Source organism: Absiella sp. AM29-15 (assembly GCF_003434225.1).
Lineage (GTDB): Bacteria > Bacillota_I > Bacilli_A > Erysipelotrichales > Erysipelotrichaceae > Hoskinsella > Hoskinsella hominis.
On the sequence record NZ_QVFL01000007.1, the window covers coordinates 140,753 to 196,953 of the forward strand.

General features: G+C 32.8%; 55 protein-coding genes (1 of these 55 cut by a window edge). 38 read left to right on the forward strand and 17 right to left on the reverse strand.

Going from position 1 to position 56,201, the window contains the following annotated elements; translation table 11 throughout:
• From DW761_RS09135 to DW761_RS09145, 3 genes are all read left to right on the forward strand, one after another.
• Positions 1-333, forward strand: partial view of a PTS transporter subunit EIIC gene (locus DW761_RS09135; RefSeq protein ID WP_117454502.1) — the 3' portion only. The gene continues 1,044 nt to the left of window position 1, outside the view; only the last 333 of its 1,377 coding nucleotides appear in the window; the start codon falls outside the window, past its left edge; it ends in the stop codon at positions 331-333.
• 89 nt (positions 334-422) lie between these two features.
• The gene (locus DW761_RS09140; protein WP_117517743.1) at positions 423-1,871 is read left to right on the forward strand and encodes a glycoside hydrolase family 1 protein; all 1,449 of its coding nucleotides are present in this window, start codon (positions 423-425) and stop codon (positions 1,869-1,871) included.
• A gap of 118 nt (positions 1,872-1,989) precedes the next feature.
• Positions 1,990-3,426: a glycoside hydrolase family 1 protein gene (locus DW761_RS09145; RefSeq protein ID WP_117517745.1), complete on the forward strand. Its 1,437-nt coding sequence runs from the start codon at positions 1,990-1,992 to the stop codon at positions 3,424-3,426.
• A 60-nt stretch (positions 3,427-3,486) separates the two neighbouring features.
• Here DW761_RS09145 and DW761_RS09150 read toward each other — a convergent pair whose 3' ends face one another.
• Entirely contained in the window at positions 3,487-4,602 is a 1,116-nt protein-coding gene (locus DW761_RS09150) for a PD-(D/E)XK nuclease family transposase (protein ID WP_158553780.1), read from the reverse strand.
• Positions 4,603-5,189: 587 nt separating this feature from the next.
• On the opposite strand from DW761_RS09150, the gene DW761_RS09155 reads away from it, so the two are divergent.
• From DW761_RS09155 to DW761_RS09220, 14 genes are all read left to right on the forward strand, one after another.
• Positions 5,190-5,822: a heavy metal-binding domain-containing protein gene (locus tag DW761_RS09155; protein WP_117517749.1), complete on the forward strand. Its 633-nt coding sequence runs from the start codon at positions 5,190-5,192 to the stop codon at positions 5,820-5,822.
• Between the two features lie 51 nt (positions 5,823-5,873).
• Entirely contained in the window at positions 5,874-6,734 is an 861-nt protein-coding gene (locus DW761_RS09160) for a DUF362 domain-containing protein (protein ID WP_117517751.1), read from the forward strand.
• 146 nt (positions 6,735-6,880) lie between these two features.
• Complete coding sequence (locus DW761_RS21845) at positions 6,881-7,054, forward strand: DUF3990 domain-containing protein (protein WP_117517799.1); 174 nt, start codon at positions 6,881-6,883, stop codon at positions 7,052-7,054.
• Positions 7,055-7,061: 7 nt separating this feature from the next.
• Positions 7,062-7,523, forward strand: coding sequence for a DUF3990 domain-containing protein (locus DW761_RS09170; protein WP_117517753.1), 462 nt, complete (start codon positions 7,062-7,064; stop codon positions 7,521-7,523).
• The gene (locus tag DW761_RS09175) at positions 7,501-8,130 is read left to right on the forward strand and encodes a helix-turn-helix transcriptional regulator (RefSeq protein ID WP_117517755.1); all 630 of its coding nucleotides are present in this window, start codon (positions 7,501-7,503) and stop codon (positions 8,128-8,130) included. Before DW761_RS09170 ends, DW761_RS09175 begins: the two co-directional genes overlap by 23 nt.
• Positions 8,131-8,375: 245 nt before the next feature.
• Positions 8,376-9,212, forward strand: coding sequence for a PRD domain-containing protein (locus DW761_RS09180; RefSeq protein ID WP_117454509.1), 837 nt, complete (start codon positions 8,376-8,378; stop codon positions 9,210-9,212).
• A gap of 77 nt (positions 9,213-9,289) precedes the next feature.
• A complete protein-coding gene (locus DW761_RS09185) occupies positions 9,290-10,699 on the forward strand; it encodes a PTS transporter subunit EIIC (RefSeq protein WP_117517757.1) in 1,410 nt (469 codons plus the stop codon).
• Positions 10,700-10,720: 21 nt separating this feature from the next.
• Entirely contained in the window at positions 10,721-11,470 is a 750-nt protein-coding gene (locus DW761_RS09190; RefSeq protein ID WP_117517759.1) for a ChbG/HpnK family deacetylase, read from the forward strand.
• Between the two features lie 44 nt (positions 11,471-11,514).
• Positions 11,515-11,886 carry a DUF7668 domain-containing protein gene (locus tag DW761_RS09195; RefSeq protein ID WP_117517760.1) on the forward strand — a complete coding sequence of 124 codons (372 nt, stop codon included), beginning with the start codon at positions 11,515-11,517 and terminating at the stop codon, positions 11,884-11,886.
• A gap of 163 nt (positions 11,887-12,049) precedes the next feature.
• Positions 12,050-12,361, forward strand: a complete 312-nt coding sequence (locus DW761_RS09200; RefSeq protein ID WP_117454513.1) for a PTS lactose/cellobiose transporter subunit IIA — start codon at positions 12,050-12,052, stop codon at positions 12,359-12,361.
• 1 nt (position 12,362) lies between these two features.
• Positions 12,363-13,757 (forward strand): glycoside hydrolase family 1 protein, encoded by a 1,395-nt coding sequence (locus DW761_RS09205; protein WP_233513070.1) that lies wholly within the window; start codon positions 12,363-12,365, stop codon positions 13,755-13,757.
• A gap of 15 nt (positions 13,758-13,772) precedes the next feature.
• The gene (locus DW761_RS09210; protein ID WP_117454514.1) at positions 13,773-14,063 is read left to right on the forward strand and encodes a PTS sugar transporter subunit IIB; all 291 of its coding nucleotides are present in this window, start codon (positions 13,773-13,775) and stop codon (positions 14,061-14,063) included.
• Between the two features lie 19 nt (positions 14,064-14,082).
• Positions 14,083-15,387 (forward strand): PTS sugar transporter subunit IIC, encoded by a 1,305-nt coding sequence (locus DW761_RS09215; RefSeq protein WP_117517770.1) that lies wholly within the window; start codon positions 14,083-14,085, stop codon positions 15,385-15,387.
• Between the two features lie 27 nt (positions 15,388-15,414).
• Positions 15,415-16,206, forward strand: coding sequence for a Nif3-like dinuclear metal center hexameric protein (locus DW761_RS09220; RefSeq protein ID WP_117517772.1), 792 nt, complete (start codon positions 15,415-15,417; stop codon positions 16,204-16,206).
• A gap of 79 nt (positions 16,207-16,285) precedes the next feature.
• On the opposite strand, the gene DW761_RS09225 is transcribed toward DW761_RS09220, so the two are convergent.
• Positions 16,286-18,166: a BglG family transcription antiterminator gene (locus DW761_RS09225; protein WP_117517774.1), complete on the reverse strand. Its 1,881-nt coding sequence runs from the start codon at positions 18,164-18,166 to the stop codon at positions 16,286-16,288.
• A gap of 357 nt (positions 18,167-18,523) precedes the next feature.
• Here DW761_RS09225 and licT point away from each other — a divergent pair, with 357 nt between their 5' ends.
• The 3 genes from licT (at position 18,524) to DW761_RS09240 (ending at position 22,798) form a co-directional block, all read left to right on the forward strand.
• The gene (gene licT, locus DW761_RS09230) at positions 18,524-19,375 is read left to right on the forward strand and encodes a BglG family transcription antiterminator LicT (RefSeq protein ID WP_117454518.1); all 852 of its coding nucleotides are present in this window, start codon (positions 18,524-18,526) and stop codon (positions 19,373-19,375) included.
• A gap of 134 nt (positions 19,376-19,509) precedes the next feature.
• Positions 19,510-21,369: a beta-glucoside-specific PTS transporter subunit IIABC gene (locus tag DW761_RS09235; protein WP_117517776.1), complete on the forward strand. Its 1,860-nt coding sequence runs from the start codon at positions 19,510-19,512 to the stop codon at positions 21,367-21,369.
• 13 nt (positions 21,370-21,382) lie between these two features.
• The gene (locus tag DW761_RS09240) at positions 21,383-22,798 is read left to right on the forward strand and encodes a glycoside hydrolase family 1 protein (RefSeq protein WP_117517778.1); all 1,416 of its coding nucleotides are present in this window, start codon (positions 21,383-21,385) and stop codon (positions 22,796-22,798) included.
• 64 nt (positions 22,799-22,862) lie between these two features.
• On the opposite strand, the gene DW761_RS09245 is transcribed toward DW761_RS09240, so the two are convergent.
• Both DW761_RS09245 and DW761_RS09255 read right to left on the reverse strand, forming a co-directional pair.
• Complete coding sequence (locus DW761_RS09245; RefSeq protein WP_117517780.1) at positions 22,863-24,251, reverse strand: ATP-binding protein; 1,389 nt, start codon at positions 24,249-24,251, stop codon at positions 22,863-22,865.
• A gap of 1,280 nt (positions 24,252-25,531) precedes the next feature.
• Positions 25,532-26,233, reverse strand: a complete 702-nt coding sequence (locus DW761_RS09255) for an ABC transporter ATP-binding protein (protein ID WP_117454523.1) — start codon at positions 26,231-26,233, stop codon at positions 25,532-25,534.
• Positions 26,234-26,427: 194 nt separating this feature from the next.
• Between DW761_RS09255 and DW761_RS09260 the strand changes: the two genes are divergently transcribed.
• From DW761_RS09260 to DW761_RS09270, 3 genes are all read left to right on the forward strand, one after another.
• The gene (locus tag DW761_RS09260; protein WP_117454524.1) at positions 26,428-27,132 is read left to right on the forward strand and encodes a LytR/AlgR family response regulator transcription factor; all 705 of its coding nucleotides are present in this window, start codon (positions 26,428-26,430) and stop codon (positions 27,130-27,132) included.
• A gap of 17 nt (positions 27,133-27,149) precedes the next feature.
• Positions 27,150-28,442 carry a GHKL domain-containing protein gene (locus tag DW761_RS09265; RefSeq protein WP_117454525.1) on the forward strand — a complete coding sequence of 431 codons (1,293 nt, stop codon included), beginning with the start codon at positions 27,150-27,152 and terminating at the stop codon, positions 28,440-28,442.
• A gap of 90 nt (positions 28,443-28,532) precedes the next feature.
• Positions 28,533-29,117 (forward strand): SdpI family protein, encoded by a 585-nt coding sequence (locus DW761_RS09270; protein ID WP_117454526.1) that lies wholly within the window; start codon positions 28,533-28,535, stop codon positions 29,115-29,117.
• A 432-nt stretch (positions 29,118-29,549) separates the two neighbouring features.
• Here the strand turns inward: DW761_RS09270 and DW761_RS09275 are convergent, their stop codons facing one another.
• The 3 genes from DW761_RS09275 to DW761_RS09285 all read right to left on the reverse strand — a co-directional run bounded on the left by DW761_RS09275 (position 29,550) and on the right by DW761_RS09285 (position 31,735).
• Positions 29,550-30,347 carry a DeoR/GlpR family DNA-binding transcription regulator gene (locus tag DW761_RS09275; RefSeq protein ID WP_117454527.1) on the reverse strand — a complete coding sequence of 266 codons (798 nt, stop codon included), beginning with the start codon at positions 30,345-30,347 and terminating at the stop codon, positions 29,550-29,552.
• Positions 30,344-30,850, reverse strand: a complete 507-nt coding sequence (locus DW761_RS09280) for a hypothetical protein (protein ID WP_117454528.1) — start codon at positions 30,848-30,850, stop codon at positions 30,344-30,346. The genes DW761_RS09275 and DW761_RS09280 overlap by 4 nt, the downstream gene beginning before the upstream one ends.
• 135 nt (positions 30,851-30,985) lie before the next feature.
• Entirely contained in the window at positions 30,986-31,735 is a 750-nt protein-coding gene (locus DW761_RS09285; protein ID WP_117454529.1) for a DeoR/GlpR family DNA-binding transcription regulator, read from the reverse strand.
• 365 nt (positions 31,736-32,100) lie between these two features.
• On the opposite strand from DW761_RS09285, the gene DW761_RS09290 reads away from it, so the two are divergent.
• The 4 genes from DW761_RS09290 to DW761_RS09305 are packed head-to-tail and all read left to right on the forward strand — an operon-like array spanning position 32,101 to position 35,772.
• On the forward strand, positions 32,101-33,456 hold the full coding sequence (locus DW761_RS09290) for a PTS transporter subunit IIC (protein WP_117454530.1): 1,356 nt from the start codon (positions 32,101-32,103) through the stop codon (positions 33,454-33,456).
• Between the two features lie 36 nt (positions 33,457-33,492).
• On the forward strand, positions 33,493-34,932 hold the full coding sequence (locus DW761_RS09295) for a hypothetical protein (protein WP_117454531.1): 1,440 nt from the start codon (positions 33,493-33,495) through the stop codon (positions 34,930-34,932).
• Between the two features lie 13 nt (positions 34,933-34,945).
• A complete protein-coding gene (locus DW761_RS09300) occupies positions 34,946-35,248 on the forward strand; it encodes a PTS sugar transporter subunit IIB (protein ID WP_117454532.1) in 303 nt (100 codons plus the stop codon).
• Positions 35,249-35,304: 56 nt separating this feature from the next.
• Positions 35,305-35,772, forward strand: a complete 468-nt coding sequence (locus DW761_RS09305; protein ID WP_117454533.1) for a PTS sugar transporter subunit IIA — start codon at positions 35,305-35,307, stop codon at positions 35,770-35,772.
• 95 nt (positions 35,773-35,867) lie between these two features.
• Here DW761_RS09305 and DW761_RS09310 read toward each other — a convergent pair whose 3' ends face one another.
• Together DW761_RS09310 and DW761_RS09315 are read right to left on the reverse strand one after the other, a co-directional pair.
• On the reverse strand, positions 35,868-36,086 hold the full coding sequence (locus DW761_RS09310) for an ATP-binding protein (RefSeq protein ID WP_158552295.1): 219 nt from the start codon (positions 36,084-36,086) through the stop codon (positions 35,868-35,870).
• 132 nt (positions 36,087-36,218) lie between these two features.
• The gene (locus tag DW761_RS09315; protein WP_233513071.1) at positions 36,219-38,135 is read right to left on the reverse strand and encodes a BglG family transcription antiterminator; all 1,917 of its coding nucleotides are present in this window, start codon (positions 38,133-38,135) and stop codon (positions 36,219-36,221) included.
• A 191-nt stretch (positions 38,136-38,326) separates the two neighbouring features.
• Here DW761_RS09315 and DW761_RS09320 point away from each other — a divergent pair, with 191 nt between their 5' ends.
• The 5 genes from DW761_RS09320 (at position 38,327) to DW761_RS09340 (ending at position 42,430) form a co-directional block, all read left to right on the forward strand.
• Entirely contained in the window at positions 38,327-38,650 is a 324-nt protein-coding gene (locus tag DW761_RS09320; RefSeq protein ID WP_117454535.1) for a PTS sugar transporter subunit IIB, read from the forward strand.
• 18 nt (positions 38,651-38,668) lie between these two features.
• The gene (locus DW761_RS09325) at positions 38,669-39,940 is read left to right on the forward strand and encodes a PTS sugar transporter subunit IIC (protein WP_117454536.1); all 1,272 of its coding nucleotides are present in this window, start codon (positions 38,669-38,671) and stop codon (positions 39,938-39,940) included.
• Between the two features lie 31 nt (positions 39,941-39,971).
• On the forward strand, positions 39,972-40,304 hold the full coding sequence (locus DW761_RS09330) for a PTS lactose/cellobiose transporter subunit IIA (RefSeq protein WP_117454537.1): 333 nt from the start codon (positions 39,972-39,974) through the stop codon (positions 40,302-40,304).
• Positions 40,305-40,314: 10 nt separating this feature from the next.
• A complete protein-coding gene (locus DW761_RS09335) occupies positions 40,315-41,757 on the forward strand; it encodes a glycoside hydrolase family 1 protein (RefSeq protein ID WP_233513072.1) in 1,443 nt (480 codons plus the stop codon).
• A 166-nt stretch (positions 41,758-41,923) separates the two neighbouring features.
• Positions 41,924-42,430 (forward strand): hypothetical protein, encoded by a 507-nt coding sequence (locus DW761_RS09340; RefSeq protein WP_117454539.1) that lies wholly within the window; start codon positions 41,924-41,926, stop codon positions 42,428-42,430.
• Between the two features lie 241 nt (positions 42,431-42,671).
• On the opposite strand, the gene DW761_RS09345 is transcribed toward DW761_RS09340, so the two are convergent.
• The 8 genes from DW761_RS09345 to DW761_RS09380 form a co-directional block, all read right to left on the reverse strand.
• Positions 42,672-43,652 (reverse strand): sugar-binding transcriptional regulator, encoded by a 981-nt coding sequence (locus tag DW761_RS09345; RefSeq protein WP_158552294.1) that lies wholly within the window; start codon positions 43,650-43,652, stop codon positions 42,672-42,674.
• A 34-nt stretch (positions 43,653-43,686) separates the two neighbouring features.
• Positions 43,687-45,180 (reverse strand): sulfatase, encoded by a 1,494-nt coding sequence (locus DW761_RS09350; RefSeq protein WP_117454541.1) that lies wholly within the window; start codon positions 45,178-45,180, stop codon positions 43,687-43,689.
• A gap of 4 nt (positions 45,181-45,184) precedes the next feature.
• Positions 45,185-45,499 (reverse strand): PTS sugar transporter subunit IIB, encoded by a 315-nt coding sequence (locus DW761_RS09355; RefSeq protein WP_117454542.1) that lies wholly within the window; start codon positions 45,497-45,499, stop codon positions 45,185-45,187.
• Between the two features lie 19 nt (positions 45,500-45,518).
• On the reverse strand, positions 45,519-46,817 hold the full coding sequence (locus DW761_RS09360; protein ID WP_117454543.1) for a PTS sugar transporter subunit IIC: 1,299 nt from the start codon (positions 46,815-46,817) through the stop codon (positions 45,519-45,521).
• Positions 46,814-47,278, reverse strand: coding sequence for a PTS sugar transporter subunit IIA (locus tag DW761_RS09365; RefSeq protein WP_117454544.1), 465 nt, complete (start codon positions 47,276-47,278; stop codon positions 46,814-46,816). Before DW761_RS09365 ends, DW761_RS09360 begins: the two co-directional genes overlap by 4 nt.
• Before the next feature lie 147 nt (positions 47,279-47,425).
• A complete protein-coding gene (locus DW761_RS09370) occupies positions 47,426-47,872 on the reverse strand; it encodes a hypothetical protein (RefSeq protein WP_147322643.1) in 447 nt (148 codons plus the stop codon).
• Between the two features lie 465 nt (positions 47,873-48,337).
• Positions 48,338-49,135 (reverse strand): DeoR/GlpR family DNA-binding transcription regulator, encoded by a 798-nt coding sequence (locus DW761_RS09375; protein ID WP_117454546.1) that lies wholly within the window; start codon positions 49,133-49,135, stop codon positions 48,338-48,340.
• Between the two features lie 9 nt (positions 49,136-49,144).
• Entirely contained in the window at positions 49,145-49,639 is a 495-nt protein-coding gene (locus DW761_RS09380; protein ID WP_117454547.1) for a hypothetical protein, read from the reverse strand.
• Positions 49,640-49,852: 213 nt separating this feature from the next.
• Between DW761_RS09380 and DW761_RS09385 the strand changes: the two genes are divergently transcribed.
• From DW761_RS09385 to DW761_RS09410, 6 genes are all read left to right on the forward strand, one after another.
• The gene (locus DW761_RS09385) at positions 49,853-50,572 is read left to right on the forward strand and encodes a creatininase family protein (protein ID WP_117454548.1); all 720 of its coding nucleotides are present in this window, start codon (positions 49,853-49,855) and stop codon (positions 50,570-50,572) included.
• A 4-nt stretch (positions 50,573-50,576) separates the two neighbouring features.
• A complete protein-coding gene (locus DW761_RS09390) occupies positions 50,577-51,407 on the forward strand; it encodes a Cof-type HAD-IIB family hydrolase (protein WP_117454549.1) in 831 nt (276 codons plus the stop codon).
• Positions 51,408-51,657: 250 nt separating this feature from the next.
• Positions 51,658-53,013: a PTS transporter subunit IIC gene (locus DW761_RS09395; protein WP_117454550.1), complete on the forward strand. Its 1,356-nt coding sequence runs from the start codon at positions 51,658-51,660 to the stop codon at positions 53,011-53,013.
• A gap of 35 nt (positions 53,014-53,048) precedes the next feature.
• Positions 53,049-54,488, forward strand: a complete 1,440-nt coding sequence (locus DW761_RS09400) for a hypothetical protein (protein ID WP_117517784.1) — start codon at positions 53,049-53,051, stop codon at positions 54,486-54,488.
• Positions 54,489-54,537: 49 nt separating this feature from the next.
• The gene (locus DW761_RS09405) at positions 54,538-54,837 is read left to right on the forward strand and encodes a PTS sugar transporter subunit IIB (RefSeq protein WP_117454552.1); all 300 of its coding nucleotides are present in this window, start codon (positions 54,538-54,540) and stop codon (positions 54,835-54,837) included.
• A gap of 59 nt (positions 54,838-54,896) precedes the next feature.
• Positions 54,897-56,135 (forward strand): aminotransferase class V-fold PLP-dependent enzyme, encoded by a 1,239-nt coding sequence (locus DW761_RS09410; RefSeq protein ID WP_117454553.1) that lies wholly within the window; start codon positions 54,897-54,899, stop codon positions 56,133-56,135.
• The last annotated feature ends 66 nt before the right edge of the window (positions 56,136-56,201 follow it).

A 56,201-nucleotide genomic window follows, 5' to 3' on the forward strand; every position in this document is an offset into this window, starting at 1 on the left:
TTGAAATCAAAAAAAGTAGATACAAAAGCAACTGCTATGACATGTGCCACTACAGCTTTAGTTGGTGGTATTACTGAGCCTGCATTATATGGAGTCTTAATGAAATTAAAAAGACCATTAATTGCCACAATGATTGGAAATGCAGTAGCTAGTGCTTATTTTGGTATTACACATACATTTATTTATGCAATGCCTGGTTCAACAGGATTATTTGTATTACCTACATTGATTGGACCTACAGGTGCTAATTTAGTAAATGGAATCATAGGATTAGTTATTTCTATGGTAATTTCATTTATAATGACGTGGATTTTAGGATTCAAAGAAGACTAAATGAAAAATATTTATACACAGTATAACATTTTAATTTCTTAAAAAATAAGAAGTAAAAGCTAGCGGAATAAAAAAGGAGGATCTATACTATGGCGTTTAATGAAAAGTTTTTATGGGGAGGCGCAACATCTGCTTCTCAGTTTGAAGGAGGATATAACGAAGGTGGAAGAGGACTTTCTCATATGGATTATATTCGTAGAGTAAAAAAAGCAGATAAAGAAAAAGTATTTCCAATCAATGTGACAGTTGATATGTTTGAGGATCATAAAAAGCATGAAGATGAGTATAATTTTGCTTTTAGAAGAGGTGTGGATTTCTATCATCATTATAAAGAAGATATCGCTTTATTAGGCGAAATGGGATTTAAGACTTTCAGAATGAGTATCTCATGGAGTAGATTATTTCCTACAGGTTTAGAAGAAAAACCATGTGAAGATGGAGTGCAGTTTTATCATAATGTATTTAAGGAATGTCATAAATATGGCATCGAACCTTTGGTTACGATGATTCATTATGAAATCCCAGTTTATTTGACAGAAACTATCAATGGATGGGAAAGCCCTAAGATGATTGATTATTTTCTACATTATACAAAATTTTTGATTGATGAATATAAAGATGAAGTAAACTATTGGATTACCTTTAATGAAATCAATATGATCATGAATTCTTCTTATCTAGGAGGAGGCATGTTTGTAGAGAAATCTAAAAAAACGCCAGAAGCATGTATTCATCAAGCATTACATCATCAATTAATCGCAAGTGCTTTAACTGTCAAATATTTTCGTGAGCATACATCAAAAGGAATGATTGGTAATATGATTTGTAGACTTCAAAACTATGCGTATACCTGTAATCCAGAAGATGTATTAGCAACACAACAACAAAGTCAATTTAATTATTTCCCAACGGATATTCAAGTGAAAGGTACATATCCTACATCAATTTTGAATTATTATCGCAAGAAAGGTATTGAAATAGACTGGTATCCTGGATATGAAAGTATTTTAAAAGAAGGGACTGTAGATTTTGCGTCTATTAGTTACTATCATACAGCAGTTATTAGCGCAGAACTAGATAAAGCAGAACCAATTGGTGCTTTCATCAGAAACTTGGAGAACCCATATATTAAAATGACAGATTGGGGATGGGGAATAGATCCTACAGGTTTGAGAATTACATTAAATGATATGAATGATCGCTATGGCGTACCGATTTTTATAGTAGAAAATGGATTAGGCGCTCATGATGAATTGACATCAGATAATAATGTACATGATAATTATCGTATAGAATATTTAAGAGCCCATATTCAGGCCATAAAAGAAGCAATAGGAGATGGATGCAATGTAATGGGATATACACCATGGGGATGTATCGATTTGGTAAGTTGTGGAGATTGTCAGATGACAAAACGTTATGGTTTTGTATATGTAGATGCAGATGATGAAGGAAATGGAACATACCAACGCTATCGCAAAGATTCTTTCTACTGGTACAAAAAAGTTATCGCATCCAATGGTGAAGATTTAGATTAAAGCTGAGGTCTGAGAAATCAGGCCTTTTATTTAAATGTACACAATTTTACATGTTTTGAAAACTACAAGAAAAATGCCTATGTTATAATCAATTCAGGAAATAAGGAGGACTTATATTATGGGATTTAAAGAAGGCTTTTTATGGGGTGGTGCGACAGCTGCCAACCAATATGAAGGTGGATGGAATGAAGGAGGAAAAGGATTAAGTGCTGCGGATATGATGAGCAATGGTACACATACAACACCTCGTCAGATTACACGCACACTAGAAGAAGGATTATATTATCCAAATCATAAAGCAAGTGATTTCTATCACCGTTATAAAGAAGATATCGCGTTGATGGCAGAAATGGGATTTAAAACGTTCCGTATGTCTATCGCATGGACAAGAATATTTCCAAAAGGTAATGAAACAGAACCAAATGAAGAAGGATTAAAATTTTACGATAACGTATTTGATGAATTACATAAACATGGTATTGAGCCATTAGTGACAATTTCACATTATGAAATGCCATTTTACTTGACGGAAAATTATGATGGCTGGGTAAGCAGAGAAGTCATTGATATGTTTGTTAGATACTGTGAAGTGATCTTCAATCGTTATAAAGATAAGGTTACATATTGGTTGACGTTTAATGAAATTAACTGTGGTACGATGCCAATGGGAAATTATTTGAGTCTTGGCATTTTAAATGAAGGCACAAGAGATTTCACAAAGCAGATAGATATTCCACAGCTTCGTTTTCAGGCGTTACATCATCAATTTATCGCAAGTGCGAAAGCTGTACAATTAGGACACAGCATCAATCCTGAGTTTAAGATTGGTTGTATGATTGCATATATGCAGAATTATCCTTATACATGTTATCCACAGGATGTATTAAAGTGTCAAAAGTTGAAGGAAATGGGTAACTTCTATTGTGGAGATGTGCAGGTTCGTGGAGAATATCCTTACTTCGCTAAACGTTATTGGGAAGAAAATGATATTCATATTAAAATGGAACCTGGAGATGAGGAAATCTTAAAGAATGGGACAGTAGATTTCTATAGTTTCTCTTATTATATGAGCAATTGTGTATCACATGATCCAAATTTAGAAGGTACAGCTGGTAACTTAATGGGTGGTGTGAAGAATCCATATCTTGAATCTAGTGATTGGGGATGGCAGATTGATCCTGATGGACTCCGTTATACATTAAATGAATTATATGCACGTTATCAAATTCCTTTGATGGTTGTGGAAAATGGCTTAGGCGCTTTTGATAAGGTTGAAAGCGATGGAAGCATCCATGATGAGTATCGTATTGATTATTTAAGAAAGCATATTCGTTGTATGGAAGAAGCTGTAAATGACGGTGTCGATTTAATTGGATATACACCTTGGGGATGCATTGATTTGGTAAGCGCATCTACTGGTGAAATGGGAAAACGTTATGGTTTTGTGTATGTAGATAGTGATGATTTAGGTAATGGTACATTTGATCGTAGCAGAAAAGATTCTTTCTACTGGTATAAGAAGGTAATCGAAAGCAATGGTAAAGATTTAGATTAATTAAAGGGAAAAAAGATGGCTGATTTCGTTAAGAGAACCAGCCATCTTTTTATTGCTTAATTATTTTTGTATTTGTTGTTTTAGTTCTTCATATGTGTTACATGTTAAGATGAGTTCAATGATTTTATCCAGTTGTGATGATGTCAAAGATGATAGCCAAGTAGAAGCGTCCTGACCATATTTTTTCATTATCTGGCATTTCACGATTTTTAGCTGACCTTCTAAAAGACCTTCTTTTTTACCTTCTTCTAGACCTTTTTTTAGTCCTTCTTTTTTACCTTCTTTCAGCCCTTCTTTCAGTCCTTCTTCTCTTCCTTCTTTTAAGGCTTTTTTTCGATCTTCTTCATTTTTGATCCTTGCCGTTTCTTCAAGATACTTCTCACGTAATTCTGCTTCTTCAATTCGTTGTGCCATTGTCCATACTTCTTCATTTTGTTTCATATCATCATATTTTTTCATAATCGCATCCACCAACTTTCCTGTGTTTATTGTATCACAAGGTTCGTTGTGTTTAAATAGGTAACATAACTTTTCGAAATCATTTAAGTTTTCTACGCCTTTTTCTTCTACGATGCGATCAATCACATTCAAATTAACATATGTACGATTGATCAATGCATTCTCCTGTTCTACTTCACCATCTTCATTTCGCATCACATAATGATTGATTAGTTTATTGTTTCTTTCTGCTGCTTCACCTGTAAAGAATGTTAAGATAATCTGATATTCTGGTTGAATTACATTATAGTAATTTCCTGATTTTAACTGCATACTTAAATTTCTTGCACCATAAAACTCCCAACGATTAAAATCTACATCTTTGAATTGATTTTGAATCTCAATATTATGGCGTCTGCCTTGATCATCTGTCGCTACAACATCCATAACGATACGTTTTAAGCCAAATTGTTCAGGAAGAATTTCTGAATTCACTACTTTTGTGTGTACAATTTTGTACTTGTAATGTGTTGCAACTGTACAAAAGAAGTTACGCAGAAGATTAGAAGTAGCATCTTCACCAATTAAACTAAACTTCATAAATACATCGTTGGTAAAGGATACCGATGATTCATTATTCTCATTCACAGCTTCCTTTTCAGCTAAAACATTTAATTCTTCTTTCTTTTCAAGATTTGTGACTGTAGCTTTTGTTTTCTTTGATTTTTCTTTTCCCATAGAGGTCCTCATCTTTCCTAGGCTATGAAAGCCTACATTATTTACATACGTATTTTTGGTATGAAAATCCTAAATTATTTTTGAAAAATTTAAAAAAACCTATATGTAGCTTAAAGCACTGTCATAACTTTAATATATTTCACTTTTGGTGAAATTGTGCCATAGAAAAAGAGTAGTATTTTAACAATATTCATTTCAATTATTGATTGTATGAAGAAGAATTTCATAAATAGACTTTTCATCGCTAGCAGGCTTTACTTTCATCTTATAAATGACGCTAATGTTTAAGTCTATTTTTATCTCAAAGTAAGACGCTTTAAAAAGCTTATTAAACTTTTTTGAAAAGAACAAACAGAAAAGTTTAAAGATATGTAAAACATCCTATGAATATCATAAATATGACGCTTTTCTAATATTTTTGAATAAAAAAATATTATAGAAACTCACTATTCTGTAACTATGAAACCAGAATTTATGATAACGATTATTATTTTCTATTTTTTGTTTAAATTTTTAATAAATCTTGTATCCGAAACAAACTTTCTAATTTATAATGATAGTATAGAAAATGAAAAGGAGGTTTTCCTATGGCAAAGAAAATGTGCAGTGTGTGCGGAAAACGTGCAGAAGGGTTGGGAACATATCCAACACAATTTAAAGATATCTATATGTGTACAGATTGTTACGAAAGTTTAAAAGCATTTAAGAATGGAAGAGGCGCAAAAACATCAGAAATATTAAAGGAAAAATATCGTTTAGCAATGCAAGAAATGCGAGAACGCAATTATCCTCAAAATGTTATTGATAATGTAGAAACATGGTTCAAAGAAGGAATCCAGGAAAAAGAAGCAAAAGAAAATGCGAAAAAAGATGATGGATTTATGATGACGACTTGTCCAACTTTTGAAGGCTATCGTATCCTTTCCTATCATGGCATCATCAGTGGGGAAAGTGTATTAGGTACAGGCTTTATCAGTAGTTGGGAAGCATCTGTTGCGGATATGACAGGTACTGAATCAGAAGCATTTATCGCCAAACTTCAGGATGCGAAAGTTGCTGCTAAGAAACGTATTATTGAACGATGCCTGTTTAATGGTGGAAATGCTATTGTTGGCGTGGATATCGAATATACTATGTTCAATAGTAATATGATCGGGGTAATCTTAACAGGAACGGCAGTAAAAATTGAAAAAATTGAAGAAATAAAAGAAAACGATTGACTTAGAGTTTGCTCTAAGTGATATAGTAACTCTCGGAAAGAGGGTTATGATATGGGAAAATCAAAAGTATATTTCACAAAAGAAATCACGCCAGAAGCTATGGTCAAAATGTATGAAGCTTTACAAGTATCACTTCAAGGCAAGGTTGCTGTCAAGTTACATTCAGGAGAAGTAGGAAATCAAAATTTCTTACGTCCACCGTTTATGAAACCGGTTATTGATCATGTGTATGGTACGATTGTCGAAAGCAACACCGCATATGAAGGAAAACGAAATACGGCAAAAGCCCATTGGGAAACAATGAAACTTCACGGATGGACAGATATCGCGCCTGTTGATATCTTGGATGAAGATGGCGATATGGAATTAGGTGTAGATGGTAAACAAATTAAGACAAATTATGTAGGTTCACATATGAAAAATTATGATTCCATGCTGGTTTTATCTCACTTCAAAGGACATCCTATGGGTGGATTTGGCGGAGCATTAAAGAATATTTCTATTGGTATTGCGTCTAGCTATGGAAAAGCATTTATTCATGGTGCAGGAAAACCAGATGAAATGTGGACAGCAGATCATGATGCTTTCTTAGAGTCTATGGCGGATGCATCAAAATCCATTATGGATTATTATAAAGATCAAATCGTATTTATCAATGTGATGTGCAATATGTCAGTAGATTGTGATTGTTGTGCTGTGGCAGAAGATCCTAAAATTAAAGATATTGGTATTTTGGCATCTAATGATCCTGTTGCTCTTGATCAAGCATGTTTAGATTTAGTTTATCAAAGTGAAGATCCTGGTAAAGCAGATCTTATTGAACGAATTGAATCAAGAAATGGTGTACATACCGTTGAAGCAGCAGAACAACTAGGTGTTGGTTCTAGAGAATTTGAATTAATTTCTATCTAATATATATGAAAATATGGCTGGCGATAGGTTGGTCATATTTTTTATATCAAAATGGATATAAACTGCCAATATAATGGTATAATGAATGAAAAGAGAGGTAGCATATGGAAAATATTTTGACAATTTATCATGGCTAAAAAGACAAAATTGTTCAACCAATTTATGGACTTGGGAAAAATTATAATGATTATGGACAAGGTTTTTATTGTACAGAAAATTTAGAACTTGCGAAAGAGTGGGCTTGTACAGAAAACTTAGAAGGATATGCAAATCAATACCAACTGGATATGAAATCTATCTGTTTTAAACCTTACAAATGATTTCCATATTTTAAATTGGTTGGCGATTCTCTTAGAAAATAGAAGCTTTGAATTAAATAATAATGAATTAATGGTGCAGGCTAAACAATATATTCTTGATACGTTTCTTCCAGGTTATAGAAATTATGACGTAATCATAGGATATTGCGCAGATGATTCATACTTTCAATTCGCAAAGGATTTCATTCAAGGAACGATATCTTTAAAGACATTAGGTGAAGCAATGAGGTTAGGAAAATTAGGCGAACAAATTGTTTTAAAATCAGAAAAAGCATTTCAAACGATAAAATTTGTAGGTTATGAAAAAGTTGATCATAAAGCGTATTTCAGTAGAAGAGTACAAAGGGATAATAAAGCAAGAAGCGAGTATCGTACATATTTGAAAAATAAAAAGTTTGATAAGAACGATATTTATATCATTGATATTTTGCGTGAGGAGATGAAAAATGATGATCAAAGGCTACAATGAAGTATATCTTGATGATGTCATGGAAGAAGTCGCTGTAATGTTTGATTATGCAGTCAATAATCAACATATGGATATTGATACATTTGGTAATTTATTTTTAGATTCACCTGTTTGTCATGGTATTGAAATTGGAAATCCATATTACATCAATAAAGGTGGAAGTGAATTGATGATGCTTGTTTTAGAAAGCCATCATTTAGAAGCAGATTATATAACATATGATACAGGATTTGGCAAAACGCCTGAGTATTGGATGGGTTGGATAACTGCTTATGTACAATGGAAATCTGGATTTAAATTTTCTACAATATTTTCAGCTATAGCGCCATCGGATATCCTTGCATTATATTACCCACTTCATGAAGCTGATGTGAAAAAAGGTTATGATGTCCTTATGGAAAGGGTAAAAAAAGCGCCTACAAACCTTTATAAACTACGTAAAAAATCAGAAATAACACAAAAGCAGTTAGCACAATATGCAGAAGTAAAAGAAAGAACCATTCGTGCTTATGAACAGCGAGAAACAGAAATCAATAAAGCACAAGTGAATATCGTAAGAGCGTTATCTTTGGTTTTGGGATGTAGTATAGAAGATTTGTTAGAATAATTAGAATTATAAATAAAGCATTGACAAAGCTGTAACCGCTTGCTAAAATGTAGTTACTACAACGGGATTGTCACTCTGCGGGAGGCATCACCTTTAGGAAACAAATATTTCTGTTTACTGAGGTTTTGTGATATGCAGAGTTTTTTATTTGTTTCAGCCATGTTAAAATAAAAGAAAGAAGGGATATCAATAGAAACAATGATACATCTGTATGTATCATAAGAAAAGGGAGGAATTGGCAGGTCATGAAAGTCATAAAAAAGATAAACAACAATATTGCATTATGTGTTGATGATAATGATCGTGAATTAATTGCTGTAGGTACAGGGATTGGTTTTAAGCCTTGTCCATATGTGATAGAAGATTTAAATGTAATACAAAGAACCTTCTATGATGTAGATGCAATGTATTTCAATCTGTTGAATGAAATTGATGTGGATGTATTAGAAACTGCTGCGAAAATTGTGGATATTGCCAGGATGAAAATCAAAAGTGAATTAAGTCCAAACGTTGTATTTACATTAGCTGATCATATTGCATTCGCAATTGAACGCGTAAAGAAAAACATCAATATACAGGCACCATTATACAACGATATCCAATATTTATATGAAACAGAATTCGCACTGGGAGAAACAGCTGTAAAGCTGATACAGAAAACGATGAATATTCGATTACCAAAAGGAGAGGCAAGCAATATTGCCATGCATTTTGTGAATGCAGAAACTGTGACATCGATATCACAACAGATGCCAAACAGCGATGAAGTGATTGAGGAAATTACAGAATTAATTGGTGAAGATTTTCAAATTCATATCAATAAAAACAGTTTCAACTACTCCCGATTCACGTCACATCTTTTATATCTTCTGAAACGTCAGGAGAAAAAGGATTCTATTACCAGTGAAAATAAAAAAATGTTTGAATATGTAAAGAATGAAAATCCGCAAACATATGCGTGTGCTTTACATATCAAAAAATATCTACAAAATGAAATGAATTGGAGTCTTCATGAAGAAGATTTATTATACTTAATGTTACATATCAATCGATTATGTGCAAGAGAGGATTGTCATCAATAGAGCATCACCCTCAGCGCAAAGATTACAGAAGTAGTTTTTGTGTTGAGGGTTTTTCATGTAAAGGAGAACATAAAATTATGAGTAAATATGAACAAATGGCAAGTGAGATTTTAGCAGGTGTGGGAGGTAAAGAAAATGTTACGTTCGTAGCACACTGCATGACAAGATTACGTTTTAATTTAAAAGATCAAAGTAAGGTAAAATTAGATGATATCAAAAGTATGAAGGGAGTATTAGGCTGTCAATTTTCTAGTGGACAGTTTCAGGTTATCATTGGTCAGACTGTAGAACACGTATATAAAGAAGTATGTACACAAGGTGGATTTACATTAAGTGATTCCATTGAAGAACCAAGTGAAAAAATAAAAGAAAAGCTAACATTGAAAAAGGTTGGAAGTAATATTCTTGAAACTTTATCTGGATGTGTTGTGCCATTGATTCCATTGATGATGGCTGCATCTATGTTTAAAATGCTAGTCGCAGTTTTAGGCCCAAGTATGTTGAATGTTCTATCAGAAACAGATGATTTATATACACTATTTACCTTTGTTGGGGATGCAGGATTTTATTTCTTCCCAATTGTATTAGGTTATACAGCATCTAAGAAGTTTAATGTAACACCAGTTGTGGGTATGTTCTTGGGATGTATTATGATGCATCCGACATTTGTGAATATCGCTACGGAAGGAACACCATTTACTGTTTATGGTATCCCATGTAACGCACAAAGTTATGCATCTACATTATTACCAATCATCTTATCTATCTGGGTGATGAGTTATATAGAAAAATTCTTTAAACGTATTTTACCACAAGCATTAAAAACGATTTTCGTACCATTCCTAAGTATCGCAGTAATGATCCCTATCTGTTTATGTGTATTAGGACCAATTGGTTCTATCTTAGGTAATTATATTTGTGATTTCTTATTAGGACTTGATCAGATTCCAGGCATTGGATTCTTAGCAGTAGCAATCATTGCGGCTTTATGGGAGTTTGTTGTTATGAGTGGTATGCATGTTGTATTTATCACAGCATTAGTCATGACATTTGCACAGGCTGGACAAGAAAGTTTAGTATCTGTCGGTGGTGCCATCGCTTCTTTATCTGTTGCCGGCATGTTGTTGGGATCCTTCTTGAAAATTAAAAATACAGAAGAAAAATCATTGACTTTTGGATACTTCATTGCTTCAATAATAGGTGGAGTAACAGAACCTGGTTTATATGGTAATGGTATAAAATATAAACGTCCATTTATTGGATTGATCATTGGAGGATTTGCTGGTGGATTATATGCAGGTATCATGCATGTCGCATGTTATGCTATGGTTCCAGTCGCAAGTTTTATTGGATTAACAGCTTTTGCTGGCGGTCCTGCTTCTAATTTGATAAATGGTGTAATTAGCTGTGGAATTGGCTTTTTGGTTGCCGCAGTTGTAACTTATTTTACAGGATATGCAAAAGATGATCCTGTATTAACAAAATAAAAGAAAAAGGATGGTAGTTTGATGAAAAAAATCTTAATACGTGCAGATGATCTAGGCTATAGTGAAGGTGTAAACTATGGTATCGCAAAAAGTGTAAAGGAAGGCATCATTAAATCTGTTGGTGTGATGAGTAATATGCCAACGGTGGAGCATGGTTTAAAATTATTAGAAGGTATAGATGTATGTTTAGGTCAACATACCAATATCTGTGTAGGAAAACCTTTGGTTGATCCATCATTGATCCCTAGCATTACGAACGAACATGGTGAGTTTAAATCATCAAAAGAATATCGCAGTGCCAAAGAAGATTTTGTGGTATTGGATGAAGTGATTTTAGAAATTGAAGCGCAATATGAACGCTTTGTGGAATTAACAGGCAGACAACCGCAATATTTTGAAGGGCATGCCGTTTCCAGTAAAAACTTTTTTAAAGGTTTAGAGATTGTGGCAAATCGTCATGGTTTAAAATACAATGGAATGGCTCCGGGAAGTGAACCAATGATGGTTGGAAATACAATGGTTTATATGTGGATGGATAGTATGAATCCAGATTATGATCCAGAAAAACTTCTAAAGGATATGGTTATGCATGCACATGATGGCGCAGCTGATGTTATGGTATGTCACCCGGGTTATTTAGATGGATACATTTTAAAGCATTCATCTCTAACAATTCCTAGAACGATGGAAGTGGATATGGCATGTGATCCCGCAATTAAACAATGGTTAAAGGAACAGGATGTTATGCAGATTACTTATGAGGATTTATAGGATAAAACATTTATAAATAACGTGCTAAAATCAGGAGGCTGCTTATGATAAAAGTAGAAACAGGAAAAGAAAAAGATTGTTTTGTGGCTTATATTGAACAAGCTCTGGCAAAGTTGTCTATTGAAGACGATGATGCTTTCTTATCATTATTTGATACCAGTCGTTTATCAAAAAAAGACTTGATTTTGGCACTTAGATACTTAGATGAAACACAGCCAGTGATGAAAATTGATGATCCAACATCAACAAAAAATAAACAAGATATTTATCTGGAAGCTTTTAATGATGGCAGTGGATATTTTATGGATTATGATTTAATGACTGATGGAGAACTAAATGATTTAACGCTTCAAGTTGAGTTTATAAAGAAAGAAAATGGATATTTTGTTGTGTTGAATGATTTGCGTACGTTATAAAAATAATAAATGATTGTGAAAGAGGTTTATATCTAAGACAGATATGAATCTTTTTTTGTATTTAAAGGAATCTTCGTGATTTGCCGTTACTTAACGGAAATTAAAAATTTTAAACATGCAGCGATTTTAATTATGATAATGGTGTCAAAAGGAGAGTGGGAATATGACATCAGAACAATATGCATTTCAATTAATTTTACACAGTGGAAATGCTAGAAGTATTGCTTATGAAGCATTAGAAAAAGCAAAAGAAAAACAAATTAAAGAAAGTCTTTCTATGATGGAGGAATCAAAAAAGGAGTTGATTGAAGCTCAAAAGATTCATGCGGAAATGTTGCGCATTATGGCCAACGATGAAGAAAAAATAAAAATAGATCTGCTTCTTATGCATGCTGAAGATCACATCGCTTCATCAGCAGTCACCGTGGATTTAACAAAAGAAATTATTTATTTATATCAAAAAATGGAGGGATGATATGATGGATTTAAAAAACTTTCTTTGGGGAAGTGCTACTGCTTCCTATCAATGTGAAGGCGCCTGGGATTTAGATGAACGTGTAGAATCCATGTGGGATCACTACTTACACGAAGAAGGATTAGAGAATGGAGATATTGCAAGCGATCATTATCATCATTTTGAAGAAGATATCAGAATGATGAAAGAAGGTGGACAGAGAGCATATCGTTTCTCTTTATCTTGGCCTAGAATCATAAAAAATAAACAAGGTGAAATCAATGAAAAAGGATTAGCATTTTATCATAAGATTTTAGATTGTTGTCATGAAAATGGTATTGAGCCATTTGTGACGATATATCATTGGGATTTGCCACAATATTGGGAAGAAACTGGTGGCTGGCTAAATGAAGAAGTATGTACAGCATTTGCACAGTATGCAAAGGTTTGCTTTGAAAACTTCCATACAAAAATTAGAAAATGGGTAACGTTTAATGAACCAAAATGGTTTGTTTGCAGTGGATATCTGATTGGAAATTATCCTCCTTGTATTCAGGATGTATCTAAGACAATCAAAGCTGCTTATCATGTGATGTATGCAAGTGCATTAGGCGTAAAAGAATTCCGTGAAGGCGGATATGAAGGCGAAATCGGTATTGTACATAGTTTTACTCCTGTAAATGGTGTAGATGATCGTATAGAAACAAAGATTGCCATGCGTTATGCAGACAATTATTGTAATAACTGGATTTTAGATACTGCCGCAAAAGGAGAAATTCCAATTGATCTATTAAGTGAATTATCTAAACAATATGATATTTCTTATATGAAACCAGAACAATTAAAGATAATAAAAGAAAATACAGTAGATTTTCTTGGGTTAAATTATTATTCAAGAACATTGGTAAAACCTTATACAAGTGGAGAAACAACCTTTGTTGTGAATAACAGTGGAAAAGCTGGAAAAGGCTCTAGTAAAGTTATTGTGAAACACTGGTTTGAGCAGGTTATGCATGATCCAAATAGTACATATACAGAATGGGATACAGAAATTTATCCAAAGGGATTGAAAGATGGCTTATTAGAAGTACATCAGAAATATGGCTTGCCAATATATATTACAGAAAATGGAATCGGTATGTATGAAGATGTTACTGTTCCACAAGTTGATGATGAATACCGTATATCATTTATGCGTGATCATATCAAAGCAATGTTTGAAGCAATGGAGCAAGGCGCTAATGTAAAAGGCTATTTTGCATGGAGTAGTTTTGATTTATATTCATGGAAAAACGGATGTGAAAAAAGATATGGACTGGTAGCTGTCGATTTTGATCATGACAGAATTAGAAAACCAAAGAAAAGCTATACATGGTATCGTGATATGATCAACAGCGATGCTGAAAATTTAAAATAAGGAGAGGAAACGTATATGAAAAAAGTAATGTTGGTTTGTAATGCAGGTATGTCTACAGGGATATTAGCAAAGCGTATTCAGGATGCAAGTAAAGGGGCATTTGAGGTACATGCTTATGGAGAAGCTGAATTTATGCAGCACTTGGATGGTGTAGAATTGATTTTAGTAGGACCACAGATTCGTCATCAGATTCCTACAATTGAAGCACAGGTAAATATTCCTGTAAAAGGAATCGCACCACAACATTATGGTATGATGGATGGAAAAGGAGTTTTAAAAGACATTATTAAAATTTTAGGAGAATAAATAAAAGGAGGAAATTATCATGTCATTTCAAACAATGAATGAAAAAATAGAAAAACATATTTTACCGATTGCAAATAAACTTAGTTCACAACGTCATTTACGAGCAATTCGAGATGCATTTATTTCATTATTGCCAATTACATTAATGGGTGGTGTAACCGCAGTAATTAGTGCAGCACCTGTCACAGAAGAAACAACAAATGGATTCTTATTAGCCTGGGCATCATTTGTGCAACAAAATAGTATGCTGTTAAACTGGATCAGTGCATTAACCTTAGGTGGAATGTCTATCTATGTATGTATCGCAATTACATATTATTTAACGCGCCATTTCAAACATGATTTTCTAGTACCAGCAATGTTAAGTGTTTGTGGTTTCTTGATGTTAGTAATGACACCGCAGCAACTTGGCTGGGATGGAAAAGTTGTGGAAATATCTTATATGGATGGAAAGGGTATTTTACCAGCAATCTTAATTTCTATACTAACTGTAGAAGCATATCATTTCATGCGTTCACATGATTGGGGAAGAATCAATCTTCCACCAAGTGTACCAGCATCATTAAGTGAAACTTTTGCTTCCCTTGTGCCAGGCTTTGTGATTATTTCTGGATATGTTGCGATATTTGCGATTTTCCATGCATTTGATACAACCTTCCCTGAATTTATTTATACTTCAATGGCACCTTCTCTACAGGCTGCGGATAGCTTGTTATTTACCGTTATTATGACTTTATTGGTACATTTCTTCTGGTTCTTTGGTATCCATGATGCAGCCTTATCTGGAATCCTTGCACCAATTCGTGATGGAAATTTGTCTATCAATGTAGCCGCAAAAGCAGCAGGAGAAGCATTGCCTCATGTATTTACAACACCTTTCTGGGTATATTTTGTAGCAATTGGTGGCTGTGGCTCTTTATTGGCATTAGCGATTTTATTAGTACGTTCTAAATCTAAACAGTTAAAAACCGTAGGGCGTATTGGTATCATTCCAGCATTCTTTGGAATTGGTGAACCAATTGTATTTGGTGTTCCTGTTATGTTGAACCCATATTACTTAATACCATTCTTATGTGCTTCTACATTTAATGCGATTGTATCGTTTGTTTTGATGGAAAGTAATATCATAGGAAGAACATTTGCAATGTTATCCTGGCAGATGCCAAATATTCCCGGAGCCTTTTTATCCACAATGGATATCAAAGCGATGTTCCTTGTATGTGGGTTATTAGTTGTGGATATTTTGATTTACTATCCATTCTTTAAGATGCATGAAAAACAATGTGTTGCAATGGAACTGGAAACGGAAGATGAAGAAGAGTAAAATAGAAAGTGACAGGAGATGAGCAACATGCAAATCATTGATATAATACAACATTTAGAGGAACAGGGAATATGGGTCAATCGAGCATATCAAACAAGAGATCATATATTATTTGGAGATAGCCATCAGGAAATAGAACGTATTGGTGTTTGCTGGGTAGCAACAAAGCAAGTCATCCAAGAAGCTATAAAAAAAGATATTCATTTTATTATTACACATGAAAATCCATTTTATCAATGCTCTACAAGAATGATGAGTGCTGCGATCGATGCAGCAAATGATAAGAAAGCGTTATTAGAACAAAATCATATATGTGTCTATCGCTGTCATGATGTTTGGGATTGTTTACCAGAATATGGTGTTCATGATCAATGGGCAAAAAGGTTAGGTTTTACATTTGAGGAAAGAAAGGTATCTTCTTATTATCAAAGTGCCATGATTCCGGAAATGAGTGTAAAAGAACTGGCCAATCACGTCATGAATGTGTTAAAAGAGGATGGACAACAAGGGGTATATGTTTTTGGCAACACAGATAAGATTGTGAAAAGAATAACCATCGGTACAGGTGCCGCAACAAATATATATGAAATGCTTCCACATCATCCTGAAGCTGTGATCGTTAGCGATGATGGTATTAAAAACTATGATGCTGTACAATATGCAATTGATGTAGATATCCCCATGATTGTAGTACATCATTCATGTTGTGAAATACCGGGTATGAAAGCTATGGAAAACTATCTGCATCATGTATTTCCAATGTTAGATGTTTCCTATTTAAAAGAGGGATATGATGTTACACATTATGTTTGTGAGTAACACATCGCTCATCTTAAATCTATAAAATATAAAAAAGCAACAACACGGAAATTTTGTGCTGTTGCTTTTTGCATTACTTTTAGATTGCATGATTTTCATTATCTGTGAAGGTCTTTAAAAAAGATGAATAATCTTTTTCCTTCATTAATAATTTTACACGGCTTGCGTCATTTAATAAACCAACAAGTTTTTCAAATAGTTCATCAAAGGCGATATCTTTTTGCGGGGATAGTGCAAAAAGGAAGATCAGACGTATTTTTCGATTATTCCAGGTAATCGGATGTTTTAATATACAAACAGATACAGCATTCACCTTGGCACATTTTTCTATAGGATGTGGAATAGCAAAATAATTGCCATAAGCTGTAGGTGCGATTTTTTCTCTTGCTAAAATCTTTTCTTCATAATCGCTGGAACAGTATCCTTTTTGAAGAAGCTTATCACAAATAAAGTGAATTGCTTCCTCTTTGCTTGCTACATCAATATCTGTGAAGAATAAATCTTGATGGAAAAAAGACTGTAATTCAATATGATTTGATGTTATATTTGTTTTCAGTAAATGAACAATACGTTTTAAATCATCATCTTTAGGAAATCCTTTACATACATATACTGGGATATCTAAAGCTTCAGGAAGAGGAATGAAGGAAATTACGATATCTGGTTGACATTCTTTCACTTTTTCGATATCAAAAATAGAAAATGTACCAGTGATATCAATCGTTAGATCACTACAACGCATCAACCTTTGTTTTAGAAAAGATACCACAGCAGTACTCATAGGATTTACGATAACTACTTTTTTATAAGTATGATGTTGTATTTTCTCTACAGCATTCATAATGTGAAGTGTGATATAGCCAATTTCATCTTCTAATAACACGGTATGTGTTCGTGATTGCATTTTCATCGCAATATAAACACTGATATCATACAACAATGGAAAGTGAAGCTTTATGTCTTTAATCAGAGGATTACTTAAAAAACTGTTTGACCGGATACGATTATCTAAACCTAAAAAATGTATTAATAGGTTTTCTTGGAAATCTTGATCTTGATGTAGGTCTAAATCATATTGTTGTTGAATATCATTCATTATTTCTGAAATAAAGGTGCGATACTCTTGGATTTTTTGATCCTGTATATCTGAGATTTTTCCGGAAAATAACCATGATAAGTATGTTAATTCCATATCTGATAAAGTAACATGAAACTTTTCTGATAACCCTTTATAAAAATCATGAGCCAGTGCCTCGGCTTCAGCACTAGGATGATAACCTTCAATATTTGTTATTTCATTGCCTTTATTTACACGTTCCAGCATAATCGCAATATGTAAAATAAAAGAGATGATTTCAAAGTCACGCAGTTTTAAATGATGATGCTCGCTAAAATCAAGAAAATATGCTTTCAAGTCATTGATATTACAAGAATTGAAAAACTCGGTATAATTACTTAAATTAAAGTTATATTGGTCCATTTCATGATTCATTAGATATGTATAAATTTGCCTTCTTTCTTCTTCACTGCCATTGATAATGAGCTTGTTGTTTCTTCGACGAATTTGCATGTTAGGATTTCTTCGTTCAATAATTTGATTAATACTATTTAATTGTTTATCCAGCGTGCTTTCACTAATATATAATTCATCGGATAATTGATAATAGTCTGTTTCCTTCTGTGATAATATTTGTTTAATGATATAAAGATAACGAGTCCTTCCAATTGTGGAACCATCTTCATCTAATAAGGAAAGAATTGGATTTTTATCATCGATCATATATCCTTTGCTTTTGATAGAAAGGATTAATTCTGGATATTGTTCATTGATGGTTCTGATTTCATTACGTATGGTTCGCTCAGAAATTTTCAGCTCTTTAGATAATTGAGAGGCAGTTAAGATTTCATTGGGATGAAAGCATTGTAGCAATTTTATTTGTCTAATCGTAAAAGTTTCCATGTGTTTTCAACCTTTCTATATGTACTAAAATTATACTGGGTTTTTGATGAAATTGAAAGCTATGAACAAGATTTTAATTGAATACAAAAAAGGATAAATGCAGATGTATGATGCATTATTTTGTAAAAAACTAATTTTTTCTTTATATATAGAAAAGGCTTACAAATAATCTAGTGAAAGCGTATAAAAATTGAAAAAATATCGTTGACAACTAATATTTTTCATGATATCCTAACAGCGTGATAAGGATTGTAACTGGTAAGCAGGCAACACCTAGATGATATTAAACTAAGGAATTATAGCTATTCATTATTTTAATATTGCTTAGGTGTTTTTTATGTAGAAGGGAGTGATTTCATGATTATTCAAAAGATTTTTAATAACAATGCTTGCATGGTTGAAGATGAAAATGAGAATGAAATCATTCTTATGGGAAAAGGTATAGCTTTCCAGAAAAAGCAGGGAGATAAAGTTGATGAAACAAAAATACAAAAACGGTTTGTATTTGATACAACAGAATTGAATCAGAAATTCTCACAATTATTTGACGAGATACCAGTTAAATATCTGGAATTAACAGATAGTATTGTGGATATGGTTCAAAATGAACTTCAGGTAAAACTTGATCCCAATATTTATATCGCATTAACGGATCACATATCTTATGCTGTAAATCGATATGAAAGAGAAGAGAAATTAAAGAATGTATTATTATGGGAAATAAAGAAATTTTATCCTAAAGAATTCAAATTAGCAATGAAAGCTTTAGATATGATTGAATATGAAACACATGTGCAATTAGATGAAGATGAAGCTGGTTATATTGCAATGCATTTTGTAAATGCTCAACATGATGGGGAAGAAATGAACCAGACAATTGCAGTTACAAAGATTGTCGAAGATATATTGCAGATTGTAGAGTTTCACTATCAATTTAAATTAGATGAAGATTCAATGAATTATATGCGGTTTGTGACACATATCCGCTATTTTGCCAGAAGATTATTTTCAAATGATATAGCACAAACACAGGATGAAATGTTATTTGAACAAATCAAAGATCGCTATCCAGAGTCGTATAAATGTACAGTTAAAGTAAAAAGATATATAGAAGAGCTTTATCATATATCGATTAGTCGTGAAGAAATGGTATATTTCATGCTTCACATTAATCGTGTATGTAATCGAGCAATTAGTCAATCGTCTTGATTAGGGTTGTAACTTTCAGTAGGCAAAGCCTAAACCGATGACACACGTTTTTATAGTGTTCAGGTTTAGGCTTTTAATTTGGTTTTCACTGATGGCCATCAGAAAACATAAATGAAATTTCAGGAGGTAATATTATGAGTAAGTATGAAGAAATTGCTCAGCAGGTAGTTGAGTATGTTGGCGGGATTGATAACATTGATTCTGTCACTAATTGTATGACAAGACTTCGTTTTACATTAAAGAATGTGAAAAAGGCAAATATTGAACAATTACAGAGTGTGAAAGGTGTGCAGGGAGTTGTGAACAAAAAAGGACAATTCCAAGTAGTAATTGGATCAGATGTGTCTTTTGTTTGTGATGAAATTAGAAAAATGGGAAATTTTAATGAAACAGTAACGGGTAATACAGATGAAAAGGTTTCCCTTTTGAATAAGGTTTTAGGAGCAATTACCGCAATATTCCAACCAGTTATTCCGGCTATTTGCGGTGCTGGTATGATAAAAGCAGTATTGGCAATTCTTACTGCGACAAGCTTGGTCACAACTGATTCACAAACATATGTTTTATTAAGCATGTTTGCGGATGCGGCATTCTATTTCTTGCCAATCTTCCTTGCATTCTCTAGTGCAAAAAGATTTAATTGTAATCCATATTTTGCGGCAGTTTTAGGTGCCGTATTGATTCATCCTACATTTACCGGTTTGGTAGCAGCAGGGGAGCCACTTTCTTTTGCAGGATTGCCAGTTCGTCTGGTATCTTATGGAAGTGCAGTCGTTCCACCAATATTGATTGTATTAATCCAATCTTATGTAGAAAAATTCGCAAAAAAAATCAGTCCAAATGCTGTTAAAGTATTCTTAGTACCATTAATTGTATTCCTGATTATGGCACCTTTATCCTTAATCGTGATTGGACCTTTAGGTTCTATGGTAGGGGATCTATTATATGTTGTATTTAATTTCTTGAACAATGAAGCTAGATGGGTAATACCTGTATTAATGGGTGCATTCTGTCCACTTCTAGTCATGACTGGTATGCATTATAGTTTAATGCCTGTACAACTTGCTCAATATGCAACATTGGGATATGGAACATTGTTAGGACCAGGTATGCTGGCAAGTAATATTTCTCAGGCAGGAGCATGTTTTGCAGTCGCAATTCGTTCTAAAGATAAAGATATGAAGCAAACAGCAATTTCTGCAGGAACAACAGCTTTATTTGGTATCACAGAACCTGCTTTATACGGAGTTACGATGCGATTAAAGAAACCTTTATTAGCGGTTATGATTGGTGGAGGAGTAGCTGGATTATGGGGCGGCTTAACGAACATGCGTACATATGCCAGTGCAACAGCTGGATTAACCGCAATACCTGTATATATTTGTGATGATTTCTCCAATGTGGTAAATGCTTGTATTTGTATCGTAATTGCCTTTGTAGTAACATTTATTGTGACATTCGTTATGGGATTTAAAGAAGAGAATACAACGCTGACGCAAGTAGATATCAAAAGTGAAAAAACAAAAAAAGAGTTAAATAAAGCTGTAAGTATTGCGTCACCATTAACAGGAAGCATTGTACCTTTAAGTGAAGTAAAAGATGAAGTTTTCTCTAAAGCGATTATGGGAAAAGGTGTCGCAGTATTACCAACCATCGGGGAAGTAAGGGCACCATTTAATGGTACGATTAATGCAGTATTTCCTACTAAACACGCAATTGGAATGACAAGTGAGGATGGCGTGGAAGTGATGATTCATGTAGGTTTAGATACAGTGGAATTAGAAGGTAAAGGTTTTACAACACATGTAAAAAACAATGATGTAGTAAAAGCAAATGATTTATTATTAACATTTGATATAGAAGCAATCAAACAGGCAGGATATGATATAGTAACACCAGTGATTATCACGAATAGTGATGAATATATTGATATTATAGAAACAAATGAAAAAACAATAAGTTCAGAAAAAGAACTAATGAAAATTTTTAAATAAGGATGTAGAAAACATGAAAACAGCATTTCCTAAGAACTTTTTATGGGGCGGTGCCACAGCAGCAAATCAATGCGAAGGTGCTTATAACGTAGATGGAAAAGGTTTATCGATTCAGGACTTTATGCCAGATGGCGTGATGAAGCCACCAGGAAAAACAATAGAAGAAAGAAATCTAAAACTAGAAGGCATTGATTATTATCACCATTATAAAGAAGATATCGCCTTATTCGCAGAAATGGGTTTTAAAGTTTATCGATTTTCTATCGCATGGAGTCGCATTTTCCCAAATGGAGATGAAGAGAAGCCAAATGAAGCTGGATTAAAGTTTTATGAGGATGTCATAGATGAATGTAGAAAATATAGAATAGAACCATTAATCACTTTATCTCACTATGAAACGCCATATCATCTAGCAAAAACATATGATGGTTGGCGCAGTAGAAAAATGATTGAATTTTATACGCATTATGCGAAAACAGTCTTTACTAGATATAAGGGAAAAGTTAAATATTGGTTGACTTTTAATGAAATAAATTCATTATGGCATTTTCCATACATGGGCGCAGGAATTTTAACACCAAAAGAAAAACTTAGTAAACAGGATTTATATCAGGCTGCGCATCATGAGCTTGTTGCCAGCGCAATGACAGTGAAATTAGCCCATGAAATAGATCCTGAAAATATGGTTGGATGTATGGTGCTGGGACTGGTTAATTATCCTAGAACCTGCCATCCGGATGATATTATCGCAGTGATGAAAGAAAATCGAAAAGGCTTTTTCTTTACGGATATCCATATGAGAGGATATTATCCTTTTTATACAAAACAAATGTTTGAAAAGGAAAATATTCACATTCAAATGGAAGATGAAGATATGGAAATTCTGAAAAATACTTGTGATTTCTTATCTTTTAGTTATTATATGTCAAAATGTATCGCAAAAGATGATTCCCAATATGAAAAAGGGAAAGGTAATTTAACTACAGGGGTAAAAAATCCTTATCTAAAAGAAAGTGAATGGGGATGGCAAATTGATCCTCAAGGATTACGATATATTTTGAACATGTATTATGAACGTTATGAAAAGCCATTATTCATTGTGGAAAATGGTTTAGGCGCAATGGATGAGCTTGTACAAACTGATCAGGGCATGTGTGTTGAAGATGATTATCGTATTGCTTATATGAATGATCATTTGTTAGAAGTGAAAAAAGCGATTGATGATGGAGTAGATGTCATGGGATATACTGCCTGGGGGTGCATAGACTTAATCAGTGCCTCTACCGCAGAAATGAAAAAAAGATATGGTTTTATATATGTAGATAGAAATAATGATGGTAGTGGTACTTTAAAAAGATATCGTAAAAAATCTTTTTATTGGTATAAAGAGGTCATTGCCAGCCAAGGATTAAATCTGATAGAAAAATAAAATATAAGTATAAAAAACTAGTGAATTACGATTAGCCTAATCATAATTTGCTAGTTTTTAAATGTTATTTGCATAATTCCTCCAAGGTTATACAATGGAATGCCTTATCTACTGTATGAACATCAAAATCGAAGCCTGATTTTGAAAAGATGAAATAATGGTAGTTCTTATATTTTGGAAATAGTTTAGATCTTTCTATTTGCTGTTGAAGGATAGAAAATTCTACTTTTTCATTTTTATATTTACATTCGCCAATAATCAGATTCATATTATCATCTGCCATAATATCAATTTCTTCTTCTTTTTTTTCTTTTGGATTATTTCCCCACCAATTTCCTATACGTGTAAACTGAATAGGTAGATTTCCTTTAAGATTTTCTTTCACCAAATATTGAATACAAATTTTCTCAAAGCCATATCCTAAATAATCACTTAAAAATGGTTTAACATCTTGATCATAAACATTATCTCCTAAACCAGTATTGATAGATGCTTGTTTTTGAAATACAAAACGATAGTAAAAACGAAATCCCAAATCGTATAATTGATAAACCCCTTTGCGGCTTTTTCCTTCTGATTCACCAAAGGGAAGATGTTTTTCAATGATTTGTAGTTGTATTAGATTACTGAGATATTTACTTACTTTACTGCTGGATTCATTTACATAATCACATATTTCATTCATTTTTGTTTTACCACAGGCAATCGCCTGAATGACTCTATTATAAACAGCAGGTTCGCGTAGCTCTTGTTTTAAAAGCATCCCCATTTCATTATACATATAGCCATAATTACTAAAGAATAGTCGTTTGATATTATCATCAGCACTTTCATCAGATTTTATCATGGAAAGATAATAAGGAGTGCCCCCAAGCGTACAGTATAGCTTAATTTGATCCTCGTAACAAAAGTTTGAATAAAAAGGTTGCGCATCAAAAAAAGTAAGTTCCTCTAGTTTTAACTGGGCAGTTCTTCTTCCAAAAAGGGGTGATTGATATCCCAGCACTTCACTTTCCATAAAGGAGATAGAGCTACCACATAATATCAGTAAAGTTTTTGTTTTTCTTAATGAGTGGTCAATAAATTCTTGCCATAAAGAAAGGGTTGAAGAATTTTGATAGGCCAAATAAGGAAATTCATCAATCATTAGAACACAAGGTTCTTTTTGTAAGTTTTCATATAAATACTGAAAACAATCATGCCAATTAGAAAACTCTTTTAGATAACTTGGACCGGGAAATTTACTTAATACTTTTTGTGAAAACAGACTTAGATTATATTGGTCCGTAGATTCTTGCGCCTGAAAGTATAATGAATTTGTTTTCTTTGCGAACTCATCCAATAGAAAAGTTTTTCCTATTCTCCTTCTTCCATATAGAATAAGACATTCAAAAGAATTGCTTTCATATAACTGATTAAGTAGTTTTAACTCATTTTGTCTACCGATAAACATAAGATTCACTCCTTTACCGAATCATGATTAGCATAATTACGATTCACTAACATTATATCACTAGTTTATGCGAAATTATACTAGAATATCAGTGATTTAGTAATATCTAAGGAACTGTTAATAGATGAGATTTTTATTGAAAGAATAAAATAAGTACAAGGCATAGCATAATAATTACATATATACATTTTATAATCTTAGATTTTTCTTTCATAAGAAAAGATAAAGAAAGTAGAAATTGTAACAGGATTACGCATAAGATATTTTTACTAATCATCAGTATGAATAATGTAAATGGTAAACTTACAAAAAACGATGGAAGGATAAATATTTGAAAAATCATTTTTCTATTTAGTTTTAAGTAAAATCCTTGTTCTTTCTTACTATATATTGGATTTAATAATTGTGATAATGAATGAAACACTAAGAAAAGAATAGCAGTCAGGAGAATATCTTTATATAACTTAAAAATAAGGAAACATAATGCTAAAAAGAGAGAAAATAAGCTTTCTGATATATATAAGGAGTGTTCAGCCATAAATCTGGAATATTGTATCTTAAAAAAGAAATAAGGATGATCATAATTTTCTAATAGATAATTTCTATGTTTATGATAAGTTTTTTTTGTTAACGTTTCTTGAGCCTTTATGAATCCTTCAAAATCAGTTTGAAAGCCTTGCTGTAATCGTAGAATAGATCGATAGATACTAATGATTTTTTCATAAAATAACTGTTTCTTTAGCAATACATACAGTATCTGGATAAGAATAAATGTATTAATTAAAAAGAAACTATGAAAATAATAAGCGCAAAGATAGACAATACAAATAATTGATAATGATGTATTTTTATGATGTAATTGAAATCTCAAAAAGGTATGATTTGCTATGGATAAACGAATCAATAGAATCATGATGAATGATGCTGTATGAATATCAAAAAACATTGGAAGAAATATGCTTGATAAAATGATAAAAATCACTGGTTTTATGATTGCTTTGAAGAAATAGATGCATTTAAAGACTTTAAAATCAATCAACTTTAATAGCACAAGATTAGGATGGATGATGACTTGGGGAATATCTTGAAATAATGGCTGGAAAGAAATCAATAAAAAAATGAATAATATATCATCTGATAACGTGATATGGATACGTGTAAATTTATCACTCAGAAACAAGAGGATAATTAAACCGGTAATGAATAAAAGTACTAATTTTCTTCGCTTTATAAAACCGATAAATTTTCTCCATTGTATCTTGATTAAGACTGGTGCAATATTAATCAACTGTGTCATGGCTTAACATCTCTATGATATCTTTCTCGTTGATTTGATCTTTCTGTATTTTTAAAATCCTCGAAGAAGTCATAATCAGGTAATCATCACATAAAGTGCTTAGATTTTCTAATTGATGGCTTGAAATAATAATTGTGTTTTTTACCTCTTTCTGATAATTTTTTATAAGAGCTATACAGTTTGTTGTCTGTACAGGATCTAAACCATTAAATGGTTCATCCATAAGCAAGTATGAAGCATGCCTAATTAATCCCATTCCAATATTTAATCGTTGTAAAGTACCTTTTGAAAGGGTATTTGGATAATTGTTTTTGTATTTATCTAAATCGAGGTTCATGATAAAGCTATGTATGAAACGCATACATGATTCTTTGCTTAATCCTGATGATTTCGCTATGAGGATTAGATGTTCTACAAATGTAAGTTCATTAAAACAAATACACTCATCAAAAACATAAGCAATATTCGTATCTAAAAAATCTGTATGATTTATAGAAATACCATCTATTATAATATTTCCGTTATTTGTGTTGATATATCTGGAAAGTACCTTCAATAAAGTGGTTTTACCAACACCATTTTTTCCAATCAAGCCATAGATTTTGTTGCTTTCTAATGTTAGCGTGATATCATTTAAAATATAAACATCTTGATAGGCAAATGAGATGTTTTTCAATTCTATCATATACAGACTCCTTTCATATTAGTTTCATTGTATGGAATATCTATATAAAATGCAAACATCAATGTCTATCATTCAAATTTATTGTCTATCATGCAAGTTGAAATTTATTTAATCGATGAATCATAACACTATTCATAAAATTTTTTGATATAATACCATAATGAAAAAGGTAGTGATTTGGAGGTTTATATATAATGATAAAAATAGCGATTTGTGATGATAATGAAAAAGATATCACTATAACAAATGAAATTGTAAAAAAATTTTTTGAATCATCGAATATTGATTTTGAAATTCGTCTGTTCACATCCGCAAGAGATTTATTAAACAATGCCGCAAGCTATCAGATGATTTTTCTGGATATTGAATTAAAAGATGCAAATGGAATAGAAATTGCGAAACATATTAATCATATGAATTATGAATATAAACTGTTTTTAGTATCTGGGCATACAGAATACTTAAAAGATGGTTATAAAGTGAAAGCTGAACGCTATTTCACAAAACCAATTGATTATAATGAATTCAAAATAGATATGCAGGAAGTTATCCAAGATTATATAAGAAATAGTAGTTTTATTTTAGATCCTAAAGTTGTAAAGCAGAAGATTTATATCAAAGATATTTTATATGTTGAAATACTGGCAAGAAAAACTTATTTGCATACAAAAAATAAAACGTATATCACACCTTATACACTATCGTATTGGAAGGATGTATTACAACCATATTGTTTTTCTCAGTCACATAAAGCATTTTATGTGAATCTACAAAATGTCGAAGATTACAATCATCAGGAAATTTATATGAATCAACAACAAAGCACGATACCATTATCAAGATTTTACAAAGATCATTTTATCGATGATTATATTCATTTTATTAGCAATAACATCTAAAAAGAAAGGAGAACAGTATGGAATTCTTTAATCTATTTGTTTCAAATATTTTAAATATTGGCATTTTCTTCTTGATTATCAGCAGACTTTTTCAACCCAAGCTAAATCAAAATTGTATATATTGCCTATTCTTAGCAGAGCTTATCTGTTTGTGTGTTGTGAATAGCCTGCCATATCCATTTTTGAATGCAATCATGATGATGGCGATAAATATTGCGATATTATTCAGTTGTTACGATGGTAAATCGTCTGTAAAAATATATATAACCTTCGTTTATATTTGTTTTGGTATGATCCTTGAAATGTTTTCTTTATTGCTTATTCATTATATATTTCATATGGATTATAATGATATAAAAGCAAATCACATCTATAATTTAATTGGAATTATATCCTCCAATACGTTTTTATATATTGTTATGTCCATGTTCTCAAAGTTTTTAAAAACGTTATCGAATACAAAGTATCCAAAGAAAACCATACTGCTGCTATGCTTGCCAATTACTTCAGTTCTATTTATAAGTAGTATGGATAATTTTGATAATATATTATCAGGTGATTATTTTACAGTCTTTTTGATTTTGATTGGTTTATTAGTATCTAATATATTATCATTTTATATCTTTTTCGATATTATAGAAATCGTAGAAGAAAACAGTAATATGAAGTTAAAAGAATCCTACGAAAAAATCGATGAATTAAATTATCAGCTTTTAGAAAATAAATATGATGCAACAAGAACCTTTGTTCACGATATCAAAAAGCATCTTAATATCATGAGTCAGTTTATTAAATCAAATGATTATAACGCTCTTTTATCTTATATTACTGAACTGAATCATGATGTTGAAAAAACAGATTATACAGTACAAACAAGTCAAAAAATTTTAAACATTGTCATGAGTCAGTATGTGAATATATTAGAAAAAGAACATATTAGAATCAAACTGGATATCGATGAAATTGACTTGTCTTGTTTGAGCATTCTTGAGCAAAATATTATTTTCAGTAATATGCTAGAAAATGCAATAGAAAGCTGTATAAAATGTACAGACTGTCGAAATATAATACTGAAATTAAAAGAAGATAAAAAATACATTATCATAAAGATGATAAATTCTTGTATAAATGCCAATATCATTGATGGATTTCCTCAAACATTAAAAAATGATAAAGATCAACATGGGTTTGGTTTAAAGAAAGTAAAAAATATCGTAGAAGAACATCACGGTAGAATGCTCTTTGACTATGATCCAAATCTTCAAACATTTTATACATCCATCATATTACCTGAAAATCATGTTTCTTAGTGCATGATAGACCAAATAATTGCATGATAAACAAAAATACTTCAACTAACATTTAAACATGATAACATAAGTTTGTTAGGAGGTATTTTCATGTCAAGGCAAAGAATTGTTATATTAGGTTTAAGTGTGTTGGCATATAGCATATTTTTATTAAATGGTACTGCGACTATAGGAGGTGTTCTTCTTATTGTTTTATCTATATTGTGTGCATGGATACTATACACAAATTTAACAAATATAACTCATATTGAAGAAAGTAATCCTCAATTTGATATTATGAAAAGCAGTATACGTTTTTGTGTTGTATTGTTAATTTTAGGTGTCATAGCTGCAATGCTGGTTCATTTTCAAATTATAAAAACAGAAAAACAAGAGAAATGGATTGCTGCAATATTTGTGATAGTTATAATGATAGGATTAGGCTATTATACATTAAACATACCATTTAATCAACACATTGGATTAAGGCTTCCTTGGACTGTGTTGGATGAGGAGGTATGGTTTGTGGCGAATCATTTATTAGGATATTTATCGATTCCTTTATCTATTATGTATTTGATAGCAATACCTTTATGCAATGATTTTGATAAGCTTACATTATGTATTATGATTGCTTGGATAGGCTTGCCAGCTATCGCTTCTTTGATCAAAATGTTCTTAAAAGCAAAATATTAATTAAAAGAAAAATAACCAAACTTAAATCGTCTTGGTTATTTTTTATAATTTAAATAAACAAATTCACATCAGATTCTTGCGCATCATCCAGGTAGGCACCAACACCTCAAAATTCAACATCATCACTATGTTGAGTGCTCATGAAATATAATTTTATTATATAGCATTTCCCAAAGCAGGCTGTTTCTTCAAACACAGGCAGATTCTTAATTTGCGCATAGCTTTACTGAAAGGAATAAGAAATCTGTGAGATTAATTTACTATCATTGGGAGATAATCAATTGCCTCATCATATGGACTGGTATGACTGTGATTGTCCCCTGCTTTGAGAATGCTTATGTGCTATAACAGGATTTGTATATAGCACCTCCTCATATTGGTTTATCTGTATATTAGATAAGATATATCAATCATATACCTTGAGGTAGTATTTTAAGCGTATTTTGAATCAAAATTATATAAAGGATCCAGACAGATCGTATTGATGCCGGCATCTAAAAATTCATCTAATTGTTCAGGCTTTAGACGCTTATCAGTAATCAAATATTGAATTGCGTGAATATCGCATGCATTAAATTGATGAACAAGACCAACTTTCGTACTATCTGCCAGTATAAAGACAGGACCATTGCAACGTCTAATCATTGCTTCATTGATAGAAACTTCCTGAATAATGGAAGTACTGATGCCGCTATGTACATCAATCCCACTACACCCTAGAAAACATTTATTGACAGTTACTTTATTTAAATTATTTAAGGCAAAATCACCCACCATAGATTCTTTGGGAAAACGTAATTCACCACCACATAATACAATTGTTATCATTGGGTCATGATCGATAAATATGGCTTTACCATTATTTGTGACCACCGTCACGCGTTTACCTTTTATATACGATAACAATAACAAAGCAGTAGAACTGGTATTAATAAATAACACATCATTATCCTTTACATATTGTGCCGCATATTTAGCGATAGCGTGTTTATAGGGCTCATTTGAAGATGCAGGGTCATGTTCAGTTCCTACAAAATCTATGATAGAGGCACCACCATAAAATCTTTCGATGAAGCCATGATCATTCAAATATTGTAAATCTCTGCGTATAGTTAAAGGAGAAACATGCAAGCGTTCTACCAATTCATCTACAGTTAGATGTCCAGCCGTTTTTAGTTCTTTTAATAAAGCATCTCTACGGGCATCAATGATAACTTTCTTGGTTTTCATAATGTTTGCCTTTGCTTTCCCTCTTTGATAAGGAGATCTTGTAACGCTTTTTCAATTTTTATATTCTTATGATATTTATCTAATTCCCAAAGGACTCTTTTTAGCTGTATATTCTTAAAAATCAGCTTAAAGTGAAAATTTCCTGTATTACATACAACCTGAAATTTTGCTGTCTGACATATGGATATTTCAATTTCTTCGATTGTGGACCAGGGAACCGTGAAGAATACTTTCTCAAAACCTTTCTCACTGATACCACGTTTTATAGCGAAAGTTGAAAATAAGAATGTATAAATACATATATTACGCACGATTTCCATAAGTGTTATCGTTTGCGTGATTGGGAATATGATAATCACAAAAAACATGATCAAAGCAATCGTGAATATATCATCATGTCCTTTTACAATGATTTTCTTATTACGCTTAAATACAAGATATATAATATAAAAACACGCTAGAATAATCAGTATTGAAACTGTGAAATTTAAATAATATATCATATAGATTCCTCCTCGTATCATGTACACTGACATGATAACACCGGAATTTGCATATAACAATCATATAGGATATAAAATATACATAAATGAACATAAAATGAACGAAGTTATTCTAAAACAAAAAAACACTACCTGTTAAATGACATGTAGTGTAATGGAAGCTTTTTCAAATGACTTTAAAAGATCAGTTGGGCAATTATGATCAGTTATCAGATGATGAATATCTGATATGGTACTTGTGATAAAATCTTTTTTTCTACCTATTTTTTGATGCTCGGTAATAACAAAGGTTTGTTTACTATGTGCAATCATCATTTGATTTATATTATTTTCTTCACAGATATTTGTGGTGATTCCATGTTCATATGAAATACCATCACAACCAATAAAGCATTTTGTAGCCATCACTTTTTTTAGATTGGTTAATGCTAAATCACCGATCAGGCTTTTCTTTGGATTATGTAAAATACCACCTGTTAAGAAAATAGAAACATTAGCATCATGCTGCATATGCAAGACATTTGCATTATTTGTGATAATCGTAACGGCTTTTCTTTTTATAAATGGAATGACTAATAAAGCGGTAGAACTGGAGTTTATAAAAATAATATCAAAGTCATCAATAAAGCTTGCCGCATATTCTGCTAGTGCGATTTTTGTATGATCTATATATGAATATTGATTGCTACCTTGTATAAGGCGTGCACCACCATAATACTTCTCTATATGTCCTTCTTTTTCCAGAACACTTAAATCACGGCGAATCGTGATTGGATTTATATGTAAGATATCAGATAATTCTTTTACGGTAATGGTATGTTTTGTTTTCAATATTTCAATGATCAGGCGTTGCCGCTTATCTATATTTGACTGTTCACTTTTCATAATAGCCTCCAATTAAAAAATATCAATATGTTGTCTAATTTGATTATAAACCTTGCGAAGCAAAGGTCAATAAAAACGCACAATTATACGAGTTTTTTCATTTTATTTATATTGCTTTATTGATTAAAAATGGGGAAAAACAAGCAAAAAGCTGAAGTTTTCATAAAAATATCAAATTTATCAATAAATCAAATAACGTTCATAAAGAGTGAATAATTCGCAATAAAATTCATTGACGGTAAAAAAACCAAAGCGCATAATCTTAGTGAAAAGTGTTTGCAAACGCTATCAAAGTCTTAAGCGTATTGTTCTTTGGAAGATCTACAGATAACATAACATCGCTTAGAAACAGAAAGGAGAGTAACATGAATTTCAATTGGTTATTGGATTTAGTGTTAAATCAGATATTTGGACAGCCATTCATACTGATTGGTATTATCGTACTGATTGGTTATCTGGCAATGAATCAAAAATTCTCAAAAGCTTTAACAGGTGCCTTAAAAGCAGCTATCGGTGTAATTGTTATGGGCATGGGTTCCGGGGCTTTGATTGCGAATTTCAATAAGTTAATTATGGCAATACAAACAGCAACAGGCATCACAGGTGCTGGGCTGAATACTTATCCTACGATGACAGCAGCTTATGAAAAGATGGATGCGATATTGGGCTCAGGAACAGGAGCCAGCTGGGGTATTTATACATTACTTGTGGCATTTATCTTAAACTTGATCTTCGTCGCTTTACGTAAATTCACGAAAATCAGAGCAGTTTACTTAACTGGTAATGCCATGATTGTACAGGCTGGTATTTCAACTTATATCGTTTGGAAGTTTTTAGGTACTGGTATGGTTCCAACCATTATCATTGCTTCAATTATTACAGCATTATATTGGGGAATCTTCTCAACTATGTTGATAAAACCAACGCATTTAATTACCGGCGCAGATTTCACAGTTGCCCATCAACAGATGTTTATCAGCTTCTTGGCATATAAATTAGCACCTTATATTGGTCATCCTGAAAAGGATGATATTGAAAAGAAAAAACTGCCGGCGTCTTTAAATATCTTACAGGATAACATCATTGCGACAGCATTGGTTATGTTTATTTCTGTAGCTATTATTATGCTGGTTGTTGGTTCAAAAAATATTGACTGGCTGCGAGGTGCTGATGGTCTTGCGCAGGCAGGTTTGAAAAACAACATTGTATTCTTATTCTGGATCACAATTACATTGACAGCCAACATCTATGTATTATTAGCAGGTGTTCGTATGTTTGTTGGTGAAATTATGATGTCATTTAAAGGTATTTCAGAAAAGTTATTACCAGGAGCAGTTGCTGGTGTAGATTGTGCCGCAACATTTGCATTCGCACCAAAATCTGTTGTTCTTGGTTTGATATTTGGTACATTGGGACAGGTCATTGGTCTATTAGGGTTAATCATCTTTAAATCACCAATTTTCCTGATTCCAGGATTTATTCCTTTGTTCTTTGATAACGCCACAATCGCTATATTTGCTAATAAATTTGGTGGTTGGAAAGCTGCAGGTGTGATCTGTACAGTGAATGGAATCATTCAGATCTTTGGTTCTATGTTAGCTGTTCAGATGACTGGCTTGTCATGGTGGCAAGGTAGTGCAGACTACGCAACCATTTGGGTTGTAGTAATTGGTGTTTTAAAGGCCATTGGATCTATGTTAGGTATACCAGTAGGAGCATAACCTGCAGATATAAAAAAATAAAAGGAGGTTGTTATTATGCATAAAAACAGTAAAGTAAATGAGAAGTTGATTGTACAGCCAGTATTTGTCAGTTTAATGCATCAGCATCGTTTTATGGGACCATGCCGTTATGGGTTTGGCGAAGAACTGAGTTATGAATTTGATCATAATGCAGCAGAAAAAGATTTGGCAGAATTTAATTCTGAAATCGCAGAAAATGTCGATCCGAATCTTGTGGAATTATTAGATACTCAATTTATCGAATGGCATGAAGATTTTGCTGTTCCTGATGATCAAGTCGAAAAAGCAATTGAGAATAATCAGAAGGTCGATGCATATTTGATTTCTGGTACACGATTAATTGCATATGTTTCCACTATTTTGGCAAAAAGAACAAATAAACCATTATTCTTCTGTCCGTTAACATCAAGTAAATATTCACGTTTGGGTGGTATTGATTCTACTGCACATATGAAAGCATTAGGATTTAAAGAAATGTATAACGCTTTGAATTATGACGATTTGAATAGAATGTTCCGTTTATTAAGAACAAGAAAAGCTATTCATGATACAAAATTGCTATTTGCCCTTCGTGATAATGTAATTTCATTTGGTTGTGTTAGTTCATTTATTAATTTACAGGATATTACTGATCGATTTGGAATGGAAATTTTAAACTTTAATGGACTAGAATTCTTTAAGATTATGGATGAATTCACAGATGAAGAAAACAATGAAGCAAAACGTATTGCGGATGGTTTGGTAAAAGATGCAAATTGTATGCATATGCCTGCTGAAAATGTAGTAAATGATACGCGTTTCTATGTTGCTGTAAATAAAATGCTGGATTTATTCAATTGTAGTGCATTTACGATTCCATGTTTTGAAATGTGTGCTACAAGAGAACTGGATAAACGTCATTTAACGTTCTGTTTAACAAATTCTTTACTGAAAGATGGTGGCATTCCAGCAGCATGCGCCGCAGATGTTGGTTCTGTTGTTTCTTTGGCTATTTTAATGAACTTAACGAGAAAATCACCACATATGGGAAACTGTATGGTAAATGTGAAGGACTTAGAAAACAATACCATGAGAATTTTACATGATGTTTGTACAAAGAAGATGAAAGGCTATGATGAACCAGATTTACCTATTGATTATGTAAGCTTTACAAGAGGAAACTGGGGAACAACTATGCGTTATGACTTCGCAAAAGATAAAGGCAATGCAATTACCATGATCAATTTAAGTCCAAGAATGGATAAGATGATGATCGCAAAAGGTGAGATTACTGGATGTGATGATTTCTTAACTCAGGAATGTCGTCATGCGGTTGTATTTAAAGTAAAAGATTCTACAGATTTCCATCGTAAAGAAGAAGATTTTGGTCATCACTTCGCATGGGTATATGGAGATTATACACAGGATTTAGCTGATTTTGCGAAATTGATGGGAATGGAAGCAGTGATTGCTTAAGGAGGACAGCGTTATGTTGAATATTCTATGTGTCTGTGGTAATGGTATGGGCACAAGTACGATTTTAAAAATCAATGTAAGAAGAATATGTGATGAGAATAACATTGATGCAAGTGTTGAATCATGTGCTTTTGGTGAAGCTCTTGCATACTTACAAAATACAGATATTGTGTTAACAAGTCCAGAATGGACAGCAATGCTTCCACCAACAAATGCAATTCTGGCTCAGACAAAGAATCTTGTAGATCTTGAGGGTGTTCGTGAAACATTGATGAATACAATCAAAGAACATTTTCCAGAAGAATTGCACAAATAAAACAGAAGCAGCGAATTTTCGCTGCTTCACTTTATCATAAAGGATTGGAGGTTTTTATGTTTAAAGAACTTATAGATAAAGGATTGGTTTCTTTTTATGATGGTTTTGATGATTGGAGAGATTCTATAACCGCAAGCTGTCAGCCAATGCTTGAAAAAGGCATTATTGATCAAGGATATATTGTTTCTATTTTTGCTTGTATCGCAAAATATGGACCATATATTGTGTTAGCACCCAATATTGCGATGCCACATTCCACAGAAAGTGGTGATGATGTTCATGGTACAGAAGTTGGTTTCATGCGAGTAGCGAAACCAGTGCATTTTGAAAAAGGAAATCCAGATAAAGATGCACGTATCTTCTTTGTTTTAGCCAGTATAAATCACGATGCACACATGAAACAAATGATGCAGCTTGCGACAATATTAGCGGATAAAGATATTGTCAATGCATTGATCAATGCCGAAAATAATAATGATTTGATTGAAATCGATAAGAAATTTAATCTATCAACATGGGAGTAAATGACTACTCCCTTTTTCTTTGGTTTGTCATAAAAAATCACATATAAATTATTTGTTTCCTATACACGAGATAGATAATACATGGATGTTTTCATTTAAAGCATATCATGAATCGCTTCACTTAGTTTAGCTAAATTATAGTCTTTGTCACAGTTTGTGACCTGATAGTAAATAAACCTTTTTCCCTTACAAAATTCTTTGATTAGAGTTGTTTTACCTACATGAATGTTTCCATAGACCGCAGCATATTCAAATCTATTTGATTCATATAATTCATTTAATTGTTCTAATTCTCGATTCCTTCCAAAAAACACGTTCATCACCACTTTCATATAGTTTGTATCTAAACGTATTTTAACATTATAAAAAGGTAACATCAATAAGAAGTACCTTTTATTGGAATAATTACTTAAGCTGATTGGGATATGTAAAGAATTAGATTCTATTTAGTTATATCGTATATAGTTATGAATGATAATATTTTTAAAGTCATCAAAATCCTTACATTTTTTAATTTCAGATATAACATCCTGTTCATTGACCAGTGATATTAGTGACTCATAAAGCTCATGAAAATGCTTGTTATCTAATTTATTAAACGCAATCATAAATATGACATTCACATTACGAGAATCTGTCCATTTTACGCCTTTGGGGCAGATTGCTACTGCAATACTTGTTTTATAAGCACTCATTTTCATAGGATGTGGAATTGCGATATTCATAAAAGCCGTAGAACTGGCATTTTCCCGTTTCCATACTTCTTCCTTAAAATCTGAGGCAACATATCCTAATGATATCATTTGATCAGCTAAAAGCTCTATGATTTCTTCTTTACGTGCTGTTCTATCATTCATGATATAAAATAATTCAGGATTAAAATATAAACTTATATTGTCCGCAATGATGTTGCCTTTCTTTTTGTTTTCTATTTTTATGATGGCGTCCATGATTTTATTTTTTTCATAATTCATATTGAATGGTGAAAGTAAAACGGATAGATAATTGCCTTTTGATACTACAGGGATTGTTGTGATTAATAGATCAAATATCTCATTTTCTAGTTCATTTTCAAAAGAAATCACTTTTTTTATTTCGACTTGTTCACCAAAATCCATTAAAATTTTATTATAAAGCATGGAACTTACGTTTAAATATTCTGGGCACAAAATTATACAGCTGACTTTGTATTCAATACTCTTTTTTCTTTCAATTTCTGTACCAACATGAAGGGCTAAAAATGCGATTTCATCCTCACTGATTTCATATCCAAAGATCTGCATTAACTGATAAGCCATAAAGGTTGAAATATCATATATTGTGGGGCAGGAAATTTTGATGGACTCTAACATTGGGTTTTTAATGACTGTATGATTTAATAATCGCTGTTTCAGATTTTTTAAATGCAATGCGAAAGGTGTCATGAAACTTTCTGAACTTAAATCCACAAAATAATGCTGATCAATGCTTTGGATTAAATCCTTTGTGATGGTTAATATATCTTGTGGTACGACTTTTGATAAATCATCTCCTTGTCCCTTTATGTGGAAATTGGCATTGGTCTTAAATAGAATATACACTTCAAACATTTCTGAAGATGTAAAAGTAACTTGAAATATATCTTCTAATGCTGTGCATAATTCTGTGATAATTGGATGCTTTTCAATAATTAAGTCTGTAGTATGATCATCAGAATCAGCGATATGATTACCATTATGAATTCTATTGATCATAATCGTTACATGTAAAATTAAATTGATAAAAGAGAAGTCATTGATATAGTAATGGTGCTTTTGGAAGATATCTTTTATGACATTACAAGCCTTCTCAATATCATAGTCTGGAAAGCTTTCCTGAAGAAACGTCAAATCTAAAAAGTTGCCACTTGCTTCTTCAGACATCACATGTGTAATTAATTTACGTTTATTTTTTTCTGAACCATAGATTTTAATTTTGTTATCCTGGCAAGAAAATGTAATGTTGAAATTCGCAAAAGAAGTATTCATCTTATAAATATCATTTTTTAGCGTAGAATCGCTGATAAACAGCTCATCACATATATCAAAAAGGTCAATTTCTATCTGCTTTTCCAGCAATAATTTCTTGATAATATAAATGCAGCGACCATCATAGTCTTGTGGAATATTATCTTTATAATGCAATAATACGGAAGCTTTGTGTTTATCTATTTCATAGCCTCTATTATTGGAGTTGATTAATTCAGGAAATTGAAAATTTAAATCGGATATATAAGATTTCACAGTTCTAATAGAAATAGAAAGAGATTTTGATAATTCTTCTGAAGTGGTTCTATTGTGTTTATACAGATATTCTATTAACTCTTCTTGCTTTTTCTTCATCATTTTCACTTCCTTTTTTAGCATTACTAAGTATATTATAATGGTTTTTTCAGTATTGTGAAACTGGAAAATTGCACCGTGCAATTATTGCTTTTGCACAGTGCATTTTTTCGTTTGAGAGAAATGAATGAGAATGGTTAAATGTAGATGTAAAGTTCAAGAACTTGCATTACGAAGAAGGAGGTCATTAAGTTATGGCACAATTACATATTTACTTATGCTGTGGAGGGGGATTGTCATCAGGTTTTTTGGCTCAGAAAGCTAGGGCAGCAGCAAAAAAATCGAAAATTGATGTAACAGTAGAAGCAAAGAGTGAAAGCGAAGTAACACAATATTTACCGAAAATGGATATTCTGTGTATCGGACCACACTATGAATTTCGTCTAAAAGCTTTTCAGGAATTAGCAGAACCTTATCAAATTCCAGTCATTGTTATTCCAGAAGAAATTTATTCCATGCTGGATGGAAAAGCATTATTAGAGCTTGTACTTCAGGAATTAAAAGTAGAGAAAGATTAAAAATTTGGAGGATAAAATATGAATGCAATAATGAGTTGGTTTACAGACAAGTTGGCACCCGGGATGCAAAAGATATTTGCAAATCCATGGATTAGTGCTGTCGCAAGTGCAATGCAAAAAATATTACCATTTATCTTAGTTGGATCCGTTGTTTCTATATACAATGTATTTGTAAGATATATTCCAGCTTTACCAGATATGAGCTTTGTGAATACATTCAGTTTTGGCATGATGTCATTAATCGTATCTTTTATGGTAGCCTATTTTGGCATGGTAGAACTTGATCATCCTAAATATACTATTACAGCGGGTCTTACTTCTTTAACTGTTTTTGTGATGGCATTATGTCCATCTATGGCAACTCTGTTGAAAAATGCAGAAACTGGAAAAATGGAATTAACGATTACAGATATCAATTTCTTAGGTGGTAGTGGATTATTTATCGCAATTATTGTCGCATTGGTTGTCATGATTGTTTTCCACCTTTATGCGAAATTACATGTATTAGAAAATAGTGCAACAATGCCGGATTTTGTTTGCGAGTGGATCAATAATATTATCCCTATGACATTTATTTATCTATTGTTTGGTATTACAGTATTCACAATTAATTTCGATTTAGTCGCATTTATTAATATGGTATTCCAGCCAGTTGTAAATATTGGTCAGTCTTTACCAGGTTTTGTGATTATCTGTTTCTTATATGTATTGCTTTATTCCGTAGGTATTTCTGCATGGTCTTTAAATGCTATCGTAAAACCAATTTTGATGGCTGGAATTGCGGCGAATGCCGAACTTGCATTAGCAGGTGGACAACCAATAAATATTGTCACAACTGAAACGATATTTACGACTGCTTTGATCGCAATGGGAGGCCTAGGTGGTACATTGCCACTTAATTTCTTAATGTTGTTTAAATGTAAATCAAAGAAACTAAAAACAATGGGAAAAATTTGTTTAGGACCTTCCATATTTAATATCAATGAGCCATTGGTATATGGTGCACCAATTGTATTTAATCCATTATTGATGATTCCTATGTGGATGAATTCTATTGTTGGCGCATTAGTTGTATGGTTTATCATGAGTGCAGGATTCTTAAACATCCCAGCAGGTGTAAACAATATTTCACGTATTCCGGCTCCAATTTGTACATGGTTAACAACGGATGATATGAGAGCATTCTTATGGTTCTTTGTATTATTTGCCATTTATACATTGATTTGGTATCCATTCTTAATGAAGTATGATAAGCAATTGGTAAAAGAAGAACAAGAAAAGAATGCATAAGCAGGATTGGTTATAGAAAGGAAGAGTTTTAATGGATGAAAACAATATATTAATACCTGTTTCCATGAAAATCATCATGAAAGCAGGGAATGCCAGAACAAAAGCAAATGAAGCGATGGATGATGTTGCAGCATTCCAATTTGAAGAAGCAAAAAACAAAATAGCAGAAGCAAGAATTGAAATCACAAAAGCACATCAGGAACAAACAGAAATTATACAAAAGGAAGCCGCTGGTGTACATTATGAATCTTGTTTATTGTTTACACACGCACAAGATACATTGATGACCATTATGAGTGAAGTGAATCTTGCAGAAAAGATGATTCTTGTATTTGAGAGCTTTTATAAGCAGAAAGATAGATAAAGTTATGCGTATGAATGATATTTACAAAGATTGTATAAAAGATAGCTTTCCTAAAGATTTTCTTTGGGGTGTAGCCATCAGTGCCAAACAGGCAGAAGGTGCAAAAGACAGAGCAATCACGGTTGCGGATTTGCAAGATTATAACCCGAATGATACATCTAAAGTAAAGGGTGATTTAAGTAAACAAGAAATATTAGATCGTCTACAACATCCAGACCAATATTACTTTCCCAAAAAACAGGGAATTAACTTTTATGAAACATATCAGGAAGATATAAAGCTGCTTACAGAAATGGGAATCAAATGTTTTCGCTTCTCTATCAGCTGGGCCAGAATCTATCCAAATGGTGCGGAACAGGAAGTAAGTGAAACAGGATTACAGTTTTATGAACATATTTTGGATATGTTAAAAGAACGACAAATTGAACCGATTGTGACCTTATACCATGATGATATGCCAGTAGATTTAGCATTAAAATATAATGGCTTTATGAGTAAAAAAGTGATTGATTTATATGTTGAATATGCCACAGTTGTAATGAAAAGATTTAAAGATAAAGTAACATATTGGATACCAGTCAATCAGATTAATCTTACAAGAGTTGGTTTAAGTTCAATTGGCGTTATCAAGGATACTGTCACAGATCTTGATAAAATTAAGTATCAGGGAGTACACCATAAATTTATCGCATGTGCGAAAGTAAAAGAAATTGGTGTAAAGATAAATCCTAGCTTTAAATTTGGCGCAATGTTAGCGGATTTCCTTGTGAATCCTATGACTTGTAAGCCAGAAGATGTAAGCTTTGCGACTGAGAAAAATCAAATGACAATGTATTTTTATTCAGATGTACAATTGCGTGGTAAGTATCCAGGATATGCCATTCGTTATTTCAAAGATAATGGCATTGATATTGAAATGAATCAAGATGAATTGGAATTGATTGTGCGTCATACATTAGATTTCCTTGCGATTAGTTATTATAATTCTAATGTTGTCAGTGCTGATAAAAACTCTATGGCCATTGGGGATTCTCAACTGAACCCATACTTGAAAGCTAATCCATGGGGATGGACCATAAATCCTTTAGGGTTATATGATGGTTTCCTTCGCTATTGGGATCGCTATGAAAAGCCTTTAATGATTGCAGAAAATGGTTTTGGGCAAATTGAAGAACTACCTGAAAATCATATTATTCAGGATGATTATCGTATTGATTATATCCAAGAACACATAAAGGCAATACAAAAAGCGATACAACATGGTGTAGAGGTATTTGCCTATTGTGCATGGTCGCCAATCGATATGGTATCTTCTGGAACAAGTGAAATGAAAAAGCGTTATGGTTTTATTTATAATGATCAAGATGATTTTGGAAATGGAACGTATCAACGCTATCCTAAAGCATCATTCTATTGGTATCAGTCATTAATTAAAAAAAAATGGTATGATTGATTAGATATTGAAGAAAACATTCTCTTTGAGGATGTTTTTTGACTTTTAAATGATATATTCTTGTTCATTATTTATCGTTATGTTATGATGAAATTAGATAGAGCCAATATCAAAAACATCGCTTTAAAATCAAGATAATTTATGAAAAAAGTTAGGAGATATGGACATGAAAAAGCATAAGGGAATCAAAATTGCACTACTATCTATACTCATCATCCTCATTGGCATCACCATTATACAAGCCATCATTTTTGATAAAAAAGGTAGGAGTGATATCACTGTGCCAACGTTGTGTGAGAAATATCATTTAAATCTTGAAGATATTGATCAAAGTCAAATCAGTAAAGTACAAGGATTTCTGAAGCGGCCATATTATGAAATCAGACTGCAATTTGATACATATCATATGGAATTTTATATTGATGGAAAAGAAAAAGACTTAACTGATAAAAATATCACAGATACAAAAACACTTCATTTACCTGCTGGAGATTTGAAACTTACAAGAGTAAATGTAGCAGGTGAAGGCGTTGAAATATTCAACTATTTTAGTTTAGAAAATTCAGTTTCTCATTATCATGGTTTTTTAGTAAAACCACAAGATGAAGATGAAAAATTCAACGAAAAGAACATGAAGGAAATCTCAACAATATTTGAATCTATTTTCCAATGAAAATGTGCAGAGGATATCTGCACATTTTATACGTTTGGAATCTTTTTATGAACTATAATTATTTCGTCAGTTATTTACAACATCTTCCAAGGTATACTTTTTTCCACCATATAATCGTTGTTCCTCTACAGAAATCAATTCTTCTTTTAGTTTTAATATAGCTTCACGTTGTTCAGTATTCACAACAAAAAAATAACTCAGTTGTAACTAACTAAGTTATAACTGAATTAATAAAATCCCTTTATTCAAGGGATTTATCACGATATTTATAATATAATTTCAAGACATCTCTGGCGAGTAATTCATCAATAATCAATGTATTGATATATCCACCATTTAATGCACCAAACAAGCACTTTGCTTTCTTGGTACCTACTGCCACAGCAACTACATTTTCGATATTCTGAAGATCATCCAAGGAAATTCCTATTACTTTTTTATCTAATTCCGGATCGGCAAGACTGCCATCCATCTTAATAAAATGGGCCAATAAAACACCAACGACACCTTCTTGTACCAGCTTTTTCTTTACCTCTGGTGTCAGTGTGCTTTCCCATGCTTTTGTCTTGCTGTTATACAACTCACCAACACTTGTTAATACAACTTTTGCATCTCTTGCTTCATTAAGTACGCGTTGAATAATTGGCTCCTTCGCAAGACTGTCACGAATGATATCATTTTCTACCACAAGAGGAGAGTAAATCTGAGAGAAACTGCCTTCATATTTATCTACCAGTGTACGTATTAATTCAGGGGTATTATAAGCGGAGTTATTATTGCTTTCTGTAGTGCCCATCAGCTGGATAACATTGATATGTTTCTTGCTTGTTGGTTTAATTTCTTCCACTACATGATATACTGTTTCACCCCAGGTAATGCCAATTGGCGTATGGATTTCCAAAATACTGTCGAGATGCTGTGCAGCCATTTGTGTGACACGTTTCATCAACATTTCAAAACTGGTACCATAATCCTTTGCGACAATAACATCTTTTAACTGATAGATATTTTTCAATTCATTTTCTAGACGGAAAACACGCTCCATAGGATAGTTGATTTTAATTTCCACTACCTTTTCTTCGATCGCTTTTGATAACAATCGTGATACTTTAGAACGTGAAAAAAACAGGCGGTCCGCAATTTCCTGCTGACTTAATCCTCTTTCAAAATATAAAGAAGCTACTTCTGCCATAATACCGGCATTCTCATCATTATTTCTCATATTTACCTCCATGTGTAGCGCAAAACACCTGTGGTTATCGCAGGTGTTTTTCTAAATCAAGTCGATGGTATTGTTCGCTTGGACAATCATTTTCTTTCATAAGTTTGATCATTTTCTGAATCATCTGATTTTCAACTTCCTCGTTATGAAGTGGCTGCAGTTGACCAGGATCATTTACATTATCAAACAGCAGGTTTCCAAAATGGGCAACGCGGTATTTATCATTGGCAGGAATCTTTAAAGTTTTGCATAGCTTTGTGAAAGGAAATGGTTCCTGTAAGGTGGCTTCCTGTAATTGGGAAACAGGAACCCGCCTTGTCATGTAGACTGGCATGAGTGTGTAATTATAAATATCGTTCGCCCGTTTTGGAAGTGCTGCACGCATATAGGTGTAATGACCATCAGTGACATTTACATGTCCACTAAATACACCATAGATTGCGGCCTCACGTACTGGTTTATCCTCTGTAATCACATCGGATAAGATATGTCCTTGCATATCCTGAGGAATTGGCAGATTGAAGTAATCCAAAATGGTTGGTGCCCAGTCAATCAATTGTACAAGAGAATTTCGATGTACATCTTTCACTGGGTGTTTAGGATCCCATATAAACATTGGCGTATTTGCGATTTCATTGTAGTAAGGCATCTGGTTTTTACCCCAGTAGCCATGTTCCGATAACAGGAAGCCATGATCAGTACCAACGATCAACATGGTATCTTTCCATAAATCATAGCGATCCATAAGATCAAGTACACGTCCTAAGTGGTGATCACACATGGATACCAAAGAACGATACTGATGTTTACAATGTTCTATTTCTTCTTCACTTTGTGTGACTTTTCCACGTGGCCAGTCAAAGTGTTTTCCTTCGTATTCTTCAGGATATAACTCTTGATATTTATCAGGTGAGAAGAATGGTTCATGTGGATCAAAGGTTTCAATTTGAAGCAGCCAGTTATCTTCTTTATGATTCTTTTCAATAAATTCACAGCCTAAATCAAATACTTGTGAAGAAGGGAACTGTTTCTCATCTTTGATATATTCACGATTGACCCAATCATATTTCCAACCACTGGCAACGCCTGTGCCATCTTGTTTTGTTGGTGTAAAAACAACAGGTGGTATATCGACATCACCAACACAGCCTTTCCAATGATCCCCTTCCTGACCACGTACAATCTCCCAGGAACTGTAGCGGTTATGGTAGGTGCATCCGCCATCTTCCCAATAGTGAAGATGATCACTAATTAAGTGAGTGTAAACGCCATTTTTCTTTAAGATTTCTGGCATAGAATCATCAAATGGTTCCAGAGGTCCCCATTCTCTATGTAAGAAGTTGTGACGTCCTGTATGCAGCTCACGACGAGCTGGCATACAAGGCATACTGCCAACATAAGATTGATCAAAAGTAACTGCGTGTTCTCCTAATCGAAGAAAGTTTGGTGCGATTGTTTCGCAATCAGGTTCATAATTTGGAAGATATCTTCTATTTAAGCTATCGTAAAATACTATGATTGCTTTCATAGGCCTATTTTACTCGGGCATCAGGGAAGTATTCATCAACGATCTTACTAATGGAAGCCGCAATACCTTTACCATCCATAATATTTACGACTTTGATTACGTGTTCTTCTGGCTGAAATGTAACACCTTCCGCAAGCTTTGTGGATATTGCAATGATATCTGTCCAGTCCTTCATGGAAGGCATTTCTCCAACAGCTGTATGTTTTACTTCAGCGTTAATACCTTCTGCGACTAATGCTTTCTTTACAATACTTTCAGAAATGGCGCTGCTTCCTACACCATAACCACAAACGAATAATACATGTACTTTGTCTTTCATATCGATTACCTCCTAGTTATTAAAATAAATTACCGATAAATTTCATTACTTCTGTGACTGCAGGCCAGAATGTTGAGAAGTCAAACATACCAGACCAACCTGCACCTTGTGGATACATCATTAAGTGGATTGCCCAAATAGTACCAAATGTCTGAATGAAACCTAATAATATAGAGCATACGATGATAGATTTTACTCCACCATATTTGTTTGCGACGATACCAATAGGACCACCACTGAAGAATAAAGGTGTAAATCCAGGTAAAACCATAACTGTACTATGTGTTGCAAGCAGAATTAACATTGCCAGAACAGTACCAATGGTAGTGAAGATAAAACCTAAAGTTGCGGCGTTTGGTGAGAAAGGCAGCATGGCAGCTACATCGATTGCTGGGACAGCGTTTGGCACAAGTTTTTCTTGAATACCTTTGAATGCACCAGTTAATTCACCACACATCATACGAACACCAGTTAACAGAATGACCATATCCATAGAGAAATTGATACCTGTTAAAATAATGAAATTAAACCAGTGCTGTTTACCTGCAAGTTCTTGAATACCACTAATGCCTAATGGTGACATGAAGGCACCTACGAACACTGCCATGATCAATGCGACAGATGTTACGTTATTGTTGAAGATGGATAACCATCCAGGAAGTTTTAAGTTTTCTGCGTCCTGTTCAGGATTACCAAAGAATTTTGCGATTTTACCGAAGAACCAGATACCAATCTGCTGATTGTGTCCTACTGTAAATCCAGCGCCACCGGTAACATCATCAATTGTTTTATAAGCAAGTGTTGTTGAGAATGCCCAATAGATACCAACTAAGATACCAGAGATGATGACAGCGGTTGATCCTGAAACGCCAAGTACTGCGATGACTAACCATAAGATTGCCTGAGAATGTGCAATACCAGCATTACCAGTTAAGAATACACCTTTTGCTTTGGTATATTTACCAAGCCATACCAGTAATAAGTTTACTGCGAATGCGATTAAGAATACATATCCAACAAGTCCGAATGCATTTCCTAATGCTTCCTGTGTAGTAGATTTCATTGCATAGGAATCCATGATATAACCTTGAATTCCAAATGAATTTGCGACTGCGGTCGTAATTGGTTTGAAGATATTACTGAATTGTGTTCCACCGAAGATGACCATTTGAATACCAACCATGGCACTGATGGTTCCTGTAATAATTTTAACTGGTTTTTCTTTGTTTAAAATGTATCCAATACAGATCAATAATCCTATCAGGATAACTGGTTCTGTAAGGAAATCATTAACTAAGAATTTAAAAAATCCACTCATTGTGTTTCCTCCTCAAATGTTAGTGTTTCAAACATTTCATATAGTTTCTCTGCATCATTTGTATGTAGAATTTTTTCCATTGTATCTGGATCACCTAAGATTTCAGCGACTTTGGCTAACATAGTTAAATGATTTTCGTTATCTACGCAGGCAATCGGCATGATGAAGGTTGCCTTGCTGGCTTCATCTGAATCAAAATAGACAGGTTTTTCCAGTTTTAGAATACTAATGGAATTTTTTAAAACTCTGCCTTCACTTCTTGCATGAGGCATTGCGATATCAGGAGCGATAACGATATAAGATCCTAAGTCTATCACAGTCTGAATCATTGCATCAATATATGATTCTTGTATACATTGGTGTTCCAGCAATGGTTTTGCGGCAATTCTGATTGCTTCTTTCCATGTGTCCACATGATCCATTGTCTGAATAAAATCCTTTTCAATTAGTTTTCTTTCCATTTCTTTCTCCTTCCATCGGTATGTGTAAGCGCTTCACATTTATAAAATACCCTCTGTTTTACACAAATGTCAATGATTTAGAAATTATTGCACATATGTGCAGAAACTGTTTCTTACGTTTTCTGCAACTTGCACATTTTTTATTATTTAGCCTTTTGAAATAGTGCTCTTTACTTTCTTTTCTAATACTGGATATGCAGCAGAACTTATAGAAAATAAATCTCCGCTTTTGGTTTCTACGCTATACATATCGATTAATCCAAACATACCTTTTACTTTTTTGATTTCTTTTACTTGTTTAAACTTGAAATATTTATGATAAAAGTAAAATCCTTTATCATCATAGTAGAAGGAATTGATGGTGATTGCATTGATTAATTCGCCAATACTGATAAGAGTTATCATTATACCAAGACCAGTCATAGAAGGATTATTAATATTCACGATGGCGAGAATACAGCCAATAATACATAGTAATACGAAACTGAGAATAGAGAACCAGCTTCCTCTTACACAATATAATTGCGGTTTTTGTGTTAAACGTTGTTTAATGGTTTTGTTTACCAAAATGCTTTGATGGACTCTTTTTGACATAATAAACAGTCCTAATACGGAAAATATAATAACAATGATCATAATTTTCACAGCCTTTCTTTACTGATTTTATATTAATCAAATTCTCATATACTCTCAATAGAGCGAACAAAATTGCAGAAAAAAGGACAAATGCGCACAAATAACGATGAAAATATAATAAAAAAATGCACATATGTGCATTTTTATGTGTTTTTACTGAAAAAACAGACTGGCTTTTTTAGACCAGTCTGTTTTACATCTTTAAAAGTTTAAAGATGATAGATAAACAATACGATGTCTACACAATCAGAAATAGTAAAATTAGCATAAGGAAAGGAAATTTCTGTCAATGAACTTATATTATTGGGAAATAGTCATTCATTAAGCATATGGACAAACATGTGTGTTCATACATCGTTTGCTTATGGCTCACTATAGAAATTATCTATAGTATTACCTAAATTTGGATTATTTATCAAGCTTTTAAGATTTATCTTTTTCATCATAATTATAGAAAGGAGGCAATCCTACTGCATTTAAACCATATTCATGAAATTCTTCCAATATATCTTTATTAACACGATTATCCGTAATGACATATTGAAAGGCACTTGCATCAGCAATAATGAATTGATGTATGGTGCCAATTTTTGTACTGTCAGCTAATAAAAATATTTCACCTTTACATTGATTAATCATCATTTCATTAATTGATACTTCATGTAAAACAGCGGTACTCATACCTGTGTGTATATCAAAGCCACTACATCCTAAAAAGCATTTGTTTGCGGTAACACGATGCAAATTCGTAAGAGCAAAATCTCCAACCATAGACTCTTTAGGAATACGTAGCTCACCACCACTTAATACGATAGAAACTAAAGGATCATGTTCCATAAAAATTGCTTTTCCATTGTTGGTAATCACTGTGACTCTTTTTCCTCGTATATACTTCAATACAAGTAATGCAGTAGAACTGGTATTAATGAAAATAGTATCACCATTTTCAACATATTGTGCCGCATATTTAGCGATAGCATGTTTATATGGCTCATTTGATTTTGTAGGATCTTTACTTTCTAAATGTTGAATGATTTTAGCACCACCATAAAATCGATGGACAAGACCTTTATCTTCCCAATATTGCAAATCCCGCCGTATCGTTAAAGGGGAAACTTGAAATTGTTCAGCTAAATCGTCAACGGATACTTCTATCTTTGCTTGAACTTCCTTTAAAACTGATTTTCTACGTGAAGCAACAAGAATATTTTTTGTTTTCATATGTGTACCTTATTTAGCTTTCCCACTTTTTATAATCATATCCTGTAAAGCTTTTTCAATCTGAATATTTTTACAGTGTTTATCCAGCTCCCACATAACTCTCTTTAATTGCATGTTTCTAAAAATCAGTTTAAAGTGATGATTTTTACTGTAGCAAACCACTTGAAATTTAGACTGTTGACAAACAGATACTTCAATTTTATCCACAGTATTCCAAGAAATAGTAAAAAAGACTTTTTCAAAACCATTATCACTAATGCCTCTTCTAATTGCAAATGTTGAAAATAGGAATGTGTACACACAAATGTTTCTTACAATTTCCATAAGCGTGATTTTTTCTGTGATTGGAAATATGATAATTACAAAAAACATGATTAAGGCAATTGTAAAGATATCATCATGACCTTTCACTAGAATTTTTTTGTTTCGTTTAATGACCATGTAAAGGATATAAAAACATCCTAAAATTAGTAGAATTGAAATTAATAAATTTAAATAGTACATGATCGCACCTCCATTTGATTGCTTCTATGGTCATGATACCACGCTGAATGGTATAAAACAATCATAAAATGAATTAAAACACCTATTAAATACTAAAAAATCCATAAAAACGCACAAGTGTTCCTAAAAAACATTGAATTAAATGAATGATATGATATAAAAAATGTAAGAGCTAACAATATTTTGGAGGTTAGCAGAAAAGGAGGTTGTAAAATGGATTTATCAAAAGTTAGTTGGAAAAATGCAAAAGAAAAACTTACAGGACAGCCAGTTATGTTACTGTTTGGTTCGGTAGAAGAACATGGTTATCATCTTCCCATGGATACAGACACACAAATTATGAATGCAATAGTGGAGTCTTTAGAACAGGATTTTAAGATACATCATTATCCAGCAATAACATTTGGACAGGTATGGTCTGCTAAAGATTATGAAGGTACTGTTTCAATAAATGAAGATGTGTTGATGATGTATGGTGAAGAGGTTGTAAAAAGTATGATGCGTGCGAAAGTGTCAAAAGTAATTTTATATTCATTCCATAATGGAAATTTAAGTTGCTTAAAAAAGATACAAAGGCAAATAAAGGAAGATGGATTTCAAGAAATATATATTTTATCTTACCCAAACATTGATAAAGATGTTTCTTACTTACTTGACTCATCTTTACCAAATGGTATTTGGCATGCAGGAGAACTGGAAACTTCTTTGATGTTGTATTTGAATGAAAAAGATGTAGATTTGACGAAAGCAGTAGTAGAAGATCAAGGTGCAAATAGGAAACAACAGCTTCGCGGGGATAGTTGGCGCAATTTTAACAAATCAGGAGCCTTTGGAAATCCTGCTATAGCAACAAAAGAAAAAGGCAGAAAAATTTATGAACAGATAATTTGCAAATTAAAAAAAGATTTAGAAATTATTTTAGAAGAGGAGTAAAAATATGAAAAACGATAAAATAAAATTAATTGTATGTGATTTAGATGGCACTTTGTTAAACAGCAAAAAAGAATTGACAAAGGCAAGTATTGATACGTTAAAAGAAGCAAAGCAAAGAAGTATATGTGTATGTTATGCAAGTGGGCGTTATGATCAGATGATGTCTGTTTATTCTGAAGCAATTGGTGGTGCTGATTATTTATTATCATGCAATGGGGCTTATGTGAAATCAATAGATGGAGAAATTTTATATAAAGAATGTTTAGATGATGGTGTTAAAGAAAAAATTTATGAGTATTTGTATGAACACGATATGGTGGCAATGACTTATACAACAGATCATATGTATTATGTGAAAGACAGTGAAGTTTTAATGAAAAGAATAACAGATTATGAAGCATTAGCAAAAAGCAAGGGATATCCAATTAAATTACCAGCAACTCCAATTGAGTTAACTGGGTGTCATGATTTCATAAAAGATGTAATCAAAATCGTAGCATATGATGAGCCAGATAGATTAAGCGCATTTTCTGACTATGTTTCAAAACTAGATCATGTAAAAAATGAAAGTACAGGGTATGGATTAATGGGTGTATTTCATCCTGAAGTATCTAAATATTCTGGTATAGAAGCAATAAAAAAAGCAATGAATATTACTGATGAAAATGTTATTGTATTTGGAGATTACGATAATGACTTAAGTATGTTTGCTTGTGCTAAACATAGTGTTGCTATGGCGAATGCAAGTGAAAATGTTAAAAAAGCAGCAACGGATTTTACACTATCTAATGATGAAGATGGTGTGTCAGAATATATCAAACATAACATATTTTGATAAATGTTTGATTTCATGAGAACATGCATAAAAATGTACATAAAAAATAAAAAACAGACAAAACAGGCGATAAAATTCGTATAAAATGAACAATATTCGTAAAATTTTATTGACGAATTGCTTATTACAGCGCATAATCTAATCGTAAAGTGTTTGCAAGCGCTATCAACAAGGCAGGAAAATATGAATAGTTTGATATAAAAAATTCTATAATAAGACCTGTCGCTCAAAATGAGGAAGGAGAAACAAAATGGATTTCAATTGGTTATTAGATTTGTTGTTAAAACAGATATTCGGTCAACCGTTTATCTTGATTGGTTTAATCGTATTAATCGGTTACCTGGCAATGAATCAGAAATTTTCAAAAGCATTAACAGGAGCATTAAAAGCAGCAATTGGTATTATCGTTATGGGTATGGGTTCTGGTGCTTTGATTGCGAACTTCAATAAGCTGATTGTCGCAATACAAACTGCTACAGGAATTACTGGTGCCGGACTTAACACTTATCCTACAATGACTGCCGCATATGAAAAAATGGATGCAATACTAGGCTCAGGAACAGGAGCTAGCTGGGGAATTTATACATTACTTGTGGCATTTATCTTAAACTTAATCTTTGTTGCTTTACGTAAATATACAAAAATCAGAGCTGTATATTTAACTGGAAATGCAATGATCGTACAGGCAGGTATCTCAACTTACATCGTATGGAAGTTCTTAGGTACTGGTATGATTCCAACCATTATTATTGCTTCAATTATTACAGCATTATATTGGGGAATTTTCTCAACAATGTTGATAAAACCAACACATTTGATTACTGGCGCAGACTTCACAGTTGCTCACCAGCAGATGTTTGCAAGTTATATCGCTTATAAAGTGGCTCCATTTATTGGAAACCCTGAGAAAGACGATATTGAAAAGAAGAAATTACCTGCTTCATTAAATATCCTACAGGATAACGTTATCGCAACAGCATTGGTAATGTTCTTGTCAGTCGCAATTATCTTCTTGGTTATTGGATCTAAAAATATTGACTGGCTGCGTGGACCTGAAGGTTTAGCACAAGCTGGTTTAACAAACAATCTTGTATTCCTATTCTGGATTACAATTACATTAACAGCAAACATCTATGTACTGTTAGCTGGTGTACGTATGTTTGTTGGTGAAATTATGATGTCATTCAAAGGTATTTCTGAAAAATTATTACCTGGTGCAGTAGCTGGTGTAGACTGTGCAGCAACTTTCGCTTTCGCACCTAAATCAGTTGTATTAGGTCTTGTATTTGGTACTGTTGGACAGGTTCTTGGATTATTAGGATTGATCGTATTTAAGACTCCAATCTTCTTAATTCCTGGATTTATTCCATTGTTCTTCGATAACGCAACAATTGCAATCTTCGCTAATAAATTTGGTGGATGGAAAGCAGCTGGTGTTATTTGTACTTTGAACGGTTTTGTTCAGATTTTCGGTTCTATGTTAGCTGTTCAGATGACTGGCTTATCATGGTGGCAAGGTAGTGCAGACTATGCAACTGTATGGGTAGCAATCATCGGAATCTTAAAAGCTATTGGATCAATGTTAGGTATACCAGTAGGAGCATAAGCCTACAGATATAAATATTAATAGGAGGTAACATTATGCATAAAAACAGTAAAGTTAATGAAAAATTAGTAGTACAGCCAGTGTTTGTCAGCCTAATGCACAAACACGCATTTATGGGGCCTTGTCGTTATGGGTGTGGAGAAGAATTGAGTTACGAATTTGATTATAACGCAGCTCAAAAAGATTTAGCAAACTTCAATGATGATATTGCTAAATATATTGATCACAGATATGTTGAATTACTAGATACAAAATTCATCGAATGGCATGAAGATTTCGCAGTTCCTGATGAAGCAGTTGAAGAAGCAACTTCAAGAAATGATGAAGTAGATGTATATTTAATTTCTGGTACAAGACTTATATCTTATGTATCAACAATTCTTGCGAAGAGAACCAATAAACCATTGGCATTCTGTCCATTATCAACAAGTAAATATTCTCGTTTAGGCGGCATTGATGCTACAGCACACATGCGTGCATTAGGCTTTAATGAAATGTATAACGCATTAAACTATGATGATTTAAATAGAACTTTCCGTTTATTAAAAGCTAGAAAAGCGTTGAAAGATACAAAATTATTGTATGCATTGAGAAACAATGTATTATCATTTGGTTGTGTAAGCTCATTTATCAATCTTCAGGATGTTACAGATCGTTTTGGAATGGAAATCCTTAATTATAATGGATTAGAATTCTTTAAGATTATGGATGAATTTACAGATGAAGAAAATGAAGAAGCAAAACGTATTGCAGAAAAACTAGTAACTGAAGCAAACGGTGTACACATGCCAGCTGAAAATGTAGTAAACGACGTTCGTTTCTACTTGGCAGTAAATAAGATGTTAAATCTTTATAACTGTAGTGCATTCACAATTCCTTGCTTTGAAATGTGTGCAACTATGGAATTGAATAAACGTCATTTAACATTCTGTTTAACAAACTCTCTATTAAAAGACGAAGGAATTCCTGCAGCTTGTGCAGCTGATGTTGGTTCTGTTATCTCATTGGCAATTCTGATGAATATTGCTAGAAAATCTCCACATATGGGTAACTGTATGGTTCGTGTACAAGATATGGAAAACAATACAATGAGAATTCTGCACGATGTTTGTACTAAGAAAATGAAGGGTTATGATGAACCAGATCTTCCAATCGATTATGTAAGTTTCACAAAGGGCAACTGGGGTGCAACAATGCGCTATGACTTTGCGAAAGATAAAGGTGAAACTATTACAATGATCAACATGAGTCCTAGAATGGATAAGATGATGATTGCAAAAGGTGAAATCACAGGATGCGATGATTTCTTAACTCAGGAATGTCGTCATGCTGTTGTATTCAAAGTTGCTGATGCAAGAGATTTCCATGAAAAAGAAGCTGATTTCGGACATCACTATGCATGGGTATATGGAGATTATACAAAAGACCTTGAAGAATTCGCTAAACTGATGGGCATTGAACCAGTCATCGCTTAATTAAAATAACATAAAACAAAGACCAAAATTGGCTAAGGAGGAAACGTTTATGTTAAAAATCTTATGTGTTTGTGGTAATGGAATGGGTACAAGTACAATCTTAAAAATCAATGTTAGAAAAATTTGTGATGAAAATAATATTGATGCAGAAGTAGAATCTTGTGCTTTTGGTGAAGCATTGGCTTATCTTTCTAATACTGATTTAGTATTAACAAGTCCAGAATGGTCTTCTATGCTTCCACCAACTGATGCTGTATTAGCACAAACAAAAAATTTGGTAGATCTAGATGGTGTAAAAGAAACATTGATCAATGCCATTAAAGAACATTTTCCAAATGAAATGAAATAATGAACGGAAGCAGCGATTGATCATCTTTCGCTGCTTTCTGTATATGGGAAGGAGATACTATGTACGATGTCTATAATATAAGAAAAGATTTCCCGATGTTGAAAAAAAACATGCAAGAGCATCCTTATATATTTCTTGATAATTGTGCGACGACATTAAAACCAGAAAGTGTGATTGATGCCGTATGTGATTATTATAGAAATTATAGTGCCAATGCAAATAGAGGTGATTATGATTTCAGTTATCTAGTGGATGAACGTATTGAGCATGCACGAAAACATGTAGCTGATTTTATTCATGCGAAAAAAACAAGAGAAATCGTATTTACAAGTGGAGCAAGTGGCGCATTAAATCTGGTAGCATATGGATATGGAAGAAAGCATTTAAAAAAAGGTGATGTTGTATTAACAACAGAAGCTGAACATGCTTCCTGTATCTTGCCTTGGATGCGTGTTGTAGAAGAAAAAGGTGCTGTTTTAAAATACATTCCCTTAAATGAAAAAGGCGAATTAACAGCTGAAGCTGTTTCATCCATGATGGATGAACATGTTAAAATGATTGTAACAGCGCATATCACAAATGTATTAGGCTATATTGCGCCAATGAAAGAAATTTGCGAAGTAGCCCATCGATACGGTGCTTTGGTATTGGTAGATGGTGCCCAAAGTGTGCCACATTTGCCTACAGATGTACAAGAAATGGATTGTGATTTTTTAGCATTTTCTGGACATAAAATGTGTGGACCAACTGGCATAGGTGTACTTTATGGAAAAATGGAACTTTTACAATCTATGGATACCTTATTTTTAGGTGGCGCCAGTAATGCTAATTATGATATGTGTGGAAATATTCAATTAAAACAGCCACCATATAAATTTGAGGCAGGAACACAGCCTTTAGAAGCAATTTTCGGATTAGATGCCGCAATCACATATTTAGAAACTTTAGGCATGAAGAACATACACCAACATGAAGTAGAACTACACGATTATGCAATTTCTGAATTAAAGAAAATGGATCATATCAAGCTTTATAATCCCGATACAACAACAGGTATCATAACATTTAATGTAAAAGATATCTTTGGATTAGATGTTGCTAAATATTTTAATCATCATGGTATTGCAGTTAGAACAGGACAACATTGCTCAAAATTATTAGTAGATCGATTAGAAGATTATTCCACAATTCGTGCTAGTATTTATCTTTATACCACAAAAGAAGATATTGATAAATTCTTAGAAGTATGTAGAAATGCCACAAAGAAAAACTGCTTTGAATTAATATTCAAGGGATAGGAGATATAATATAATGAGTAAAGTAGATGAAATAACAAGAGAATCATGGATTCTTGGCGCATTCCC

Coding starts and splice junctions, on each gene's coding strand:
- DW761_RS09140 (WP_117517743.1), top strand. CDS start 423: ATGGCGTTTAATGAAAAGTTTTTATGGGGAGGCGCAACATCTGCTTCT.
- DW761_RS09145 (WP_117517745.1), top strand. CDS start 1,990: ATGGGATTTAAAGAAGGCTTTTTATGGGGTGGTGCGACAGCTGCCAAC.
- DW761_RS09150 (WP_158553780.1), bottom strand. CDS start 4,602: ATGGGAAAAGAAAAATCAAAGAAAACAAAAGCTACAGTCACAAATCTT.
- DW761_RS09155 (WP_117517749.1), top strand. CDS start 5,190: ATGGCAAAGAAAATGTGCAGTGTGTGCGGAAAACGTGCAGAAGGGTTG.
- DW761_RS09160 (WP_117517751.1), top strand. CDS start 5,874: ATGGGAAAATCAAAAGTATATTTCACAAAAGAAATCACGCCAGAAGCT.
- DW761_RS09175 (WP_117517755.1), top strand. CDS start 7,501: ATGATGATCAAAGGCTACAATGAAGTATATCTTGATGATGTCATGGAA.
- DW761_RS09180 (WP_117454509.1), top strand. CDS start 8,376: ATGAAAGTCATAAAAAAGATAAACAACAATATTGCATTATGTGTTGAT.
- DW761_RS09185 (WP_117517757.1), top strand. CDS start 9,290: ATGAGTAAATATGAACAAATGGCAAGTGAGATTTTAGCAGGTGTGGGA.
- DW761_RS09190 (WP_117517759.1), top strand. CDS start 10,721: ATGAAAAAAATCTTAATACGTGCAGATGATCTAGGCTATAGTGAAGGT.
- DW761_RS09195 (WP_117517760.1), top strand. CDS start 11,515: ATGATAAAAGTAGAAACAGGAAAAGAAAAAGATTGTTTTGTGGCTTAT.
- DW761_RS09200 (WP_117454513.1), top strand. CDS start 12,050: ATGACATCAGAACAATATGCATTTCAATTAATTTTACACAGTGGAAAT.
- DW761_RS09205 (WP_233513070.1), top strand. CDS start 12,363: ATGATGGATTTAAAAAACTTTCTTTGGGGAAGTGCTACTGCTTCCTAT.
- DW761_RS09210 (WP_117454514.1), top strand. CDS start 13,773: ATGAAAAAAGTAATGTTGGTTTGTAATGCAGGTATGTCTACAGGGATA.
- DW761_RS09215 (WP_117517770.1), top strand. CDS start 14,083: ATGTCATTTCAAACAATGAATGAAAAAATAGAAAAACATATTTTACCG.
- DW761_RS09220 (WP_117517772.1), top strand. CDS start 15,415: ATGCAAATCATTGATATAATACAACATTTAGAGGAACAGGGAATATGG.
- DW761_RS09225 (WP_117517774.1), bottom strand. CDS start 18,166: ATGGAAACTTTTACGATTAGACAAATAAAATTGCTACAATGCTTTCAT.
- licT (WP_117454518.1), top strand. CDS start 18,524: ATGATTATTCAAAAGATTTTTAATAACAATGCTTGCATGGTTGAAGAT.
- DW761_RS09235 (WP_117517776.1), top strand. CDS start 19,510: ATGAGTAAGTATGAAGAAATTGCTCAGCAGGTAGTTGAGTATGTTGGC.
- DW761_RS09240 (WP_117517778.1), top strand. CDS start 21,383: ATGAAAACAGCATTTCCTAAGAACTTTTTATGGGGCGGTGCCACAGCA.
- DW761_RS09245 (WP_117517780.1), bottom strand. CDS start 24,251: ATGTTTATCGGTAGACAAAATGAGTTAAAACTACTTAATCAGTTATAT.
- DW761_RS09255 (WP_117454523.1), bottom strand. CDS start 26,233: ATGATAGAATTGAAAAACATCTCATTTGCCTATCAAGATGTTTATATT.
- DW761_RS09260 (WP_117454524.1), top strand. CDS start 26,428: ATGATAAAAATAGCGATTTGTGATGATAATGAAAAAGATATCACTATA.
- DW761_RS09265 (WP_117454525.1), top strand. CDS start 27,150: ATGGAATTCTTTAATCTATTTGTTTCAAATATTTTAAATATTGGCATT.
- DW761_RS09270 (WP_117454526.1), top strand. CDS start 28,533: ATGTCAAGGCAAAGAATTGTTATATTAGGTTTAAGTGTGTTGGCATAT.
- DW761_RS09275 (WP_117454527.1), bottom strand. CDS start 30,347: ATGAAAACCAAGAAAGTTATCATTGATGCCCGTAGAGATGCTTTATTA.
- DW761_RS09280 (WP_117454528.1), bottom strand. CDS start 30,850: ATGATATATTATTTAAATTTCACAGTTTCAATACTGATTATTCTAGCG.
- DW761_RS09285 (WP_117454529.1), bottom strand. CDS start 31,735: ATGAAAAGTGAACAGTCAAATATAGATAAGCGGCAACGCCTGATCATT.
- DW761_RS09290 (WP_117454530.1), top strand. CDS start 32,101: ATGAATTTCAATTGGTTATTGGATTTAGTGTTAAATCAGATATTTGGA.
- DW761_RS09295 (WP_117454531.1), top strand. CDS start 33,493: ATGCATAAAAACAGTAAAGTAAATGAGAAGTTGATTGTACAGCCAGTA.
- DW761_RS09300 (WP_117454532.1), top strand. CDS start 34,946: ATGTTGAATATTCTATGTGTCTGTGGTAATGGTATGGGCACAAGTACG.
- DW761_RS09305 (WP_117454533.1), top strand. CDS start 35,305: ATGTTTAAAGAACTTATAGATAAAGGATTGGTTTCTTTTTATGATGGT.
- DW761_RS09315 (WP_233513071.1), bottom strand. CDS start 38,135: ATGATGAAGAAAAAGCAAGAAGAGTTAATAGAATATCTGTATAAACAC.
- DW761_RS09320 (WP_117454535.1), top strand. CDS start 38,327: ATGGCACAATTACATATTTACTTATGCTGTGGAGGGGGATTGTCATCA.
- DW761_RS09325 (WP_117454536.1), top strand. CDS start 38,669: ATGAATGCAATAATGAGTTGGTTTACAGACAAGTTGGCACCCGGGATG.
- DW761_RS09330 (WP_117454537.1), top strand. CDS start 39,972: ATGGATGAAAACAATATATTAATACCTGTTTCCATGAAAATCATCATG.
- DW761_RS09335 (WP_233513072.1), top strand. CDS start 40,315: ATGAATGATATTTACAAAGATTGTATAAAAGATAGCTTTCCTAAAGAT.
- DW761_RS09340 (WP_117454539.1), top strand. CDS start 41,924: ATGAAAAAGCATAAGGGAATCAAAATTGCACTACTATCTATACTCATC.
- DW761_RS09345 (WP_158552294.1), bottom strand. CDS start 43,652: ATGAGAAATAATGATGAGAATGCCGGTATTATGGCAGAAGTAGCTTCT.
- DW761_RS09350 (WP_117454541.1), bottom strand. CDS start 45,180: ATGAAAGCAATCATAGTATTTTACGATAGCTTAAATAGAAGATATCTT.
- DW761_RS09355 (WP_117454542.1), bottom strand. CDS start 45,499: ATGAAAGACAAAGTACATGTATTATTCGTTTGTGGTTATGGTGTAGGA.
- DW761_RS09360 (WP_117454543.1), bottom strand. CDS start 46,817: ATGAGTGGATTTTTTAAATTCTTAGTTAATGATTTCCTTACAGAACCA.
- DW761_RS09365 (WP_117454544.1), bottom strand. CDS start 47,278: ATGGAAAGAAAACTAATTGAAAAGGATTTTATTCAGACAATGGATCAT.
- DW761_RS09370 (WP_147322643.1), bottom strand. CDS start 47,872: ATGTCAAAAAGAGTCCATCAAAGCATTTTGGTAAACAAAACCATTAAA.
- DW761_RS09375 (WP_117454546.1), bottom strand. CDS start 49,135: ATGAAAACAAAAAATATTCTTGTTGCTTCACGTAGAAAATCAGTTTTA.
- DW761_RS09380 (WP_117454547.1), bottom strand. CDS start 49,639: ATGTACTATTTAAATTTATTAATTTCAATTCTACTAATTTTAGGATGT.
- DW761_RS09385 (WP_117454548.1), top strand. CDS start 49,853: ATGGATTTATCAAAAGTTAGTTGGAAAAATGCAAAAGAAAAACTTACA.
- DW761_RS09390 (WP_117454549.1), top strand. CDS start 50,577: ATGAAAAACGATAAAATAAAATTAATTGTATGTGATTTAGATGGCACT.
- DW761_RS09395 (WP_117454550.1), top strand. CDS start 51,658: ATGGATTTCAATTGGTTATTAGATTTGTTGTTAAAACAGATATTCGGT.
- DW761_RS09400 (WP_117517784.1), top strand. CDS start 53,049: ATGCATAAAAACAGTAAAGTTAATGAAAAATTAGTAGTACAGCCAGTG.
- DW761_RS09405 (WP_117454552.1), top strand. CDS start 54,538: ATGTTAAAAATCTTATGTGTTTGTGGTAATGGAATGGGTACAAGTACA.
- DW761_RS09410 (WP_117454553.1), top strand. CDS start 54,897: ATGTACGATGTCTATAATATAAGAAAAGATTTCCCGATGTTGAAAAAA.